52 protein-coding genes (2 of these 52 only partly in view) are annotated in these 56,416 nt (G+C 71.2%); 35 read left to right on the top strand and 17 right to left on the bottom strand.

All coding sequences use genetic code 11. The features are described 5' to 3' along the window. From ACFPZ3_RS28565 to ACFPZ3_RS28540, 6 genes are all read right to left on the bottom strand, one after another. Positions 1-180, bottom strand: partial view of a DUF3500 domain-containing protein gene (locus ACFPZ3_RS28565; RefSeq protein WP_379517334.1) — the beginning only. It extends 960 nt beyond the left edge of the window; only the first 180 of its 1,140 coding nucleotides appear in the window; it begins with the start codon at positions 178-180; its stop codon lies beyond the left edge, outside the window. A 140-nt stretch (positions 181-320) separates the two neighbouring features. Beyond that, on the bottom strand, positions 321-1,973 hold the full coding sequence (locus ACFPZ3_RS28560) for a thiamine pyrophosphate-binding protein (protein WP_379517333.1): 1,653 nt from the start codon (positions 1,971-1,973) through the stop codon (positions 321-323). Continuing rightward, positions 1,970-3,013 (bottom strand): amidohydrolase family protein, encoded by a 1,044-nt coding sequence (locus tag ACFPZ3_RS28555; RefSeq protein WP_379517332.1) that lies wholly within the window; start codon positions 3,011-3,013, stop codon positions 1,970-1,972. The genes ACFPZ3_RS28560 and ACFPZ3_RS28555 overlap by 4 nt, the downstream gene beginning before the upstream one ends. 13 nt (positions 3,014-3,026) lie before the next feature. After that, positions 3,027-3,881, bottom strand: a complete 855-nt coding sequence (locus tag ACFPZ3_RS28550; protein WP_379517331.1) for an HpcH/HpaI aldolase family protein — start codon at positions 3,879-3,881, stop codon at positions 3,027-3,029. Further along, complete coding sequence (locus ACFPZ3_RS28545; RefSeq protein ID WP_379517330.1) at positions 3,865-4,503, bottom strand: SRPBCC domain-containing protein; 639 nt, start codon at positions 4,501-4,503, stop codon at positions 3,865-3,867. The genes ACFPZ3_RS28550 and ACFPZ3_RS28545 overlap by 17 nt, the downstream gene beginning before the upstream one ends. Positions 4,504-4,518: 15 nt before the next feature. Next, positions 4,519-5,310 (bottom strand): ABC transporter ATP-binding protein, encoded by a 792-nt coding sequence (locus ACFPZ3_RS28540; protein WP_379517329.1) that lies wholly within the window; start codon positions 5,308-5,310, stop codon positions 4,519-4,521. Between the two features lie 390 nt (positions 5,311-5,700). Between ACFPZ3_RS28540 and ACFPZ3_RS28535 the strand changes: the two genes are divergently transcribed. Beyond that, positions 5,701-6,897: a lactonase family protein gene (locus tag ACFPZ3_RS28535; protein WP_379517328.1), complete on the top strand. Its 1,197-nt coding sequence runs from the start codon at positions 5,701-5,703 to the stop codon at positions 6,895-6,897. Between the two features lie 71 nt (positions 6,898-6,968). Here ACFPZ3_RS28535 and ACFPZ3_RS28530 read toward each other — a convergent pair whose 3' ends face one another. Beyond that, positions 6,969-7,457, bottom strand: a complete 489-nt coding sequence (locus ACFPZ3_RS28530) for a hypothetical protein (protein ID WP_379517327.1) — start codon at positions 7,455-7,457, stop codon at positions 6,969-6,971. A 172-nt stretch (positions 7,458-7,629) separates the two neighbouring features. Between ACFPZ3_RS28530 and ACFPZ3_RS28525 the strand changes: the two genes are divergently transcribed. Continuing rightward, entirely contained in the window at positions 7,630-10,797 is a 3,168-nt protein-coding gene (locus ACFPZ3_RS28525) for an ATP-binding protein (RefSeq protein ID WP_379517326.1), read from the top strand. A gap of 80 nt (positions 10,798-10,877) precedes the next feature. On the opposite strand, the gene ACFPZ3_RS28520 is transcribed toward ACFPZ3_RS28525, so the two are convergent. Continuing rightward, positions 10,878-11,198, bottom strand: coding sequence for a winged helix-turn-helix domain-containing protein (locus ACFPZ3_RS28520; protein ID WP_379517325.1), 321 nt, complete (start codon positions 11,196-11,198; stop codon positions 10,878-10,880). Beyond that, a complete protein-coding gene (locus tag ACFPZ3_RS28515) occupies positions 11,195-11,647 on the bottom strand; it encodes a hypothetical protein (RefSeq protein WP_379517324.1) in 453 nt (150 codons plus the stop codon). The genes ACFPZ3_RS28520 and ACFPZ3_RS28515 overlap by 4 nt, the downstream gene beginning before the upstream one ends. A gap of 18 nt (positions 11,648-11,665) precedes the next feature. On the opposite strand from ACFPZ3_RS28515, the gene ACFPZ3_RS28510 reads away from it, so the two are divergent. Further along, entirely contained in the window at positions 11,666-11,962 is a 297-nt protein-coding gene (locus ACFPZ3_RS28510) for an alpha/beta fold hydrolase (protein ID WP_379517323.1), read from the top strand. 59 nt (positions 11,963-12,021) lie between these two features. Beyond that, complete coding sequence (locus ACFPZ3_RS28505; protein ID WP_379517322.1) at positions 12,022-12,186, top strand: hypothetical protein; 165 nt, start codon at positions 12,022-12,024, stop codon at positions 12,184-12,186. A 257-nt stretch (positions 12,187-12,443) separates the two neighbouring features. On the opposite strand, the gene ACFPZ3_RS28500 is transcribed toward ACFPZ3_RS28505, so the two are convergent. Next, positions 12,444-15,977 carry a S8 family serine peptidase gene (locus ACFPZ3_RS28500; protein ID WP_379517321.1) on the bottom strand — a complete coding sequence of 1,178 codons (3,534 nt, stop codon included), beginning with the start codon at positions 15,975-15,977 and terminating at the stop codon, positions 12,444-12,446. Here ACFPZ3_RS28500 and ACFPZ3_RS28495 point away from each other — a divergent pair. Continuing rightward, positions 15,934-17,088, top strand: coding sequence for a helix-turn-helix domain-containing protein (locus ACFPZ3_RS28495; RefSeq protein ID WP_379517320.1), 1,155 nt, complete (start codon positions 15,934-15,936; stop codon positions 17,086-17,088). The two genes, ACFPZ3_RS28500 and ACFPZ3_RS28495, sit on opposite strands and share 44 nt — an antisense overlap. Positions 17,089-17,402: 314 nt before the next feature. Here the strand turns inward: ACFPZ3_RS28495 and ACFPZ3_RS28490 are convergent, their stop codons facing one another. After that, the gene (locus ACFPZ3_RS28490) at positions 17,403-18,854 is read right to left on the bottom strand and encodes an extracellular solute-binding protein (protein WP_379517319.1); all 1,452 of its coding nucleotides are present in this window, start codon (positions 18,852-18,854) and stop codon (positions 17,403-17,405) included. 147 nt (positions 18,855-19,001) lie between these two features. On the opposite strand from ACFPZ3_RS28490, the gene ACFPZ3_RS28485 reads away from it, so the two are divergent. From ACFPZ3_RS28485 to ACFPZ3_RS28465, 5 genes are all read left to right on the top strand, one after another. Next, a complete protein-coding gene (locus ACFPZ3_RS28485) occupies positions 19,002-20,033 on the top strand; it encodes a LacI family DNA-binding transcriptional regulator (RefSeq protein WP_379517318.1) in 1,032 nt (343 codons plus the stop codon). Then, positions 20,030-20,950 carry a carbohydrate ABC transporter permease gene (locus ACFPZ3_RS28480; RefSeq protein ID WP_379517317.1) on the top strand — a complete coding sequence of 307 codons (921 nt, stop codon included), beginning with the start codon at positions 20,030-20,032 and terminating at the stop codon, positions 20,948-20,950. The genes ACFPZ3_RS28485 and ACFPZ3_RS28480 overlap by 4 nt, the downstream gene beginning before the upstream one ends. Beyond that, positions 20,947-21,804, top strand: coding sequence for a carbohydrate ABC transporter permease (locus ACFPZ3_RS28475; protein WP_379517316.1), 858 nt, complete (start codon positions 20,947-20,949; stop codon positions 21,802-21,804). The genes ACFPZ3_RS28480 and ACFPZ3_RS28475 overlap by 4 nt, the downstream gene beginning before the upstream one ends. Positions 21,805-21,830: 26 nt before the next feature. Next, positions 21,831-23,633: a glycoside hydrolase family 2 protein gene (locus tag ACFPZ3_RS28470; protein ID WP_379517315.1), complete on the top strand. Its 1,803-nt coding sequence runs from the start codon at positions 21,831-21,833 to the stop codon at positions 23,631-23,633. Between the two features lie 99 nt (positions 23,634-23,732). Then, positions 23,733-24,383 carry a GOLPH3/VPS74 family protein gene (locus tag ACFPZ3_RS28465; RefSeq protein ID WP_379517314.1) on the top strand — a complete coding sequence of 217 codons (651 nt, stop codon included), beginning with the start codon at positions 23,733-23,735 and terminating at the stop codon, positions 24,381-24,383. Here ACFPZ3_RS28465 and ACFPZ3_RS28460 read toward each other — a convergent pair. Continuing rightward, positions 24,380-25,414: a glycosyltransferase family 2 protein gene (locus tag ACFPZ3_RS28460; RefSeq protein WP_379517313.1), complete on the bottom strand. Its 1,035-nt coding sequence runs from the start codon at positions 25,412-25,414 to the stop codon at positions 24,380-24,382. The two genes, ACFPZ3_RS28465 and ACFPZ3_RS28460, sit on opposite strands and share 4 nt — an antisense overlap. Next, positions 25,411-26,112 (bottom strand): CPBP family intramembrane glutamic endopeptidase, encoded by a 702-nt coding sequence (locus ACFPZ3_RS28455; protein WP_379517312.1) that lies wholly within the window; start codon positions 26,110-26,112, stop codon positions 25,411-25,413. The genes ACFPZ3_RS28460 and ACFPZ3_RS28455 overlap by 4 nt, the downstream gene beginning before the upstream one ends. 324 nt (positions 26,113-26,436) lie before the next feature. Between ACFPZ3_RS28455 and ACFPZ3_RS28450 the strand changes: the two genes are divergently transcribed. From ACFPZ3_RS28450 to ACFPZ3_RS28385, 14 genes are all read left to right on the top strand, one after another. Continuing rightward, positions 26,437-27,393, top strand: coding sequence for an LLM class flavin-dependent oxidoreductase (locus ACFPZ3_RS28450; protein ID WP_379517311.1), 957 nt, complete (start codon positions 26,437-26,439; stop codon positions 27,391-27,393). Between the two features lie 41 nt (positions 27,394-27,434). Beyond that, positions 27,435-28,562: a daptide biosynthesis RiPP recognition protein gene (gene mpaB, locus ACFPZ3_RS28445; RefSeq protein ID WP_379517310.1), complete on the top strand. Its 1,128-nt coding sequence runs from the start codon at positions 27,435-27,437 to the stop codon at positions 28,560-28,562. Continuing rightward, positions 28,559-29,368 carry a daptide-type RiPP biosynthesis methyltransferase gene (gene mpaM, locus ACFPZ3_RS28440; protein WP_379517309.1) on the top strand — a complete coding sequence of 270 codons (810 nt, stop codon included), beginning with the start codon at positions 28,559-28,561 and terminating at the stop codon, positions 29,366-29,368. The genes mpaB and mpaM overlap by 4 nt, the downstream gene beginning before the upstream one ends. After that, on the top strand, positions 29,365-30,630 hold the full coding sequence (gene mpaD / locus ACFPZ3_RS28435) for a daptide-type RiPP biosynthesis aminotransferase (protein WP_379517308.1): 1,266 nt from the start codon (positions 29,365-29,367) through the stop codon (positions 30,628-30,630). The genes mpaM and mpaD overlap by 4 nt, the downstream gene beginning before the upstream one ends. Further along, entirely contained in the window at positions 30,627-31,850 is a 1,224-nt protein-coding gene (gene mpaC / locus ACFPZ3_RS28430; RefSeq protein WP_379517307.1) for a daptide-type RiPP biosynthesis dehydogenase, read from the top strand. The genes mpaD and mpaC overlap by 4 nt, the downstream gene beginning before the upstream one ends. Positions 31,851-31,882: 32 nt before the next feature. Beyond that, positions 31,883-32,053, top strand: a complete 171-nt coding sequence (locus ACFPZ3_RS28425) for a daptide-type RiPP (protein ID WP_379517306.1) — start codon at positions 31,883-31,885, stop codon at positions 32,051-32,053. 18 nt (positions 32,054-32,071) lie between these two features. Beyond that, positions 32,072-32,224: a daptide-type RiPP gene (locus tag ACFPZ3_RS28420; protein ID WP_379517305.1), complete on the top strand. Its 153-nt coding sequence runs from the start codon at positions 32,072-32,074 to the stop codon at positions 32,222-32,224. A gap of 30 nt (positions 32,225-32,254) precedes the next feature. Further along, positions 32,255-32,434 carry a daptide-type RiPP gene (locus ACFPZ3_RS28415; RefSeq protein ID WP_379517304.1) on the top strand — a complete coding sequence of 60 codons (180 nt, stop codon included), beginning with the start codon at positions 32,255-32,257 and terminating at the stop codon, positions 32,432-32,434. A gap of 135 nt (positions 32,435-32,569) precedes the next feature. After that, on the top strand, positions 32,570-32,746 hold the full coding sequence (locus ACFPZ3_RS28410) for a hypothetical protein (protein WP_379517303.1): 177 nt from the start codon (positions 32,570-32,572) through the stop codon (positions 32,744-32,746). After that, positions 32,743-34,377 (top strand): daptide biosynthesis intramembrane metalloprotease, encoded by a 1,635-nt coding sequence (mpaP, locus tag ACFPZ3_RS28405; protein ID WP_379517302.1) that lies wholly within the window; start codon positions 32,743-32,745, stop codon positions 34,375-34,377. The genes ACFPZ3_RS28410 and mpaP overlap by 4 nt, the downstream gene beginning before the upstream one ends. Positions 34,378-34,396: 19 nt before the next feature. After that, complete coding sequence (gene lanKC, locus ACFPZ3_RS28400) at positions 34,397-36,955, top strand: class III lanthionine synthetase LanKC (RefSeq protein WP_379517301.1); 2,559 nt, start codon at positions 34,397-34,399, stop codon at positions 36,953-36,955. Beyond that, a complete protein-coding gene (locus tag ACFPZ3_RS28395) occupies positions 36,952-37,869 on the top strand; it encodes an ABC transporter ATP-binding protein (RefSeq protein ID WP_379517300.1) in 918 nt (305 codons plus the stop codon). Before lanKC ends, ACFPZ3_RS28395 begins: the two co-directional genes overlap by 4 nt. A gap of 3 nt (positions 37,870-37,872) precedes the next feature. Beyond that, on the top strand, positions 37,873-38,604 hold the full coding sequence (locus ACFPZ3_RS28390; RefSeq protein ID WP_379517299.1) for a hypothetical protein: 732 nt from the start codon (positions 37,873-37,875) through the stop codon (positions 38,602-38,604). Between the two features lie 206 nt (positions 38,605-38,810). Then, a complete protein-coding gene (locus tag ACFPZ3_RS28385; RefSeq protein WP_379517298.1) occupies positions 38,811-39,728 on the top strand; it encodes an ABC transporter ATP-binding protein in 918 nt (305 codons plus the stop codon). 22 nt (positions 39,729-39,750) lie between these two features. Here ACFPZ3_RS28385 and ACFPZ3_RS28380 read toward each other — a convergent pair whose 3' ends face one another. Next, complete coding sequence (locus ACFPZ3_RS28380; protein ID WP_379517297.1) at positions 39,751-42,486, bottom strand: AfsR/SARP family transcriptional regulator; 2,736 nt, start codon at positions 42,484-42,486, stop codon at positions 39,751-39,753. A gap of 285 nt (positions 42,487-42,771) precedes the next feature. Between ACFPZ3_RS28380 and ACFPZ3_RS28375 the strand changes: the two genes are divergently transcribed. Genes ACFPZ3_RS28375 through ACFPZ3_RS28340 form a run of 8 tightly spaced genes read left to right on the top strand, consistent with a single transcriptional unit; the run spans position 42,772 to position 49,990 of the window. Further along, a complete protein-coding gene (locus ACFPZ3_RS28375; RefSeq protein WP_379517296.1) occupies positions 42,772-43,221 on the top strand; it encodes a response regulator in 450 nt (149 codons plus the stop codon). A gap of 43 nt (positions 43,222-43,264) precedes the next feature. Further along, positions 43,265-44,851 (top strand): MinD/ParA family ATP-binding protein, encoded by a 1,587-nt coding sequence (locus tag ACFPZ3_RS28370; RefSeq protein WP_379517295.1) that lies wholly within the window; start codon positions 43,265-43,267, stop codon positions 44,849-44,851. Further along, positions 44,848-45,765 carry an ATP-binding cassette domain-containing protein gene (locus ACFPZ3_RS28365; RefSeq protein ID WP_379517294.1) on the top strand — a complete coding sequence of 306 codons (918 nt, stop codon included), beginning with the start codon at positions 44,848-44,850 and terminating at the stop codon, positions 45,763-45,765. The genes ACFPZ3_RS28370 and ACFPZ3_RS28365 overlap by 4 nt, the downstream gene beginning before the upstream one ends. 2 nt (positions 45,766-45,767) lie before the next feature. After that, complete coding sequence (locus tag ACFPZ3_RS28360) at positions 45,768-46,541, top strand: ABC transporter permease (protein ID WP_379517293.1); 774 nt, start codon at positions 45,768-45,770, stop codon at positions 46,539-46,541. After that, on the top strand, positions 46,538-47,050 hold the full coding sequence (locus ACFPZ3_RS28355; protein WP_379517292.1) for a hypothetical protein: 513 nt from the start codon (positions 46,538-46,540) through the stop codon (positions 47,048-47,050). The genes ACFPZ3_RS28360 and ACFPZ3_RS28355 overlap by 4 nt, the downstream gene beginning before the upstream one ends. After that, positions 47,047-48,144, top strand: a complete 1,098-nt coding sequence (locus ACFPZ3_RS28350; protein WP_379517291.1) for an efflux RND transporter periplasmic adaptor subunit — start codon at positions 47,047-47,049, stop codon at positions 48,142-48,144. The genes ACFPZ3_RS28355 and ACFPZ3_RS28350 overlap by 4 nt, the downstream gene beginning before the upstream one ends. After that, positions 48,141-48,806, top strand: a complete 666-nt coding sequence (locus tag ACFPZ3_RS28345; protein WP_379517290.1) for an ABC transporter ATP-binding protein — start codon at positions 48,141-48,143, stop codon at positions 48,804-48,806. Before ACFPZ3_RS28350 ends, ACFPZ3_RS28345 begins: the two co-directional genes overlap by 4 nt. After that, on the top strand, positions 48,803-49,990 hold the full coding sequence (locus ACFPZ3_RS28340) for an ABC transporter permease (protein WP_379517289.1): 1,188 nt from the start codon (positions 48,803-48,805) through the stop codon (positions 49,988-49,990). Before ACFPZ3_RS28345 ends, ACFPZ3_RS28340 begins: the two co-directional genes overlap by 4 nt. Positions 49,991-50,177: 187 nt before the next feature. On the opposite strand, the gene ACFPZ3_RS28335 is transcribed toward ACFPZ3_RS28340, so the two are convergent. Both ACFPZ3_RS28335 and ACFPZ3_RS28330 read right to left on the bottom strand, forming a co-directional pair. After that, positions 50,178-50,969, bottom strand: a complete 792-nt coding sequence (locus ACFPZ3_RS28335) for a DivIVA domain-containing protein (RefSeq protein ID WP_379517288.1) — start codon at positions 50,967-50,969, stop codon at positions 50,178-50,180. Then, entirely contained in the window at positions 50,966-52,099 is a 1,134-nt protein-coding gene (locus tag ACFPZ3_RS28330; RefSeq protein ID WP_379517287.1) for a globin domain-containing protein, read from the bottom strand. The genes ACFPZ3_RS28335 and ACFPZ3_RS28330 overlap by 4 nt, the downstream gene beginning before the upstream one ends. A 328-nt stretch (positions 52,100-52,427) precedes the next feature. Here ACFPZ3_RS28330 and pstS point away from each other — a divergent pair, with 328 nt between their 5' ends. Beyond that, positions 52,428-53,507, top strand: a complete 1,080-nt coding sequence (pstS, locus tag ACFPZ3_RS28325; RefSeq protein WP_379517286.1) for a phosphate ABC transporter substrate-binding protein PstS — start codon at positions 52,428-52,430, stop codon at positions 53,505-53,507. 125 nt (positions 53,508-53,632) lie between these two features. Here the strand turns inward: pstS and ACFPZ3_RS28320 are convergent, their stop codons facing one another. Then, positions 53,633-54,649 carry an NAD(P)H-dependent flavin oxidoreductase gene (locus tag ACFPZ3_RS28320; RefSeq protein ID WP_379517285.1) on the bottom strand — a complete coding sequence of 339 codons (1,017 nt, stop codon included), beginning with the start codon at positions 54,647-54,649 and terminating at the stop codon, positions 53,633-53,635. 173 nt (positions 54,650-54,822) lie between these two features. Between ACFPZ3_RS28320 and ACFPZ3_RS28315 the strand changes: the two genes are divergently transcribed. Both ACFPZ3_RS28315 and ACFPZ3_RS28310 read left to right on the top strand, forming a co-directional pair. Next, positions 54,823-56,220, top strand: a complete 1,398-nt coding sequence (locus ACFPZ3_RS28315) for an MFS transporter (protein ID WP_379517284.1) — start codon at positions 54,823-54,825, stop codon at positions 56,218-56,220. Beyond that, a protein-coding gene (locus ACFPZ3_RS28310; protein ID WP_379517283.1) for a carbohydrate deacetylase crosses the window boundary here: on the top strand, positions 56,217-56,416 show its 5' end (the start). Its footprint extends 631 nt past the window's final position; only the first 200 of its 831 coding nucleotides appear in the window; its start codon is at positions 56,217-56,219; the stop codon falls past the right edge of the window. Before ACFPZ3_RS28315 ends, ACFPZ3_RS28310 begins: the two co-directional genes overlap by 4 nt.

Raw genomic sequence — 56,416 nt, 5'->3', positions numbered from 1 at the left:
GACATCCAGGCCGGTGGCGCGCAGCGGGAACAGTCCCGGCCGCACGCCGTCCGACGTGGCCACCCCGCGGAAGGGCTCAGCGGCCGCGCGCCGCCGCCAGTCGATCTTCGCGAGCAGTTCCGGCGTGAACTCGGCCGGTCGCCGCGTGGGGGCGTCGCCCCGCTGCCGCAATCCCGTCATCGCCGCCTCCCTCCGTCTTGCGTTCCGTCCCCGCCCAGCACGACCGTCGGCGTGCGCATCTCACACGTCCTCGCCCAGCACAGCCCTCGGCGTGCGCATCTCACATGTCCTCGCTCAAGACGGCCGTCGGCGTGCGCATCTCACACGTCCTCGCCGTGCAGGAGCCGGCGGTAGGGGACGCTGACCACGTCGCGGGTGATCCGGACGTCGATCACGGAGGGCCGGGGGGCGCGTACGTACTCCGCGAGGGCGGCGCGCAACTGCTCCGGCGTCCTGACCGTGGCGCCGCCGCCGCCGAGCGCCGCCGCGACCGAGCCCAGCTCAGGGGTGGGGATCACGGCGAGCTCCGGATCCAGGCCACTGGCCCGCGCCTTGTGGTACTCGGCGCCCAGGCCCTCGTCGTTCATGACGACGACCAGGATCGGCAGGTCGTACCGGCAGGCGGTCTCGAACTCCGACAGGTGCATCAGGAAGCTGGCGTCGCCCTCGACCACGAAAGCGGGCCTGTTGCCGTTGGCCACGATCGAGCCGATGGTCAGCAGCGGGGCCTGGCCGATGGCGCCGAACATGCCGTAGTTCGACAGGACCTCGCGGGAGCGCTGGAAGAGCATGGTGCCGAAGTCGGTCTGGTGGCCGCTGCCCAGGACCAGGCCGATCTCGCCGGGGATCTCCTCGTCCAGGACGTGGATCACCTCGCGCGGGTCGAGGCGGTCCGGCTCGCCGCGGAACTCGGCGGGGGCCACCAGCGGGGCGGTCAGCCGGCGCAGCACCTCGGCGGTGTGGAAGCCCTCCAGGCTGACCGGCCGGCTCTCCAGCGCCCTGGTCAGTTCGGTGAGCCCGGTGACGGCGTCGGCCCTGATGTAGGCGTCGGCCACCGCGCCGTTGCCCATGACGATGTGCGGGGCCGTGTCGATCTGGATGTAGCGGGCGTCCGGGAACAGGTAGCCGTGCTCGATCGTGTAGTGGTTGAGGCTGGCGCCCACCGCGATCACGCAGTCGGCCTCCTGCAGCAGCTCCATCGCGGTCTTGTTGCCGTACAGGCCGGCGATGCCGACGTGGTAGTCGGTGTCGGCGCACAACCAGTTCTTCGCCTGCAGGGTGGTGGCCAGCAGGGCGCCGGTCCGCTCCTGCAGGCGCAGGACCTGCTCGCCGGCGCCCGCGCGCCGCGCCCCGCGGCCGGCGATGATCACCACGCGCTTGCTCGCCCGGACGATGTCGCGGGCCGTCTCGACGGCGGCCGGGTCGGGCAGCGACCGGACCTGGGGGATGAGGTCGGTGGAGGGGACGTACTCGTCCGCGTCCTCGCAGTCCTGCTTCTGCACGTCGATCGGGGCGCTGAGCATGATCGGCCGGGACTCGGTCCTGGCCAGGTAGAAGGCCCGCTGCACGGCCTCCTCCGCGAGGTCGGCCCGGGACACGTGGACGAAGCCGCACTCGATCGCGGCGGCGAAACGCCGCTGGTCGAGATACTGCACCGCGCCCTGGTCTCCCCAGGCCGTCTCGCCGCAGAAGGCGACCAGCGGGGTACGCGCCCGGCTCGCCACGATCATCGAGGTGGCCAGTTGCGCGACGCCGGGCCCGCTGGTCGTGGTCACCACGCCCGGGCGCCCGGCGGTCCGCGCCCAGCCGTCCGCCATGCCGAGGCCGGAGCCCTCGTGGCGCACCTCGTAGAGTCGCACGCCGCGCTGGGCGAGCGCGTTCATCCAGTGCATGTTGGCATCGCCCATCATGCCGAAGACGTCGCTCGTGCCCTCCGCGACGAACGCCTGGGCGAGCACTTCATAAACCTTCACGTCAGCGCTTCCTTCAACTGGGTCCCTTTCAGCACGCCCTCCAGCCGGCCGAACACGCGCAGCGCGTTGCCGCCGTACAACGCCTCGTGATCGATGTCGATGGAGTCGAGGAGGTATTTGGTGTCGTCGAACCGCCGGCCCGTCTCCGGGTCCACCGCGCGGACGGCGCCGATCATCTCCGAGGCGAACAGCACGTTCTCGGCGGGGATGACGTCCAGCAGCAGCTCCAGGCCCCGCTTGTGGTAGACGCAGGTGTCGAAGAAGACGTTGCGCAGCACCGCCTCCTCCAGCGGCGGCCGGCCCTGGTCCAGCATGTAGCCCCGGTAGCGGCCCCAGTGGTAGGGGACGGCGCCGCCGCCGTGCGGCACGATGAGCTTCAAGGTGGGGAAGTCGGCGAACAGGTCCGACATGCACAGCTGCATGAACACGGCGGTGTCGCCGTTGAGGTAGTGCGCGCAGGTGCCCTGCAGGGCCGGGTTCCGCGACATCGCGACGTGGATCATCGCCGGCACGTCGAGCTCGACCAGCTTCTCGTAGAGCGGGTAGTACACCCGGTCCGTCAGCGGCGGCGCCTGCCAGTGGCCGTCGGAGGGGTCGGGGTTGAGCAGGCAGCCGACGAACCCCAGCTCCGCGACGCAGCGTTCCAGCTCGGCGACGCTGTTGCGGACCGAGGCGGCCAGGGCGTCGCCGGGCGACTGGGGGAGCTGGCACACGCCGACGAACTTGCCGGGGAACAGCGCGCACACGCGGGCGATCAGGTCGTTGCTGACCAGGGACCAGTCCAGGCTGGTCCGCTCGTCGCCGTAGTGGTGGGCCATCTTCCCCGCTCCCGGGGAGAAGAGCGTCACGTCCGTGCCGCGCTCTCGCTGCAGCTTGAGCTGTCCCTGCTCGATGGCGGCACGGATCTCGTCGTCGCCGACGCGGAGGTCGTCGGGGGACACGCGCGCGCCCGATTCCTCGTACGCCCGGATCTGCCGTTCCCGCCACTGCCCGAGCGCGGGCGGGGCGGTGGTGAAGTGGCCGTGACAGTCGATGATCATGAAAGTCTCCTCGTCAGGCTCGGCCGGTCAGCTCGCGGCCCAGGTCGAGGCCCGGATAGGAGCGCACGGGGAGCGACATCAGGAAGCGGTAGCCGTCCTCCAGCACCTGCTTGACATTGGCGGCCGTGACGTGGGGATGACCGACGGCGACCCCCCGCTCGGCGCAGACGTCGAGGATGCGGCGCTTGGACTCCATGACGAGCGGATGGTCGTACTGGCGCGGCACCCCGAGCTCCTGGCTCATGTCGCCCTCGCCTGGCAGCACCAGGCCGATGCCCGGAACCTGGTCGAGGATGTCGGGCAGGTTCTCCACGCCGCGCTGGTCCTCGATCATGATGGCGACGAGGATCTCGCCGTCCGGGTCGAGCGGCCAGACGTCGCTCCTGGCGTAGTACTCCTCATTCGAGACACCCCAGTAACGCGCCGCCGCGGCCGGGCTGTCGCCGCGCAGGCCCGCGGGCTCGTAGCGAGGGGTGCCGGGCAGCCGGGGGTAACGGCAGGCCGCGACCGCGTTGTACGCCTCGTCGACCGAGGTGATGTGCGGCCACACGATGCCGTACGCGCCCAGGTCCAGGGCCTGCTTGGCGTGCCACTGCGCCTTCTCGGAGCCGTTGGCGGGGATCCGTACGAGGGGGGTGACCGGGGCCGCGAGGCTGTCGGCGCGGAAGATCTGGCGCCGGTTCAGCAGGTACTGCAGGCTGTCCCGCAGCGCGATGACGTCCCACGGTTTGTGCTCGGTCTCGAAGACCAGGCCGTCGTAGTCGGCCGTGCCGAACTCGACGGCCGCCGCCGGATCCGGCGCGACGAAGGAGGTGAAGACGTGCCGCCCCTCCGCCAAGCCGTCGATCACCCTATTCAGCCTGGGCATTGCCACTGCTCCCTTCTTTCGACTGCTCCTGTGCTCGGCCGGGAACCGGCGCCGCCGGTCGGCGCCGTTCCAGCAGGCGCGCCCACCAGACGCGCAACCGGCCGAACAGGCCGGCGGGCCGTGGCGCCTGGCCGGTCGTGGTGGCCGCGACCTGCTCGGCGACCGGGACCGGGCCGGCGCAGCGCTGGAGGAGTTGGTCCGAGAACTCCCGGGTCATCCGCGTGACCACCGCCCCGGCGCCCGACTCGACCAGCGAGGCGAGCTTGCCGTTGATGGTGATCTCGCCGTTCACGGCCACCCGCGCGTCGCCGGGCCCGTCGCCCTCCACCACCCGGAACGTGGCCTCGGCGGTGAAGCGGGTGGCCCGCTGGCCGTCCCGGCCGCGCGCCGACAGGCGGCCCTCCCGCTCGTCCTCGGCCAGTTCCAGGGTGACCTGGGCGGCGAACCTGACGCGTACCGCGCCGAACTTGACGACGAGCGTCCCGTCGAACGAGCCGTCGTCGTGGGCCGCCCCGAGTTCGGCGCCGTTGATGCAGGACACGACGTCCGCGGGGTTCGAGATGACCTCCCAGACGCGGGCCCGCGGACTCGGAACGGCGATCTCTTCCGTGATCGATATCAAGGTGTCGTCCCTCGTCTACGCCGTGGCGTCCGTGGTGTGCGGCTCGGACCTGAACAGGCTCCACAGGTCGTTGTAGAGCTCGGAGAACTCGCGCGACTCGACGAGGGAGCTGATCTGGCGCGGGCGCGCGAAGGGGACGGGCAGGATGCGGCGGATCGTGCCCGGCCCGTCGGACATCACGATGACCTCGTCGGCCAGGTAGATCGCCTCGTTGAGGTCGTGCGTGACGAAGACGAGCGTGCCGTTCTGCTCCTCCCACAGGTTGAGCAGGTCCTGCTGGAGCTTGAGCCGGGTGATGGCGTCAAGCGGGCCGAAGGGCTCGTCCATCAGCACGATGGAGGGGTCGTAGATCAGCGCTCGCGCGATCGCGCAACGTTTCTGCATGCCGCCGGACAGCTCCCGGGGGAAGTGGTCCTCGAACCCCGTGAGCCCGACGACCTTGACCCAGTGGTCGATCCTGGCGTTCCGCTCCTCCTTCGGGACCTTGCGGAACTTCAGCGCCAGCCCGATGTTGGCCCTGACACTGAGCCAGGGCAGCAGGTGGGCCTGCTGCGTCACGTACGCGGCCTGGGAGTTGACCGTGGTGACCGGCTCGCCGTTGAAGTGGACCTCGCCCTCCGTCGGCGAGAGCAGCCCGGCGGCCAGGTTGAGAATCGTGCTCTTGCCGCAGCCGCTGGGGCCGATCACGGCGATGAACTTGCCGCGCCCGACCTGGAAGGACACGTCCTCGATGGCCGGCCGGCGAGCACCGGGGAACTCCAGGGTGACGTGCTCGAAGCGGAGTGCGTCCGGATGGTCGTTCGACAATGTGCCTCCTTGACCGCCCAGGAGTGGCGGGAGGGAAGTTCTGCGCGTGTGCCCGGGTGGCGTCACCCGCTCCGCACAGTCGCTGGTGCGCTGGCTCGTGGTTGGTGCGTCTGGCGTTCGCACGCCGGTCTGGCCGCCTGTCACTCAACTCAAGGATTGTCCGACAAGCAGTTGATCGAAACGTAACAGCGCCGACTCATTCCTGCAAGAGTCCGCCTTGAACGGGCTCTAATGTCCGACAATCATCGGGCTGCGGAGCCGTACAGACCGGCGGCCGTAGACAATCCGTCCTCGGCCGGTCCAGACTGTGGCACTACGTGGTTCAGCGTTTGGCGTTCACATGGCGGTCCTCGACTGGTGTTCTTCGCGAACAGAGAGGTCATCGCAACGATGTGGGACTCCGAACACGCCTGGCGGCCATCCCGTAGAAGGGTGCTGGGCGCCCTGGCGGCCTCCGCCGCCGCCGCGCCGCTGCTCACCGGCGAGGCCGCGGCCGGCACGAAGCAGGAACTTCTCTACCTCGGCACCTGGCGGGGCGCCCAGGTGACCGGCGCCCGGTTCGACCCCGAGGCCGGGACCATGACCCCGTTCGGCACCGTGGCGCAGGTGAATTCGAGCTGGCAGGCCAAGCACCCGTCGAAACCGGTTCTCTACGTCGGCAGCGGGGACGCCGGCGGCACCGTCTCCGCGTTCCTGATCGACCGGGGGAGCGGCGCTCTCGACCTGATCGGCCAGGTGACGACGGACAGCGCGGGCACGCCGGGCGGCCTGTCCTACATCGGCACCGACCAGCCCTCCGGCACCGTTCTGGCGGCGAACTTCGCGGCGGGCCTGGTCGCGGCGCTGCCGATCCGGAGGGACGGCGGGCTCGGCTCTCCGGCGTCCGTCGTGGTGGACACCGGCTCCGGCCCGAACCCACGTCAGGCGGGCCCGCACCCGCACCACGTGGTCGTGGACCCGAGCGGCAGATACGCGTTGGTCGCGGACTTCGGCGCGGACCGCGTGTTCGTCTACCGCTTCAACCGCGCGACCCGCGAGTTGTCCGCCGGCGAGGCGAGCGGCCCTCCCTCGTACGCGGGCGAGGCGAGCGGCCCGCCCTCCTACGCGACGAACCCGGGCTCGGGTCCGCGGCGCCTGGCGTTCCATCCCAACGGCCGCAACCTCTACCTGCTGAACGAGCTGACGGCGGACCTCCACGCCCTCGACTGGGACCCCGGGAAAGGACGGATCACGCCCGGCCAGAGCCTGCCCATCGACGCACCCGGGCACACCGGCGTCAAGAGCGGGGGCGAGCTGGGCATGAGCCGCGACGGCCGCTTCGTCTACGCCTCGAACCGAGGCGACAACACCATCGTCGTCTTCGCCACCGACCGGCGGACCGGCCGGCTCACGCTCGTCCAGCGCGTTCCCTGCGGCGGCCTGTCGCCCTGGAGCTTCACGATCCACCGCGGCGGCAGGTGGATGCTCGTGGCGAACCAGGTGAGCAGCACGGTCAACCTGTTCGGCGTCGATCCCCGGTCCGGGAGGCTGACGGACACCGGGACGTCCATGCCCGTGCCGAATCCGGACTGCATCACGTTCGGGTAGCCCCGTAGGAGCTCGGCACGACCTGAAGGCCCCGCTTCGGGACCAGAGCGGGGCCTTCGGATCGTGGGAGGCTACAGCCCCGTCATCTCCAGCCTGATGAAGTACGAGTAGAAGGTGTCGTCGGTTCCGGTGATGGTCTTCGTGATGCCGGCCACCTGTCCCACGGAGAGCCCCGCGCACACGGCGCCCTGCGCCCTGATCGTGCCGAGAGTGGTGCCGCCGGCGACCCACGGCGGGGTGACCTCGCTCAGGGTGTAGAGCGCCGACCCGGTGGAGCTGATCACGGCGCTGGGGCTGCCGAAGGCCCCCGAAGTGGCACTGGCGCCGGCCCACATGTTGACCCAGGTGTTGCCGGCGGGATACATGATCCCGCCCAGATTGACACGGATCTCGTCAACGCCGTCGGACTCGTCCACGTTGTTCGCGTCGACGTGGTCCAGTTCCACCCGGCACGTAGGGGTCCTGGCCGTCGCACCGGCGGATGGGGCCGCGACCACCGCCGCCGGCACGGCCAGGCCCGCCGCCAGGGCGAGTGTGGGGATCAGCTTATGAGAGCGCATGCTGTTTCTCCTCGGTGTGACGTGCGTTCCGCGTTCCTCGCGAAGCACGGCATCAGAGTGCGGCCGGCAGCGTGAGCGCATCGTGAGAGCCCAGGTCAGTGGCGGACAGCACGCTCCATCCGCGCCCTTTTGCGCAGCCACGCGGCCGGGACGCGCCTACTGTGCTGCGTCTATGGGAGACTCGCTGACTCTGCTGCTGCTCGGACCGCCGGAACTGGCCCTCCAAGGGCGGCCGGTGGGCATCCGCGCCGCCAAGACGCGCGCCCTGCTCTGCTATCTCGCCGCCACGCCGGGCCCGCGCCCGCGCTCCGAGCTGGCCGCGCTGTTGTGGGGCGAGCGGCCCGACGCCAACGCCCGGGGCAGCCTGCGCCTGGCGCTGTCGGAGCTGCGCAAGGAGGTGGGCGGGTGGCTGGACATCACCCGCGACCACGTACGCTTCCTCGCCGGCGACGGCTGCTTCGTCGACCACGGGCACCTGGCCAGGACGCCCACCGTGGCCGAGGCGCTGCGGTTGTGGCGCGGCGACTTCATGGACGGCGTGGAGTTCTGCGACGCCCCGGCGTTCGGCGGCTGGCTGGAGTCGGAGCGCGGGCGGGCCCGGCTGCTGCTGCGCGAGCTGCTGCTGCGGGCCGGCTCCGCGCCGCCCGAGCAGTTCGTCCGGCTGGCGCGGCTGGTGGCGGAGCTGAACCCGTACGACGAGGAGGCGCACCGGCTGCTGATCACGGCGCTGGCCGGAGCCGGCAACCGGGGCGCGGCGCTGGCCTGCTACGACGACCTGCGGCGGCGCCTGGCCGACGACCTGGGAGTGGAGCCCGCGCCGGAGACGGCCGCCGTCCGCCGGCTGCTCGTGACTCCGGTACGCCGCGCCGCCCCGCCCGTACCCCGCACCGACCTCTTCGGCCGGGACACGGAGATCAGGGAACTGCGCGCGCTGCTGGCCCGCGAACGCCTCGTGACCCTGCGCGGCCCCGGCGGCGTCGGCAAGACCCGCCTGGCCATCGCCGCCGCCGCGTCGTCGTGCGCGTTCGTGTCCTTCGCCGGGGTACGCCCTGAGGCGGCCGTCACGACGCTCGCCCAACGCCTCGGCGTGGACCTCTCCCCGCAGCGCCCCGCCCTTGACCTGCTGCTGGCCGCCCTGTCCTGCCGCGAGCAGCTCCTGGTGCTGGACAACCTCGAACACCTGCCGGCCTTCGACCCGGTCATCGGCCGGATCATGCGCACCGCTCCCGGGGTACGGATCCTCGCGACCAGCAGACGCCGCCTGGACGTGCCAGGGCAGGTGACGTTCGAGGTGGCGGGCCTGCCGGGCCCGGCGGCCGAGGCGTTGTTCGTCTGCAGGGCCTTACGGGCGCAACCGGCGTTCGACCCGGACCGGCACGCCGCCCCCGTCGCCGCGATCTGCGCTGCCACCGGCGGCCTGCCCCTGGCCATCGAGCTGGCGGCCGGCCTGCTGCGCGCGGTGCCGCTCGCCGAGCTGGCCCAGCGCCTCGGCGCGAACGCCGGCCTGCTGTCCGCCGACGGGCCGGCCGCCCGGTCGCGGCACGCCTGCATGCGCACGGTCTTCGAGACCTCCTGGCGGCTGCTCGACCCGGCCGGGCAGGCGGCGCTGGCGGCGTTGTCGGTGTTCGGCGGCGGTTGCACGCTGCGTGCCGCGCTGGAGGTGGCCAGGACCACGCCGCGCGTGCTGATCCGCCTGGTGGATCACAGCATGATCCAGCTCACCCCGTCCGGCCGGTACGTCCTGCACCCCCTCATCCAGCAGTTCGCCGCCGGTCACCTGCACCCCCGGGAACGCCGCGCGGTGCGGGAACGGCACGCCGCCTGCTTCAGCCGCCTGCTCGACCGGCACGCCGCCGCCCTCCAGGACGCCTCCGACACCGAGGTCACCCGCCTGCTGGGCGCGGAGATGGACAACATCCGGCCGGCCTGGGCGGTGTCCGGCCGGCCCGGCTTCCTCGACCGCTACTGGGTGTTGTGCCTGCGCCTGCGCCTGTACGAGGAGTCCGGCGCCATCGTCCTGCGGCACCTCGCCCGTACGTCCGAGGCCCCGTACCTGCGGGCGCGGTGGTTGCGGATGGCGGGGGTGAGCGAGCACCAGCTCGCCAGGGAGTGCGAGTCCACCCGCCTGGCCAGGGCGGCGCTCGACGCGGTGGGGGAGCGGCTCCCGACGTCCCGTCCCGGACTCGCCGCCGCCGCCCTCACGGCCGCCGCCCGCCAGTTCCTCCACCGCGCGCTGCCGATCCGCCGCTCAGGCAGCGCCACGCAGGCCGAGGTGGCGCAGGCGCTGACGTTCCTGGCGCGGCTGGCCTACCACCAGCAGGACCTGCTCACCATGGTGGCCGCCTCGTTACGCCAGCTCAACGCCGCCGACCGGACGCCGGACCCGGCCCTGCGCGCGGAGGCGTACGCGAACTTCGCCACCATCGCCCGCGTCGCGGGACAGCACCGCCTGGCCGCCCGTTACGGCGCCCTCGCCGATCGGTCGCTGAGCGACATCGACCACCCGACGGAGCCCGCCGGCCGCGCCCGCCTGGCCAGGGGCCTGGACCTGCTCGCGGCAGGGGACTTCGAGGGGGCGCGCGGCTCGTTCGCCGAGTGCCGGGCCAGGACACTCGATCCCCGGGTGGCGGAGAACTGCGCGGGGATGCTCGCCGAGACGGCCCTGTGGCGCGGCGACTTCGAGCAGGCGGCGGAGCTGTTCGCCGACACGGCCGAGCAGGCGGCCAGGCGGGTGGGCGGCGACGACATCGGCCGCCACTGGTGCCTGATCGGCCAGGCCGAGGCGCTGCTGCGGATCGACGGGACGAGCGCGGAACGGATCGGCCAGGTGCTGACGGCGGCCCGCGCCTCGACCGACCGCCGCCGCGCCCACGAGCAGCGACTCGGCCTGCGTGACGGCCCGGTCATGCCGGTGATCCAGGAGATGCGCCTGCTCACGGCCGCGGCCCGCCTCGGGCGGAGCGACCCGGGGCAGGCGTTGACCGCGGTGCTGGACCTGGCCGGCCGCCTGCCGTCGGCCCAGCGCGGCATGCTGGAGTGCTGGTCCGGGCTGGCCGAACTGCTCGTGTCCCTGCCTCCGGACGCCGCCACGGCGCGCCGGCTCGACCGGCACCTGGCCGCGTACCAGTCCCGCCACCCGGGCGCCGCGGCCCGCATCGGCTGGGCCCGCGCCCTCGTCCTGGCTCACGGGGGGCGGCGCAAGGCCGCGGGGAAGGCGGCGGAGCAGGCCATGAGGACGGCCGAGCGGCTCGGCGCACCGTACGACCACCACAGGGCGAAGGATCTCGTGGCCGGCCAGGGCTTTGTGCGAGAGAAGCCGAAGGACCTTCAGGTCGGCTAGGGCTTTCGTGCGGGGGAGGCCGAAGGCTTCCGGGTCGGCTAGGGCTTTCGTGTGGGGAAGCCGAAGGACCTTCGGGTCGGTCAGGGTTTTCGTGCGGGGGAGGCCGGTGATGCGCGGCCGACCAGTTGCCGCAGGGCCTCGACGTGGCCGTCGAACGCCGTCCGGCCCTGCGGGGTGAGCATGACCAGGGTGCGGCGCCGGCGGCCGGCGCCTTCCTTGCGGACCTCGGCGTACCCGGCCTCGGCGAGGGTGGAGATCTGTTTGGAGAGCGCGGAGTCGGTGAGTTCGAGGCTCTCCTTGAGGAAGCTGAACTCGGCCCACTCGGTCGCCGCGAGCAGCGCCATCAACCCCAGCCGGGTCGGGGGATGGATCAGCTCGTCGAAACCGGCCGGGGTGGTCATGCCGTCGCCCGGCGCATCAACGCCCGGTACAGCGGTTCGGCGGCCGCGACGATGACGGCGATGACGACGCCGATGAGGGTGTGACGCAGCGGGAAGTCGATCCGGTCGACCAGCCACATCCCGGCGAAGGCGAGGACGGCGCCGGCGAGCGCCATACCGCCGAGTACGGCCCAGAACCGGCCGGTCAGCTGGGACTGGTGCATGACCGCCCTGCTGCGCCGGCCGGCGATGGTGAAGCAGGTCAGACCGGCGACCAGGGCGACGCCGAGGATGCTCAATTGCAGGGCCGAGGGCACGGGAAGATCCAGTGCCGCGAATCCGGCGATCATCGCGACCATGCCGGTGGCGTCCCAGCCGCGGTGCCGGCCGCGGGACGCGCCGTCGATGACCTGATTGCGGCGCTTGGCGATCTCCGCGAGGCCGGCCTGAGCGTCATCGGTGTGGTTCATGCTGAACTCCTCCACGGTTTGACTTGCCTAGCAGGAAAGTTAACACGCTACTTTCCCGTCAGGCAAGTCAAAACCGAACGAGCCCTCACCGACGAGCTCACCGCGAGCGAACCCGGCTGGCACACCGCGCCGTCCTGGTTCGTCTACGGCGAGCACGACCTCAACATCCCCGCCCAGACAGTGCGCTTCATGGCCGAACGCGCCTCCGCACGGGCAACCCGCGAGATCCCCGGCGCCTCCCACGCGCTGGCGCTCTCCCAACCCGGCGCCGTCACCGCCGTCATCCTCGACGCCGTCGACCACATCAAGGAGTGACGCTCCCGTGCCTGCCATCCTCGTTCACGGGGTTCCCGACCGGGGAGATGGTGCGGCACGTGGACGCGCTGATGAAGGAGAGCATCCTCAGGCTCCACCGCTCCGCTCCGCTCCGCGCCGCGGCCCGCCCAGGTGGCCGCCGCACTCGAGGAGCACTGGCGGCGCCACGAAGACGGCTGACCCGGCGGGTGCCGTTCGCGGCACCCGCCATCGCCGGAACCTGATCCCCTGCCCTGTCCTCGATCCCACCGAAACCGAGCGCGGGCAGGTGGGGCTGCGCGGCATTCTGACCGCGATCACGGAGCTGGAGAACGGCTCCGCCGGTGACGAGCACGGCGTGACCATGGTCCTTCCTTCTCCGCTCCGGCGATGATCAGGGGTGAACGAGCCGGCCGTCCGTGGGCGCCTGCGTTCAACCTTGAGCGCGGGCACGCGGAGGCCGGGGCCCCGGACGGGACCCCGGCCGATCACCGATGAGGACTTACTTGTCGGGACGCTCGGTGACCCTGATCGCGTTGACCAGCGGCTTGCCCGCGCTGGCGACGAAACGCACGTTGAGCTGACCGTCGGTCACCTCGGTGGTGAAGGTCCGCGCGTGCGCGGCGTAGGTGCCCACCTTCAGCGCGACGTCGAGGTTGGGCAGCACCTCGGTGTCCTCGACCAGGACGTCGAAGACGCGCTTGTTCGCCTTGATCGACTCGACCTCGGCGAAGCCCAGCTCGACGGTGTAGGTGCCGTTCGGCACGTTGTCGAAACGGTACTCGTACATGCCCTGGAGGTTGCCGCGGTAGACCGTCTGGTTGTCGGTGCCCGTGATGGTGCGGCTGGTGGACTTGGTGGTGGTGCTGCCGAGGTAGCCCACGCCGGAGCTGGTGGTGTAGGCCCGATCCTGGTACCAGGTGTCACCGGCCGCGTCCACGCTGGAGGTGCGCGAGGCCGAGTCGAGCGCGGCCTGGTAGGCCGGGACGATGACCTTGACCGGGATGCTGATCGCCGGGGTCCTGCCGCTCTCCGACGTGACCACCAGGGTGGTCTCCAGGACCGTGCCCCGCGCGGCGGCGGAGGTGTCGATCCCGAAGGTCAGCGTGCTCTTGCCACCGGTGGCCAGGTTCCCGGTGGCCGGGGTGACGGTCAGCCACGGGGTGGCGCCGGCGACCGTGTAGGCGGTGCCCAGTCCGGGGTTGCTGAGCTCCAGTGTCCTGGTCCTGGTCTGCGCGACCGGGACCACGACGTCGAGGCTGTCGATCGAGGAGGCCACCGCGCCGGTGCGCAGCGCGGCCGAGCCCTCGCTGACCCCGGCGCCCTCCAGGGTCACCGTCCTGGTCGCGCTCTCGTAGTGCGGCGCGGCCAGCTCGACCTGGTAGGCCCCGGCCGGGTACTGGACGGAGTAGGTGCCGTCGGCGATGGTCGTCGTGGTGCCGACGACCGTCTCACCCGACTTCACCGTCACCGCGGCGCCCGCGACGGGCTGGCCGTCGTTGGCGTCGGTGACCGCGCCGTACAGGATGCCGGTCTTGGTGGGCTTGAAGTCGATGCTCAGCCCGTCGGACAGGGCGGGCTGGTTCACCGAGTACGGGAAGGCGACGGTGCCGGTGTGGTTCTCGATGCCGATGGTGGCCTCGGCCCCGGTCTCCTTGCTGACCGCCGGGTCGATGTCCTTGTAGCGGTAGCCGACCGAGCCGTCCTCGCCCAGCAGGATCTCGAAGGAGAGCCGGGCCGTACGGGGGGTGTAGAACGCGATGTCGCGGTACTCCACCACGAACGTCCTGTGCGGGCTGGTGCCGGTGACCGCGGTGTAGACCGCCGAGTCCTCGTCCAGGTAGAGGTCGTCCCACAGGGCGTAGAGGGCGGCGTTCGGCGTGGCGGTGGAGGGGATGGCGACGTTGCTGTTGGTCAGCGAGGTGCCGTTGAACACGACGCCGCCGTTGACGCCGATCCGCCCGGCGGTGTACGGCGTGCCGTACAGGTTGAAGGTGAAGGGCAGGGTGAAGGGGGCGACGGTGCTGTCACCGACCGCCAGGGTGAGCTTGTCGGTGCCCTCGACCCAGGGCTGCTTGCCCGTCGTACAGGTGTAGCCGTAGGAGTCGAGCCGGTCGGGCAGGTCGACGTCGGCGGTGAGGTCACCGGTGACCGAGATCGCCTTGGTCGCGTTCGAGGCGCAGTTGTCGGGCGAGGTGGCCAGCAGGCTGTAGTCGCCCAGCGGCAGCGTCAGGCTGTACTTGCCCTGGGCGTCGGTGGTCGCGGTGACCGGGGTTCCCGTCACCGTGATGGCGGAGCCGGCGGCGGCCCCGATCCGGCTCTTGACCGTGCCGCTCACCTTGGCGCTGGGGGCGGCGGTCAGCGCGGCGTCCTTGGTGACCGTCTGGTTCTCGAGGACGGTCGCGGTCGCCGTCGCCTTCTCGTAACCGAACTTGCCGATCGTGATCGTGTAGTCGCCCACGGACAGGTTCTTGGCCTCGTAGGTGCCGTCGGCGCCGGTGGTCACCGTGCGCTTGATCGGGCCCGCGATGTCCAGCGTCGCGCCGGAGAGGGGCTCGCCGCCCGAGGTGACCTTGCCGGCCAGGATGCCGGTGGCGCCGTGCGGAGCCATGGAGACGGCAGCGTAGGCGTCGAGCTTGCCCTGGCCCCAGACGTTGTTGTCGGCTCCGGTGCCACCGCAGGTGACGTTGTCGACGTCGAGGGCGGTCTGGTCGAGCAGGGCCCGGGTCTCGGCCAGGTTGCCGCGCAACGCGGGGGAGTAGGACCAGATCAGCGCGACCGTGGCGGAGGTGTGCGGCGCCGCCATGGAGGTGCCGGTCTTGGTCCCGTAGCCGCCGCCGGGGAGGCTGGAGCGCACGTTCACGGCCGGAGCGGAGATGTCCGGCTTGATGTCGCCGTCGACACCGGGGCCGCGCGAGCCGTTGTTGTAGACATTGCCAGCGCTGTCAAAACCGCCGCTGGCGTAACTCTGCTGGTAGACGCCGGGGCTGCCCGCGGTGCCGCAGGAAGGGCCGGCGTTGCCGATGGAGAAGGACGGGAAGATCCCGCCGGCGATCCACGAGTCGACGATCTGCGAGTACCACAGGTCGATCGCGTTGGCGCCCCACGAGTTGTTCACCACGTCGGGGGCGAGGTCGGGGCGGGGGTTGAGCCCGTCGGCGTCCGTCGGGGCGGCGATCCACTGGCCGGCGGCCAGCAGGTGCTCACGGGCGCAACTGCTGCCCGCGCAGCCCTTGGCCGCGATCCACTTGGCGCCGGGCGCCACGCCGATCTGCTCGGCGCCGTCCTCGCCGACCATGGTGCCCATGGTGTGGGTGCCGTGGCTGTTGTTGTCACACGGGACGCCGCCGGTGCACGTGCCGGTGGGGTCGAAGAAGTTGTACGCGTGGGTGTAGGAGCCGTCCGCGTTCAGGCCCCGGTACCTGGACTTGACCGCCGGGTGGGTGTAGTCGACGCCGGTGTCGAGGTTGGCGACGACGATGCCCTCGCCCTTGACCCCCAGCTCGTTCCAGACCCTGGGCGCGTTGACGGCGCTGACGTTCCACTCGATGGAGTTGACCGAGGGCTCGTCCTTGCCGGGCGCGGGCTTGTCGATCGCGATCGCGTCGTCGGCCTCGATGGCGGCGACCTCGGGCAACTCGGCGATCCGCTCCAGCGTCGCGGTGTCGCCGATGACCTTGACCATGTTGACGATCCAGAACGACTTGTACTCCACCTGCGCCTGGTCGAGCAGTGCGATCAGGTTCTTCTGGGTGAGTTCGGCCGTCTCCGTCTTGGCCGTGTACACCGCTCTGGCCTTGGCGGCCTTTTCCGCGGTCCGCTCGGCGGTGATGAGGTTGGCCTGCTCCTTCAGCCGGACCCAGTAAACGGCCTTGTCGTCCTTGCCGAGCTGCTGAAGGACTTCGGCTTCCGTCTTCTCCTGAACGGCCTCGGGCGGGTCGTCGTTGGCGAGGGCCGGTGCCGCGGCCAGGGGTAAGGCCACGGCCGCGAGGATGCCGGCGATGGCCATACGCCAGCGCCTGGTGCTTCGATCCACAATGCTCCTTCGAGGGGACTGCGCGGACTTCGATGACCATTTGGGTACAAGGTCATCTGACAGTGATAGTCAGGCAGGTTGGTTTGTGGATCAACGGCATTCAGGTGACGTATCAGCGACACGGCGGAAATACGTCAGGAATCTGGATCAGAAAGAATCCAGTCGAAGGGAGGTTCGTTTGTTAGGCACTTTTGGCCTTGACGACCTGGAGCAAACCACCTATTTAGCCTTGCTCCGGCTGCCCGCGAGCGACGAGAACGAGCTCGCCGAGCGCCTGGCGCGCCCCGCCGAAGAGATTACTATGGCACTCGACCGCCTGGTCAAGGAGGGTTTCATCCGGCGGGCCGGTGACCGGCTGGTCGCCGTGCAGCCGGACGTCGCCTTCGGGCCCGATCTGCTGCGCCGCCACGGAGAGATACAGCGGGTGCAGACGTTCGTCGCCACCCTCATGGAGGAGTACCGCGAGCGTTCCTCCCTGCGCGACGCCCGTGAGGTCGTGGAGGTCGTCGTCGGCGCCGCCGAGGTCATGGCGCGCTGGCAGTACCTGCAGAACACGGCGCAGAAGGAGGTCAAGGGCCTGATCAAGGAGCCGATCGTGTTCTCGACCGAGAACCAGGCCCAGCAGATGGCCATGGCCGCCGGTGTCGTCTACCGGACCGTGTACGAGCGCACGATCATCGACGTGGCCGGCGATCCGTACCGTCTGGCCTGGTGGGCGGCCAACGGCGAGTCGATCAGGATCGCGACCGACGTGCCCACCAAGCTGATGATCCTCGACGGGCGCACGGCGTTCCTGCCGTCGATGTCGGCCAGCGCGGAACCGGCCGCGCTGGTGATCACCTCGGGCGCTCTGCTGGATGTGCTCAACTGGGTGTTCGAGACCGTGTGGGAGGCCGCGGTGCCCTTCCCCGCCAGCGAGGACACGCTCAGCCCTGAGGATCGGCGGCTGCTGTCCCTGATCATCGCCGGGTACACCGATCTCGCGATCGGCAAACAGTTCGGCCTCAGCCACAGGACCGTGCAGCGGCGGGTCAGCCAGCTCGTCCGTCTGGCCGGCGTGGAGACCAGGCTCCAGCTCATCTGGCACGCGGCCAAACATGATTGGCTGTGACGCCGTCGAAGGCCGCCTCACGCCTCACCGGTTCGCGCCGCGATCAGGGCCTCGATGCCGTCCAGGATCCGGTTGAGCCCGAATTCGACGTCGCCCTGGGGAAGCTGCTTCGCCCACGACGGCGACCCCCAACGACGGCGACCCCAACGGCGGCGACCCCAACGGCGGCGAAGCGGCCGAGTGGCCGCCCTACCGCGCCTCCAGCGGCCGGGTGTTGTCGCTGGCACCCGGCCAGGACGGGATCGCCGAGGTGGACCTCGCACGGGAGCACCGCTGCGACTTCTGGAAGTCCCTCAGCTGATCGCCGGCGGCCGCTAGCGTTTGGCGTACATCGGCTTGAGGTAGTCGGCCCCGGGCTTCCAGTTGGGGAAGGCGTAGTCGTCCAGGCTGACCTGCGCGCCCTTGCTCTTGGCCGCCGCGATCGCCAGGTCCCGCTGCTTGGCGTTGTCGCTGGACAGCTTGGTCAAGGCCGCGCGGACGTTGGTGATGTCGCCGGTGAGCGCACCCTGCACGATGTCCCCGAGGCCGGGAACGACCGGCTTGGTCGCGATCTGCACCTGCTGGAGGTCCTTGTTGCCGGCGATCGGTTCGGGGGCGAGGAAGACGCTCTCCTGGAACCAGGAGACCAGTTTCTTGTAGGCGGGGTGCGCCTGGGATTGTTCGACGACGGCGATGTCGCGCGGGGGCTGCGACATGGTCGCGGCGATCTGACGCGAGTAGTCCTCGGTGGTGAAGTAGTCGCTCAGCAGGGTGTTCGCCGCCGCGGCCTTCTTGCTCGACGGCGACAACCAGTAGTCTCCCGCCGGCGGCAGATGGTAGGTGGTCACGGTGGTGCCCGCCTCGGGCACCAGGATCGGCCCCACGCCGAGCTTCTTGCCGAACTCCGGCGTGTTCTTCAGGGCCACGCCGGGACACCACGGGCCGTCGAAGTAATAGGCCGCCACCCCGGCCATCCACCGGGCCCGCGCCACGTCGTCGGCCCAGGAGTTCGCCCCAGGCACCAGCAGCTTGTCCACGCGCAGCGAGACCAGGAACTCGATCACGTCGAGATACTCGTCGGCGTGGAAGGCGAACTCGCCGGTGTCGAACCGCACTCCGAGACTGCCGGCGAACCCGGCCGCCTGCGCCATGTCGTGGACCTGCGCGCCCATCCGCTCCGGCATGCCGATGTTCCACACCCAGCCGTACGTGGCGCCGCCGGAGGAGCTCTGCACCGCGCGGGCAGCCGCCCTGAACTCGTCGTAGGTCTTCGGCGGCGCCTGCGGGTCCAGGCCGGCGCGCCCGACCAGCTCGGTGTTGAACCAGGTCACCGTGGAGTAGCTCTGATGGCTGAAGACGGGAAAGGCGTAGATCTTGCCGTCGAAGATGTGCAGGCCCTCGATGAGCGAGTCCTGGACCCGGGCCTTGGCCGCGTCGCTGAGATCCAGCGGCTGCGCCCACCCGGCGGCGACGAGCGCGGGGGCGGGCAGGAGGAGCCCGGCGTTGGAGTGGATGTCCGGCAACTGGTCGCTCTGCTTGGCCAGTTGCAGCGCCTGGCCCATCTTCGCCGGGTTGTAGTACGTGTACTGCACGGGGACGCCGCCGGGGCTCTTGGCGAACTTGCCGAAGATGTCCGTCTTCGCCTTTTCCAGCTGGTTCTGGTGGTCCCACCAGGTCAGCGAGTTCGCGCCGGCACCGCCGCCGCCTCCGCCGCACGCACTGGTCGCCGCCGCGGCGGCCAGGGTGCCCGCCGCGGCGAGGAATCCTCGCCGGGTCATCGCGCTCATCGGTCCTGCCTCCTACCCCACGGCTGTGAACGTCTTGTAAATGAATGTTGCCGCGTGGCAAAGTCATTCTTGCCACGTGGCAAGCCGCGCGGCAAGACTCGTCATCAACTCGATGCCATCGACTCCCGACTGGAGGGTGAACGACTGGTGGTGACACAACGTGACGTGGCGCGGCGAGCGGGAGTCTCCGTGAGGACCGTCTCCAACGTCGTCAACAACTTCGCCTACGTGGCGGAGGAGACCCGCGCCCAGGTGCAGAAGGCCCTGGACGAACTCGACTACCGGCCCAACATCGCGGCGCGCAGCCTGAACAGGGGCCGGTCGAACCTGCTGGCCCTCGTGCTGCCGCTGGACGTGCCGTACTTCACGGAGCTGGCCGCCCACGTGGTGAACAGGGCGGAGGAACGCGGCTACACCGTGCTCCTCGACCGCACCGAGGGGGTGGCGGAACGGGAGCGGCAGATCCTCATGCGGCGCGACCGGGCGGCCGTCTTCGACGGGTTCATCTTCAGCCCGCTCGGTCTGTCCGAGGACGAGCTGCGCCGCTGGGCGGGCAACTGCCCGGTGGTGACGCTGGGTGAGCTGCGCGTGGACGGCGTGGACCACGTCGCCATCGACGACACCGCCGCGGCCCAGTGCGCCACCGCGCACCTGGCCTCGCTGGGCCGGACCAGGATCGCCGCCATCGGGCTGGTGGACCGGCCGGCGGGCAACACCGCGGCACATCGGTCGGCCGGATACCGGCAGGCGCTGGCCGAAGCGGGGCTGCCCATCCTGCCCGAGCTCGCCGTGCCGGTGCGGCGCTACCAGCGCCAGGACGGCCGGGACGCGATGGAGCGCCTGCTCGATCTGGCCGAGCCGCCGGACGCGGTGTTCTGCTACAACGACCTGCTGGCCATCGGGGCGATGCGGGCGGCGTTGTCCAGAGGGCTACGCGTTCCGCAGGACATCGCCGTCGTCGGGTTCGACGACATCACCGAGGGCCGGTTCACCACCCCGGCGCTGACCAGCATCGCGCCCGACAAGGAGCGCATCGCCGAGCTCGCCGTGACCCGCCTGCTGGAGCGCGTCGAGGGTGACAAGAGCCCGCCTGCCCAGCTGGAGGCGCCGTGGCGCCTGATGATCGACGAGAGCACCACGGGCGTTCCCGGGCGGACCTCTTCCGAGGCGCGCGGATGACGGTCGCCCTTCCCCCCGCCCGCCGCTCGCGCACCACCCTGTTCGTCTGGTTGTTCCTGACCCCGACGGTGCTGCTGTACGGCGCGTTCACCCTCTATCCGATCATCGGCAGCTACCTCTACTCGCTCACCGACTGGAACGGGTTCGACACGGGCCGGTCGTTCATCGGCGTGGAGAACTACCGCGAGGTCCTCGCCGACCCGATGTTCTGGAGTTCGTTCCGGCTGACGCTGACGTTCATGGTCGTCGCGGTGCCGCTCCAGGTGCTGGTCACGCTGTTGATCGCGATCGTGCTGAACTCGCCCCGCATGCCGCTGCGCAGGTTGTTCCGTACCGCCCTGTTCCTGCCGGTGGTCACCACCACGGCGATCATCGGCGTGGTCATGCAGTTCATCTTCGACCCGGCGAGCGGCCCGGTGAACCTCGCGCTGCGCGACCTCGGCCTGGTGACGGACGGCGTCGACTTCCTCGGGCAGTCCTCGACGGCCCTGGGCACGACGATCGCCGTGTACGTGTGGAAGTGGTTCGGGATCACCCTGGTCTACTGGCTGGCCGCGTTGCAGACCGTGCCGAACGAGGTGTACGAGGCGGCCCGACTCGACGGCGCCGGCGCGCCGGCCCTTCTGCGGCACATCACCGTGCCCCTGCTCAAACCCTTCCTGGTCATCATCACCCTGTTGTCGATCGAGGCGTCGTTGCAGGTCTTCGACCTCGTCCTGACCATGACCGGTGGCGGCCCCTTCTACTCGACCGAGGTGATCGAGGTCTACATCTACCGATGGGCCTTCGGCTCGACGATCCCCCGGCTCGGGTACGCCTCCGCGGCCGCCGTCCTGTTCGGTCTGTTCGTCTGCCTGGTCGGGATGGTGCAGCTGCTCGCGGTCCGCGCCACCCGACGGACCAGGAGGGCGGCATGAGCGCCCAGCCCAGGACCTGGCGCGGGACGTTGCGCCGGTTGCCCTGGTGGCTCGCCGCCGCCGTGCTCGCCATCGGCTGCCTGATCTGGATCTACCCGTTCCTGTGGATGGTCTCCGCGTCGCTGAAGACCTCGGCCGATGTCTTCACCAAGGGGCTCGACCTGCTGCCGGGCAACCCGATATGGGAGAACTACGAGCGCGCGTGGGCCGAAGCGGATTTCGGGAAATATCTGCTCAACACCGTGATTGTCACGGTTTGCACGGTGGTGGTGGTCGTCGTCCGGTGCGCCATGGCCGGTTACGTCCTGGCCCGCCACGACTTCCGCGGGCGCAAGATCATCATGGGCGTCCTGGTCGCCACGCTGTTCGTCCCGGCCGGATACACCATCATCCCGCTGGTCGACATCTCCCAGCGGCTCGGCATGCTGAACTCGCTGACCGGCATGATCCTGGCGCTGTCGGGCGGCGCGAACGTGGCGGCGATCCTGCTCTACGTCGGATATTTCCGCGGCATCCCCAAGGAGCTGACCGAGAGCGCGCTCATCGACGGCGCCGGGTTCGGGACCGTCTTCTTCCGCGTCATGCTCCCCCTGGCCAAGCCGGTGACGGCCACGGTCACCGTGCTCACGTTCCTGTCCACCTGGAACGCGTTCTTCCTGCCGCTGGTCTTCACCTTCTCCCGGCCCGACCTGCGCACCGTCAGCGTCGGCATGCTCGCCTTCGTCGGCGAGAACGGCACCGACTGGTCGGGCATGGCCGCCGCGGCGACGATCTCGCTGCTGCCGGTCGTCGCGCTGTTCATCGCCCTGCAGCGGTACTTCGTCGAAGGCATCGCCGGCGCCGTCAAAGCTTGATCATCCCTACCGAGAAAGTGAGTATCTTGTCTGAGATTCCCCGCCCGGAGTACCCCCGCCCGCAGTTCGTCCGCACCGCATGGCAGTGCCTGAACGGAACCTGGCAGTTCGAGAGGGACCCCGGCGACTCCGGGCTGGAGCGAGACCTGCTGGAGCGGGACCTGACCGGCGAGATCACCGTGCCGTTCTGCCCGGAGTCCGAGCTGTCCGGTATCGGCGACCCGGACTTCCATCCGGCCGTCTGGTACCGCCGTACCGTCCGGGTGCCGGAAGGCTGGGCGGGGCAGCGGGTGCTGCTGCACTTCCAGGCGGTCGACCACGACGCCACGGTGTGGGTGGACGGCGTCGAAGCCGGCCGGCACCGGGGCGGGTTCACCTCGTTCAGCTGCGACCTGGCCGCCGCGGCCGACCCGGCGCACACCTACACCGTGGTCGTGCGCGCGCGGGACGCCGGCAGCGGTCCCCAGGCGCGGGGCAAGCAGGCGACCACCTTCCAGGGCCGCGGCGCGCGCTACGGACGCACCACCGGCATCTGGCAGACGGTGTGGTGCGAGCCCGTGCCCGACGCGCACCTCGGCCGGCCGCGGATCACGCCGAACGTCGCCGCGTCCGCGTTGCGGGTCACCGTGCCGGTCTCGGCCAACCGCCCAGGGCACCACGTCGAGGTGACGGTGTCGGACCGGAGCGGTGTCGTCGCACAGGCGCGGGCACGCGCCGACCTCGACCTCGCCCCCGAGCTGTGGCTGCCGCTGCCGGAGGACCGGGTACGGCTGTGGAGCCCCGAGGACCCCCACCTGTACGACCTGCGCATCGACCTGCTCGACGCCGGCGGCGCCGTGGCCGACACCGCCGAGAGCTACGCGGGGCTGCGTTCGGTCGCCATCGACGGGCACGCCGTCCTGCTCAACGGGAAGGCGCGCTTCCAGCGGCTCGTACTCGACCAGGGCTACTACCCCGACGGCCTGATGACCGCGCCCACGGACGAGGCCCTGGTCCACGACATCGAGCTGGCGGTGGCGGCGGGGTTCAACGGCGCCCGGCTGCACCAGAAGGTGTTCGAGGAGCGGTATCTCTACCACGCCGACCGGGCGGGCTTCCTGGTCTGGGGCGAGTTCGGCGACTGGGGAGCCAATGTCGGCGGGCCGCCCGGCGACAACCAGCAGCCGACCGCCTCGTTCGTGACCCAGTGGCTGGAGGCGGTCGATCGCGACTACTCCCACCCGAGCATCGTCGGCTGGTGCCCGCTCAACGAGACCTGGCAGCGGCTGCACGATCACATCACCGTGCTCGACGACGTCACCCACGGCATGTACCTGGCCACGAAGGCGGCCGACCCCACCCGCCCGGTGGTCGACGCCTCCGGCTACGCGCACCGGGTCCTCGGCGCCGACGTCTACGACTCACACTGCTACGAGCAGGATCCCGAGGCGTTCGGCAAGCTGATGGCGGGCCTGGCCGACGGGGCGCCCTACGTCAACGCCGATCCCGACGGCGCGGCGTGGTCGGTGCCGTACGTCGGGCAGCCGTACTTCTGCAGTGAGTTCGGCGGCATCTGGTGGAACCCGGACGCGCGGCCCGGGGAGAGCTCCTGGGGATACGGCGAACGCCCCGAGAGCGAGGAGGAGCTCCAGGAGCGCTTCGCCGGGCTGGTCGCGGTCCTGCTGGACGACCCCCGGATGTTCGGCTACTGCTACACGCAGCTCACCGACGTCTTCCAGGAGCAGAACGGCGTCTATCGCTTCGACCGTACGAACAAGCTGGATGTCTCGCGGATCCGCTCGGCCCAGCAACGCCCGGCCGCCATCGAACAGGACCGGTCGAAGGCCTAGGGATGTCAACCGTCGCGAAGAGGCGGCGGAGGTTCGCCATCGGGCCGGTCACCGTCCTGACGGACGCGCCCCTGGGTGTCGCGGACTAGGGTGCTCAGGGTGGACATCACGATCGCAGAGGAACTGCTCCTGCTCGCCCACGACGAGGAGACCGGCAGGCCGCACATCCGTGAGGTAGCGGTGGACGTGTCCGTGACCGGCGCGGTCCTCGCCGAGCTGACCCTCGCCGGCCGCCTCCACATCGTCGAGGACCGGTTCGAGGCCCTCGACCCGACGCCCACCGGCGACGAGGAGCTCGACGGGGTGCTCGCCGCCATCGCCGAGTCCCAGCCGCGCGAGGCCACGTGGTGGCTCGACCGGCTGACCTACCCGAAGCGACGCTGGAGCCTGCTGAAACGGCTGGCCGAGCGCGGCGTGCTCAGCGAGGAGCACGGCAGGGTCCTCGGCCTGTTCCGCACCACGCAATACCCGGAACGCGACCCGAGCGTGGAGCGGGAGGTCCGCCGCCGGGTGGGCGACGTCCTCGACGGAGCCGCGCCCGACGAGCGGGTGAGCGTGTTGGTCGCGTTGCTGCGCGCCTGCGATCTCGACCGGATGTTGTTCCCCGGCGCGCGACGCGACAGGGTCAAGGAGGTCGCGGAAGGGCAGTGGAGCGGCACGGCCGTCGCCGAGTCCATCGCCGCGATCAACACCGCGGTGCGGATCAACACCAGCCTCGCCATGCACAACATCATCCCCGCCGGCGACTAGGTCAGGACGTCCGCGTACATCGCGAGCTGGTGCCGCATGATCCTGCGGTTCAGCGTGCCGATGCGGTCGGCGTGCTCCTGCGTGACGCAGGAGATCAGGTGGACCAGCGCGACGTGGCCGTCGCGGGGGACGATCGCCAGGTCGGGCCAGAGCTCCTGGCCGCCGATCGGCGCGGCGGCCACCGCTTCGCGCAGCGCCCGGTCCAGCTCCCGCGCGTCCGCCCGCCAGCCGTGGGGGATGACCAGTTGCCCGCTCGCCGCCAGCGCGGCGTACCAGGCCCGCAGGTCACTCTCCAGAGCCGACCGCGCGGCCTCGACCCGCCGGGTGTCCTTGAGCGCACGGTACGCGGCCCGCGCCGCCCGCCCGTCGGGGAACCTGGCCACCTCCCACCCGTGCGCGGCGCTCACCCGGGACTGCCGGGTGGACGGGTCGACCAGCTCGATCACCGTGGGCGCGGCCGCGGTGCGGCAGCGTACGCCCGCGTCGGCCAGGCGCAGCCACAGGTCCCAGTCCTCCAGCCCGGTCTCGGACGTGCGCCAGCCGCCCACCGACTCGGCCAGGCCGGCGACGTGCGCCACCTGCGAGGGCTGGAAGATCGCGTTCATGGTCTGGAGCTCTGGGTGCCAGCAGAGCGTCAGCGGGGGAGTCACGTGCAGCACGTCGCCCGCGGCGTTCACCCGCGTCGCCCCGGTGGCCGCGAACCGCTCGCCCTCCAGCGCCCGCGCCAGGGTCGCCAGATGCCCGGGGGCCCACCGGTCGTCGTGGTCGAGGTAGGCGACGAATTCCCCGCGGGCCTCGGCGAGCCCGATGTTCCTCGGCCCGGAGGGGTGCCCGTGGCGGTGGGTCCGGATGAGCCGGACGCGGCCGTCCGCGCGGGCGCATTCGGCGACCACGCGGTCGGTGTCGTCGTCGCTCGCGTCGGAGACGACGAGCAGCTCCCAGTCGCGCACCGACTGCGCCACGACCGACTCGACGGTGGCCGCGATCGCCGCTCCGCGGTTGTAGGTGGGGCAGATGACCGAGAACCTCACGACTCCGCCCGCTGCGGCTCCGGCTGTGGCATCAGCACGAGCGACCTGATGTCCACCAGGATGTGCACCACGATGGGCGCGATGAGACTTCCGGTACGCAGGTAGAGCCCGGTGAACGCGATCCCGGCCACCAGCGACAGCAACAGCCCCGACCGTCCCTGGTAGGCGTGCCCGAGCATGAACACCGCCACCGCCAGGGCCGCCGCGGCCAGCGGGCTGAGCCCGAGGGCCAGCCCCAGGGCGATGAACAGCCCCCGGTAGACCAGCTCCTCGCAGATGCCCGCCGACACCGCGAGCCCGCCGGCCAGCCACCGCTGCCCCGGCGTGCGCGGCAGCATGGCGGAGAACGCGTCGGATCCGGGGATCTTCCCGCCGTTCCTGACCAGCCAGCGCATGAACAACACGAGCGGCACCATCGCGACGGGCAGCGCGACGGCCAGGCCGTAGGTCAGGGTGGGGTCGTCGGGAGGTTTGACGCCCGCGCTCGCCAGGTCCAGGGACGGCGACAGCGCCACCACCAGGAGAGCCACGGCGGCCAGCGCCCACAACTCGGCGATGCCCAGGGCGTAACTGCGCGAGAGCGGGGTGAGGCCGCTCTTCAGCCGCTCGTACGAACGGCGGCCGAGTAACGGTGCGACGACCGCGAGATATCCGGCCAGGCCGCCCGCGAGCACCCATGACCAGAATGTGGCTGACATCGGCGTCCTGACCTCCTTCAGGGCCACCGGCCCCCGGGAGTACGGCTGGCGCCGGACGATGCAGGAGCCGGGCACCAGCCGTACATCGAACAATGGTAGACGTCTGCTGCATCCAGCCTGATCCACACGATGGCCAGGCCATAGTCGCCGTCGTCACCGGTCCCGTATGACATCTGTCATGTTCCCGGGTCATATCCGGCTTCAACTGGGGAAAGCGCTCGCCCGTGGCGGCCGGGGAAGCCTCGGGGAAGAGGCCGCGGAGTAAGACAGAGACCGGTCACGAAATGACACGACGGGGAGCGATAAGTGGCCAAATACTCTGTAATGATCCCATTTGTTCCGCGACGACCGGAGCAGATCCTTCCTTACGCGGCTCTTGTGGAGTGGACCTCAGCGCACGCTCTGTGGCAGGGGCAGGCCACGCTCATCGAGCCGCACCAGGGGTTCGTGTACGCGGCGGGAGCCGGTTTCCGGGTGCCGACCGGGCTCGGGGTGACGCTCATGCCGATGCGCCATCCGTACGAGGCGGCACTCCAGGTGCGCTCGCTCGCGATGACCACAGGAGAGCCCGTGGTCGCCGGCTTCGGCCCGGGACCCGTCGTCTTCCAGGAGAGCCTGCTCGGCGAGCGCTACCCGAGCCAGCTCGGAGCCATCCGCGAGTACGTCACCGCCGTCCGCGGCCTGCTGGACGGCGGGGTGGTGGACATACGGGGCGAGTACGTCCAGTGCAAGGGCATGCTGCCCCCGGCCGTGGCGCCCAAGATCGAGATCGGGCTCGGCGTGCTCAGGAAGGGCATGGCCAGGCTCGCAGGCGAGATCGCCGACGTCGCCATCACGTGGCTCACCCCGGTCGACTACCTCGCCGGGACCGTCGTGCCGGGCCTGCGCGAAGGCGCGGAGAAGGCCGGTCGGCCGGCTCCGCGGCTGGCGGCCATGGTGCCCATCGCCCTGGCCAGGCCCGACCGCACGCCGGTCGAGCAGGCCATGGCCAGCAACGCGCTGCACCTGCAGGCGCCCCACTACATCGACATGCTCCAGAAGGCCGGGCTGGACGTCACGGGGAAGGACCCGGCCGCCGACGCCAAGGCGGTCGTGGCCGGGGGCGCGTTCCTCAGCGGCGACCTCGACCAGCTCGTCGCCGCGCTGAAGGAGTACGAGCAGGCCGGGGCCGACGAGATCATCCTCAACCTGACGGGGGTGTTCAACCTCCAAGGTCAGAAGGAGACCATGAACGAGTTGAAATCCCTGCTCGGGGCCCTGGTCGGCGGCACGTTCAACTGAAGGAACGGGGGAAGACGTTGGCCGGGACGAAGCGCCAGCTGATGCGGTGGGCGACGGGGCAGGCGGGCGGAGCCGCGCTGCCGGACGAGGTCTCCGTGATCGTGCTCGAGAACTCCGACCACCTGACGACGGTCATCGAGTCCGGCCTGGCCGGGCAGGACACCGTGATCTTCGTTCCCGACGGACCCGGGGACGCCGCCGGGCCGGTCGTCGTGCCGTACGAGGGCTCGGCCAGCGAGCCGGGCGCGGAGATGTCGCTCTCCGAGACGTTCTTCCTGCAGATGCAGGACTACGCCACCAGCGAGTACATGTCGGTGATCGGCCCCACCGCGATCCGGATCTTCGGCGAGGAGGACTTCGAGCTCTACCTGTCCGACGCCGACCGGGCCGCCGCCGAGGGCCACTTCGCCGAATTCCTCACCCACCCGACGGTGCGCCTCGCCGACGTGCCCGCCCTCGGCGCGGCCCCCGAGCCCGCCGGCCGCCACCCCGGGCCGAACGCAGGCTCTGGACCGGGTGCCGGCCTCGGGTCGGGCGCAGGCTCTGGATCGGTTGCGGGCCTCGGGTCGGGCGCAGGCTCTGGATCGGGCGCCGACCTAGGGTCCGACGGCCCGCGGTTGCGCCTTCACGCCGGCCCGGACGGCGAGTTGTCCACCTCCCCGACCGGCCTTCCCCTGGGCAAGGTCGGCGACGACCTGACGGTCCTGACCGCCGCGTGGACCAGGATCAACGCCGGGAGCTCGCACCCCTGCGCCGTCTGCCTCGGCGCGGCCGTCCCCGAGGAGACGCGCACCGCGGAGCTGGCCGCCCGGCCGTGGCTGGGACGTTACCTGGCGGCCCTCACCGGCATCCGGGACCTGCGCCTGCGGGGCGCCTCCGACGTGCGGGTCTCCGGCTTCGGCGGCCGGCTCTCCACCGCCCTGGAGTCCGTCGCCGCCCCGGCGGACCTCGCGCGACCTGAACTGCCGCTGCTCCTGTGGACCGACGACGCCGCCTACGTGCACCAGCAGTGGCCCGCCCGCACGTTCGAGGTGGAGCGCCGCGCGGGCGAGCTGGCCGAGACGCTGCTGGTGTGCGGCTCCATCGAGGCCGCCGCCGAGCACGACGGCCAGGCCGGGCTGGACACCGTGGCCGCCTACTTCTCCAAGGCGGGGGTGCGGCTGACATGACGCTCCAGACCGACCTGCCACACCAGGCCCGTGAGCTGGTGACCAAGCTGGGCGACCGCGCCGTCGTGTGCGACCTGTACGACAGGACGGGCTCGGCCGTCTACCACGACGTCGCCGGCACGGACACCCAGGAGGTGCGCGAGCTCATCGCCCTCGTCCGCCGCGTGCCCGGCCCGGTGCTCGACCTCGCGGCCGGCTCAGGCCGGCTGACGCTGCCGCTGCTCGCGCTGGGCCGGGAGGTGACCGCGGTCGACCTGTCGGAAGGCATGCTGGGCCTGCTGGCCGCCCGTCTGGAGGAGGCGCCGGCCCGCCTGCGCGAGCGGTGCACGCTGGTCCGGGCCGACATGAGGACCTTCTCCTCGCCGTCCCGGTTCGCCGTGATCGTGCTCGGCACCTCGTCGATCTCCCTGCTCGACGCCGAGGGCCGCGCCGCGCTGTACGGCACGGTCCGCGCGCACCTGGCGCCCGGCGGCCGGTTCGTCCTGTCGACCGTCGAGCTCGACGCCATGGACGGCCACGAGGTCGAGGTCGGCTTCGTCGGTGTCAGCGGCAGGTCGTACCGCTTCTTCGAACGCTGGAACCCCGACGCGGGACACCGTGTGGTGGCCATCTTCCCTGAAGAGCCACCGGACGGGCCATCGGATGGGCCCGTCACCGTGTGCACGAGCACCATCGCCGTGGTCCCCGCCGACCGGCTGGAGGCCGAGCTGACGCGGGCGGGTCTGGCCGTACGCTCCCGCCACGCCCTGACCGGCCCCGGCGCCAGGCACCGCGACATCCTGCTGGAAGCCGAGGTGACCGAGTGACCGCGCCCCCGTGGCCCGCGCTGTGGCCCGCGCTGATGCCGGCGGACGAGCAAGGGTGGGACGAGCTCTGCACCGTCTCCGCCGAAGGCGTACGGATCCGCTTCGCCGACGGCCGCGAGCTGCTCTGCGGCACCAGCGGGCTGTGGAACACCAACCTCGGCTACGGCAACCGCGCCATCGCCGACGCCGTCGCCAAGGCCCTCGTCGAGGCGTCCTACCTCAACGTCTTCCGCTACGAGAACGACTACGCCCGCCGGGCCGCCGCCGCCCTGGTCGAGTTGTGCGGCGCCGACCATTACGGCCGCGTCGTGTTCTCGACCTCCGGCGGCGCCGCCAACGACCTGGTGATGAAGCTCGCCCGGCAGTACCACGCGCTGGAGGGCGCCGATCGGCGCAAGCTCGTCGTCGGGCTCAAGGGCGGCTACCACGGCATGACCTTCGGCAGCTTCGCCCTGACCGGCGACGACTTCGGCCAGCGGCTCTACGGTGTGGACCAGCGGCTGATCCGGCACGTCACGCCGAACGCCGCCGACGAGCTGGCCCGGCTGCTGGAGCGCCAGGGCGGGCAGGTGGCGGCGGTCGTCGTCGAGCCGGTCCTGGGCAGCGGAGCCATCCCGCTGACCGGCGCGTACGTGGCCGAGCTGCTGCGCCTGCGCCGCGAGTACGGGTTCCTGCTGGTGGCCGACGAGGTCGCCACGGGATTCGGCCGCACCGGCAGCTTCTTCGCCTCCCAGAGCTGGCCGGAGCCGCCGGACGTGCTGATCGCCTCCAAGGGGCTCACCAACGGTGTCGCCGCCGCCGCCGTGGTGGTGGCCTCCCGGCGGGTGGCCTCCGCGTTCACCGCCGCCGGAGCGGTGCTCGCCCACGCCGAGACCCAGGCGGGGACGCCGGCCACCTGCGCCGCGATCCTGGCCACCATCGCCGAGATGCGCCGCCTGGACGCGGTGGCGCTGGGCAGGCGGGTGTCCGACCGGCTGGAGGAGGAACTGGCCGCCCTGCGCCACCCGATGGTCGCCGGGACCTCGGGGCTGGGCTGCTTCCGCGCGATCAGGCTGCGTACGCCGGACGGCGCCGAACTGCCGCAGGCCGAGGTGCCCGCCGTGGTCGCGGCGGTCCGCCGGGCCGGGGCCGTCGTGCACCCGGGCGTCAACGGCATCCAGCTCGTGCCCGCGCTCACCTACTCGGAGGCCGACCTGAGCGAGTTGTTCGGCTGTCTGCGCGCCGGCCTGTCGGCCTACAGCGGCAGGGAGGTCCCGGCATGACGCAGAGCACCCAGTGCCTGACCCGGACCATCTTCGGGTGCGACGGCCTGGCCCCGTGGCTGGCCAGAGGCTCCCGGCGGCGGGTGACCCTCCTCGCCGACCCCGGCGTGCTGGACTCCGAGATCCTCGCCCGCGTACGCCGCCAGGTGGCCAAGGCAGGACGCGAGGAGGACCTGCTCGTCCTGCCCGGCCCCGGCGACCTCGCCGGAGTCGTGGACCAGGCCGGGCGCATGGCGGGGACCGAGCTGATCGTCGGCGTCGGCGGCGGCTCCCTGCTCGACCAGGCCAAACTGCTGGCCCTGCTGCACGAGAGCCCCTCCGCGCGGGCCCGCCTGTCGGTCCCGCAGCGCAGCGGCATGATGGTGCTCCCGCAGGACACCGAGCGGGCCGTGCGGCTCGTCGCGGTCCCCACCACGCTGGGCACCGGCGCCGAGCTCAGCACGGTCGCCTGCCTGGAATATCCCCAGGGCAAACGGCTGATCTCCGGCGAGTGCCTGCGGCCCGACATCGCGGTGCTCGACCCGGTGGCCACCGACACGCTGCCGGCCGAGCTGATCTCGGAAGGCGTGCTGGAGGCGCTCTTCCGCCTGGTGAGCATGTACGCAGGCGACCACGCGGACCTGCCCACCGAGGACGCCCTGGCCGAGGCGCTGGCCGTACGGCTGGTCACGGCCGGGCACGAGGTGCGGCGGGCGCGGGGGAGCGGGCGGCCGGTGGAGCGCCCGCTGCGGCTGGAGATCGCCAAGCTGAGCGGGCTCACCCATCAGGAGTGGATCCACCTGGGCCGGGCCGCGTTCGCCAACAAGGGCTGGCTGATCGCCAACGAGGTCTCGGTCGCGCTCGGCGTACGCAAGATGCGCGCCGTCGCCGCGCTGCTGCCGCCGCTGTGGGAGGCCATCGCCGGCGGGGAGGAGCGGCTCGGGTCCGCCAGGAAGCTGGCCAGGCTCTGGTCGGTGCTGCGGGCCGTCGATCCCGACGGCCTGCCCGGCGACCCGGCCGGCGGGATGGCCGCGCTCATCGACTCGTGGCTGGTGGAGCGGCGGCTGAGCGCGGGCGAGGACACGCTCGACGCCATCGCCTCGCGCATCGTGCGCGCGTGGGGCGCCGGGCTGCCCATGCTCGGCGGCCTGACCAAGGACGAGGTACGGCGGCTGCTGGCCCAGGTGGTTCGCACACCGGAGGCCGCGACCGCCGTGAGCACCCAGGATTCCCGCGGATGACGGACCGCGGGCGAGCAGAGAGGAGAGGAGGTGTGGCGTTGGACATGACGGCGACCTCGGGCCTGACTCCCGCATTGGAGCTTGGCATGCAGGAACTCGAGTCCATGGACGCTCCCGGATTCTGGTCCGGCTTCAAGCGGGGCATCGTCGTCACGGTCGGGACGCTTGTCTTCGCCAGCGCGATCGCGAGCGCGGCGACCTGACATCAAGAGGAGACAAACATGATCGGTCTGGCGGACGCCCCGCTGGAGCTGGGAATGCAGGAACTCGAGGCCATGGACGCCCCCGGATTCTGGTCCGGTTTCAAACAGGGCATCGTCATCACCCTCGGAACGCTGGCCTTCGCCAGCGCGGTCGCCAGCGCGGCGACCTGACCTCACTTTTCCGGAGAGGAGAACAAGCACATGAACGAACTGGCCAACGCTCCGCTGGAGCTCGGTATGCAGGAGCTCGAGGCCATGGAGGCCCCCGGCTGGGGGACCTTCTGGGGAGTCGTCACCGGCGTCACCGTGGTGAGCGCCGTCGGCACTGCGGTCTCGTACGGCGTCACCGCCATCATGAGCAGCATCAGCGTGATCACCTGATCCCCCTGATGCGGCCCTCGGTCTCGAGCTTGAGATGCAGGAGCCCGAGGCGGAGGTAGCGGCATCACACCGTGCGGTGGCGGCGGCCTTCCGCCGCCACCGCCCGTCATCGACCCCCGCTCGGAAGGTGAAGAAGTGAGCAACGTGTCCACGGTGTGGTTGATCATCGCGGCCGGGATCTTCGTCGTCGCGTTCGCCCTGGTCGCGAACAGCAGCCTGGCGGGGATCACGCAGATCGTGGTGCTGGTCGTGCTCGGCATCGCCGCGCTGGCCTGCTTCGCCCTCATGGTCATGAACGCGATCGGACGGTGAGCGTGAAACTCGGCAGGAAGGAACGGGAGGTACTCGACCCGTCCATTCCCGCCCGTCCCCGGCTGGCCGACGACGTACAGGTCCACGAGCCCGCCCAGGAGGGCGCGCCGTGGATCATCCAGCGCGGTTCGGGCCGCTACCTCCGGGTGGGCGCGGACATGGCCAGGCTGGGCCGCGCGCTCGACGGAGACCGCGACCACTCCGAGCTGATGTCCGACCTCGGGCCCAAGTGGACCCCGCAGGCGCTCGGCTACGCGCTGGGCGAGTTGCAGCGGATGCACCTGCTGGACGACGGCACGCGCGGCCGGGGCCGCGGCGCACCCTGGGTGAAGTACGTTCCGCCGCTGACGTTGCAGATCACCCTGCTGCGCCCGGCACGCCTGCTGGCCTGGTGCGCGCCGCTGCTGTCCGCGCTGGCCGGCCGCTTCTGGACCATGCTGGCGGTGGTGATCGCCCTGGCCGGGCCGGTGAGCCTGGCACTGAACGGCGGCGCGCTGGCGCTGGCGCTGGGATCGCCGCTGCCGCTGGACGTCTACGCGGGAGTGGCGGCCGGCACGTACCTGGTGATGGTGCTGCACGAGCTCAGCCACGGCGCGGTCCTCAGCCACTACGGCGGGCGGCCCAGCCGGATGGGCGTCATGCTGCTCTACCTGCTGCCCGCGTTCTTCTGCGACGTCTCCGACGGCTGGCGGCTGGGGCACAAGGAGCAGCGCGTGCGGGTGGCGCTGGCGGGGATCGCGACCCAGATCGTGGTCGCGGGCGCGGCGGCTCTCGCGGCGCTGCCGACGGGCTCGGAGGCGCTGCTGGTCTTCTCCGTCGTCACGTACGCGAGCGGGCTGCTCAACCTGCTGCCCTTCGTCAAGCTCGACGGCTACCTGGCGCTGATGAGCCACCTCGACATCTCGGACCTGCGCAAGCGGGCGATGATCGACGCCCGCCGGTTCGTCACGAAGCTGCTGTTCGGCGGCTCCTACCAGGCCGAGCTACCCGGGCTGCGGTGGGCGGTGCCGTACGGGCTGGCCTGCCTGGTCTTTCCCGTCTACCTGGTCGGGGTGCTGGCGCTGTCCCTCTGGGGCGAGCTGCTGCGGGGCCTCGGCGTGGCGGGCACGCTGGCCATGCTGGTCGTCGTCCTGCTGCTGCTCGGCCGCCTGGCCTTCGGGTTCCTGCTGCGCGTGCACGAGGCGCGGACGTCGGGCGCCTCCCCATGGCGGATCGGGGCCGTGATCGCGGCGCTGGCCGCCGGGCTGACGGCCCTGCTGACGACGGTGCAGGTGCCCTACGTGATCTCGGGCGGCTACCACTACCAGCAGGGACGGCTCGAACTGGTGGTGCCGGGCGGGAACGGCGCGATCGCGCCGGGGACGGAGGTCCGGCTGCTGCGTAACGGCGTGGTCCTCCGGCCGCGGGTGGGATCGGCCGTGGTCGCCTCAGGAACGGCGTCGAGCACGACCGCCCCGGTCTCGGTGCTCCTTCCGATCCGTACAGAACAGGACCTTCCGATGACCGTGTCCGCCTACCCGCTGACCGTGCGGGAGACACCGGCGGAACGCAGCGGCGCGGCGCGGGTCGATGCCGGCGCCCTGCCACTCGGTGAGTGGCTCGTCGCGACGTACCTGCCCGGCGCCTGGTGACAGGGGGAGAGAAAGAGCGATGGAGTTCATCCAGTATCTGCAGCACTGCCCGCCGGGAGAACCCTTCTACGACATCGTCGAACAGTCCGCGGCAGCCGGGTTCACCCACACGGGGACGCCCGCTCCCGCGGACTGGAAACGCGACGAGAACACCGACTGGATCATCTTCAACGCACCGGTCGACCGGATCCAGCGGCAGGGCTGGAAGGTCCACATCTCGGCGACCCCGGAGAACGCGGAGCGGATCCTCACCGCCGTCTGGGACTACTGCGTCGCCCACCGGGTGAGCTTCAAGTTCCTCCGCTCGGAGGCGGTGCTCAGGCGGCGCAACGGCAAGTACGCCGACCGCGGCGCCGCGGGCAAGTTCGCCACCCTCTACCCGTGCGACGACGAGGAGCTGGAGCGGATACTCCACGAGCTGGGCGACCTGCTGGACGGCGAGCGGGGCCCGCACATCCTCAGCGACCTGCGCTGGCGCTCCGGCCCGCTGTACGTCCGCTACGGCGCCTTCATCGAGCGGACGATCCAGAACGAGTACGGCGAGACCGTCTACTGCCTTGAGGACCCGCAGGGCCGGCTCGTGCCCGACGTCCGCGGCCCGTCCTTCCGCCCGCCCCCGTGGGCCGAGCCCCCCGCCTGTCTGGCCGAGGCGCTGGCGGCACGCAACCGGGGAACGCTCCAGGACTTCCCCTTCCGCGCGACCAAGGCCTTCCACTTCTCCAACGGCGGCGGCGTCTACTACGCCACCGACACCAGGTCGGGCGAGGTGCTGGTGCTGAAGGAGGCCAGGCCGCTGGCCGGGCTCGACCAGGACGGGCACGACGCCGTCGCCCGGCTGGAGCGCGAGCACTGGGCCCTCGAACGGCTCGCCGGCCTGCCCTGGATCCCCCGGCTGATCGACTACCGGATCGGCCACGAGCACTACTTCCTGGCCCGCGAGCACGTCGAGGGCGAGCCGCTGGGCCGGGAGATCGCCCGCCGCAACCCGATCCTGCGGCCCGACCGCTCCGCCGCCGACTTCGCGTCCTACACCACGTGGGCGCTGCACATCCTGCGGCAGGTGGACGAGGCGGTCGCCGCGATGCACGAGCGGGGCGTGGTCTTCGGCGACCTGCACCCGGCCAACATCCTGGTCCGCGCCGACGACACCATCGCCTTCATCGACATGGAGGGCGCCATGGAGGCCGACAAGGACCTGGTCCAGACCATGGCCGCGCCCGGCTTCGTCGCACCGCCCTCCTACACCGGCGTCGCGGTGGACCGCTTCGGGCTGGGCTGCATCCGGCTGGCCGTCTTCTGCCCCATGACGGCCCTGCTGCCCTGGGGCGCCGACAAGGGCGACCAGCTCCTCGACCTGATCACCACCTACTTCCCCGTCCCTCCGGACTTCGCCGAGCAGGTACGCCGTGACCTGGGATCGGCGCCGCACTGGACCGAGCTGGTCGGCCAGCCCGCCGAGCGCCCGCCGCTGACCTGGCCGGAGCCCGGCGCGGCGGCCTGGCCGGGGCTGCGGACCGCGATCGCGGACGGCATCGCCGCCACCGCCACGCCTGAGCGTGCCGACCGGCTCTTCCCCGGAGACATCGCGCAGTTCCTCACCCCGGGCGGCGGGGTCGCCTTCGCCCACGGCGCGGCCGGTGTGCTCTGGGCGCTCGGCGAGGCCGGGGCGGACGTCCCCGCCGAGCAGGTGGACTGGCTGGTGCGCCGCTCGCGCGAGCTGACCGGGGCGCGGCCCGGGTTCTACGACGGGTTGTGCGGCATCGCCTTCGCCCTGGACCGGCTCGGCCGTACCGCCGAGGCGCTGGAGACGCTCGACCGGGCGGCCGCGACGCCGCTGGACCAGGTGCCGGGGATGGGGCTGTACTCCGGGCTGACGGGGGTCGGGCTGACGCTGCACCACTTCGGGCGCGACTGTGGCGCCGTCGCCGAGCGGCTCATCGAGCGCCTGCCGCTCAAGACCGAGGGGCCGCCGCCCGGACTGATGCACGGAGCCAGCGGGGCCGCGCTGTTGCTGCTGCGGCTCTACGCAGACACCAGGGAACCCGCGCTGCTCAGGCACGCCGAGGCCGCGCTCCGCCGCGACCTGGCGGTGATGGGCGTGGGTTCCGGCGCCCCGGCGCCGATCGGCGCGCCCTGGCGGGAGCCGGCCCTGGCGATGGGCGGGGCGGGCGTGGCCATGGTGCTGCGGCTGATGATCGAGCACTACCCCGACCCGGAGCTGCTGGAGGTCCTCGACGACCTCCACCGCGCCGTCGCCGACCACGTCGTCACCGGCGCCGGGCTGTTCACCGGCCGGGCCGGGGCCATGCTGGCGCTGGCCAGGCTGGGCGAGCGGCCGGACTCGCCCCGGCTGGCGCGCCACCTGACGCACCTGGCCTGGCACGGCGTGCCGCACGACGGCCACGTCGCCTTCATCGGGGAGCAGGCGCTGCGTCTGTCGGCCGACCTCGCCACCGGCGCGGCCGGCGTGCTCCTCGCCCTGCACACCGCCCTGGGCGACGGCCCCGGCCTCCCCTTCCTGCAATCCCCACTGACCTGCCACGACACCAGCACTTCGACACAACGGGAGATCAGATGAAACCTATGCTGAGGGCAGAGGGTCTGACGAAACGGTACGGACCCGTGCTCGCGGTCAGCAACGTGAGCTTCGCCGTGCGCTCCGGCGCGATCACCGGGTTCCTGGGGCCCAACGGGGCGGGGAAGTCGACGACGATGCGGCTCTTCCTGGGCCTGGACCGGCCGACCAGCGGCACGGCCCACATCGACGGCAAGCCGATCCACGAGTGGCCGGTGCCCGCCCGCAAGATCGGCGCGGTGCTGGACACGCAGTGCGCCCACCCTGGCCGCCGGGCCATCGACAGCGTGCGCTGGGCGGCCAGGCTCGCCGGGGCGAAGGACAACGAGGCCGAGACACTGCTGGACCGGGTGGGCCTGTCCGCGGTGGCCGGCCAGCGGGCCGGACGGTTCTCGCTGGGCATGCGGCAGCGGCTGGCGCTGGCCATCGCCCTGGTGGGCAACCCCGAGGTGGTCGTGCTTGACGAGCCGATGAACGGCCTCGACCCCGAGGGCATCACCTGGATGAAGGGGCTGCTGCGGCAGTTCAGGGACCAGGGCAGGACGGTCTTCGTCTCCAGCCACCTGCTGGCCGAGATGGAGGACATGGTCGACGACCTGGTGGTCATCGCGCAAAGCAAGATCGTCGGCGCCGGCGCGGCGCAGGCGTTCATCCAGCGCTTCCAGACGCAGACGGTCAGCGTCCAGTGCGACAACCCGCAGGCGCTCGGCGCCGCCATCACCAACGCCGGCGGCCGGCTCATCAGCGTGGCCGACGCGCAGCGCCTCCAGGTCACCGGGCTCGAACCGGACCTGGTGGGACAGCTGGCGAAGAGCACCGGCGTCGCGATCTACGAGCTCCGCGAGGAGCGGAGCCTGCTCAAGGCATTCAACCAGGCGACGGCCGAGAAGGCCGGGATCAAGGGAGAGGTGGGCTGAACCGTGGGTTTCGCCGATCTGTGGTCCGCAGAGATCATCAAGTTCCGTACGCTCCGCAGCTACCTGATCACCGCGGTCGCGGCCATCCTGGTGGCCGGGATCGGGGGCGCCATCGTGGGCGGCGCACTCGACGACCAGGGCAACGTGCCCGGTCTGGGCACCTCGATCCAGGTCATCACACTGCCCATGGAGGTGGTGATCTACGCCATGCTGGTGCTGGGCGTGCTGATGGCCACCGGCGACATGCGCAGCGGCACCTTCCGCATCACCTCGATCATGGCTCCGTGGCGCAACCGCGTCGTGGCCGCGAAGTTCTCGGCGGCGGCGGCCATCGCGCTGGTCATCACGATCGTCGCGCTGGCCGCGGCCTGGGTGGGCGGGCTGATCACCGGAGGCAGCCGGTTCTCGCCCCTGGCCGGCGACGGCACCATGCTCATCATCACGCACCTGGTGGCCGTGCCGCTGGCGACCGTGCTGGGCACGGCCGTCGGCATGCTGCTCAGGAACACGGCGGGCGCCATCTCCGCGCTGCTGATCTGGGCGCTGGCCGTCGAGGCGGTGCTGGTCTACACGATTCCGCCGGAGGTGGTGGCGTTCCTGCCGTTCAAGACGGTCGGCGCCGCCGCGGCCAACCTCAGCCTGGGAGCTCTGCCAGGACTGGGGATGTTCACCTTGTACGTGGCGATCGCGGCGGGCCTGGCGGTGTACGTCCACCAGCGCCGTGACCTCGGCTGACCGTCACCGGGCCGCGGTGCCTCACCCGAGGTCCCGCGGCCCCAGGGCCGCTCCCCAGTGTTGACACCATGTTGACCATGGTGTTTACATGTGCCCAAGCTAACTACTTTTTTGTGTAATTGCACTGACACGGGGAATTACGGCGGGTTTGGTGGGTATTAGCGCTCCAAGCTCCCCGTCTCAGAGGAAGTGGGGTCGCGTCGCGCATGAGACCGATTCTGCAGGCGGAGAACCTCACCAAACGATTCGGCTCACTCGCCGCCCTGAGAAACGTGAGCTTCTCGGTGCGGGCCGGCGCCATCACCGGCTTTCTCGGGCCCAACGGCGCGGGCAAAACAACGACGCTCCGCCTTTTCCTCGAACTCGTCCGTCCCACCTGCGGTGCCGCGCTCATCGACGGCAAACCCCTGCACGAATGGCCGATCCCCGGCCGCAAGGTCGGCGCGGTGCTGGACGGCCATTGCGCGCACCCCGGCCGCCGGGCCGTCGACACCGTACGCCTGGCCGCCCGGCTGGCCGGCGCCGGAGCCGACGCCGAGGAACTCCTGGACCAGGTCGGCCTCGCCGACGTGGCCGGCCAGCGCACCGGCGCCTTCTCCCGCGGCATGCTGCAGCGACTCGCGCTGGCCATCGCGCTGGCCGGCGACCCGGAGATCGTGATCCTGGACGAGCCCATGAACGGCCTCGACCCCGAGGGCATCGCCTGGATCAAGGACGTCCTGCGCGGTCTGCGCGGCCAGGGGCGCACCGTCTTCATCTCCAGCCACCTGCTGGCCGAGCTGGAGGACCTGGTGGACGACCTGGTGGTGATCGCGCAGGGTGAGGTCGTGGGCAGCGGCTCGGCCGCGGCCTTCGTCGACCGGTTCCAGCCGCAGACCGTCAGCGTCCTGTCCGACCAGCCTCAGGCGCTCGCCACCGCGGTGACCGGCGCCGGCGGTCAGGTCCTGGACATCAACGGCCAGCGCGTCCTGATCAGCGGCCTGGCCTCGGCCCAGCTCGGCGAGATCGCCCGTGACGCCGGCATCGCGCTGTTCGCCCTCACCGAGGAACGCGGCCTCCACATGGCCTTCACCATCGCCACCAACCTCGGAACCGAACCGCTCCTCGACACCGAGCAGGAGTGAGCCCGGCGCGACGGGCGCAGGGCTAACTGGCGCGGGTGCCCAGGCCGCTGCCGTTGATGAAGGCGCGGGCCAGTTTCGCGCGGCGTGCCGTGCGTTCCATCCCCGAGACGCGGGCGATCTCCTCGGCGGTCGCCAGGTCGTCGTAGGCGGCCTGGGGGTCGCCCAGGAGGATCCGGGTCGTCCCGAGGTCGAGCAGGATGTCGGACAGCACCACCCGGTCGCCGATGTGGATGGCGATCTCCAGTGCCTCGATCAGCTCAGGGCAGGCCTTCTCCGGTGTGCCCGCCCTGGTCGCGTGCATGGCCACGGCGCGCCGGATGCGGGCCTCGCTGCGCAGGCTCCCCGCCTCCCTGCACAGGCCGAGCGCCCGGTCCAGGCAGCTCTGCGAGCCGGCCTCGTCGCCGGTGCTGTGCAGCACCGTCGCCAGCCCCACCAGGGCCTCGGCCTCGGCGATCACGTCTCCGCTGCCGTGCAGCGCCGCGGCGGCCTCCTCGTAGGTCTCCCGCGCCGTGGCCGCCGTGCGGTACATCCGGTCGAGGTCGCCGATCAGGTTCAGGGTCAGCCCCCGGCCCTGCTCGTCGCCCAGCCGCCGGAAGAGCGTCAGCGCCTCCTGCAGCTGCCTGGCCGCGCCCACGTGGTCGCCCACCAGCAGCGAACGGTAGCCCAGCGAGTACGTCAGCACGGCCTGGCCGCGCTCGTTCCCCGCCCGCAGGACACTGGCCAGGGCGACCTGGTGCGACTCCAGCCACTCGTCGAAGTGGGCGCCGCCCTCGAAGATCGCCAGCGGCGCCACGGCCAGCTCCCAGCAGGTCTCGGGCATGGCCGCGGCCCGTCGCACCAGGGCCAGGTGGGCGCCGATGTTCTCCTCGAACCAGGCGGATCCCTGCCCCATCCAGGCCCGCGCGCCGGCGGGCCGGAAGCGGGGGGCGCCGCCGCGCGGGATGGAGTCGTCCTTGCCGCGCATCGACTCGTGGGCGGCGTCGGTCAGGGCCAGCCAGCTCCCGAAGGCACGCTCAACGGCCGCGGCCAGGTCATGCTCGTCGTCCTCCGCCCGGGCGCGGGCGTCGCCGAAGCCGAGCATCAGCTCGTGACAGCGGTAGCGCTCCCCGCCGGGAAGGGGCGTGACGAAATGGGTTTCAGCCAGCTCCTCCAGCAGGTTCTCCGCCGTGCCCACGGGGACGTCGGCGAGCGCGGCGGCGGTCGTGGGGGTGATCTCCGGGATGCCGTGGAAGCCGATCCTGCGGACGAGCGAGCGCGGCGCCTCGGGCAGCGCGCGGTAGCCGTTCAGCAGGGTGGACATGATGCCCATGCCGCCGTGCCGCAGCTCGCCGATGATCCTCGATGGCTCGGCCAGGCGGTCGGCCAGGCGCCGCAGGCTGAGCTGCGGCCGGGCGGCCAGCTTCGCCGCCACGATGTTCAGGGCCGCGGGCAGGCCCGCGCACAGCTCCACGATCTGGTCGGCCGCCGCGGGCTCGGCCCGCATCCGCCGAAGCCCGGCCCCCGTCGCCAGCAGTGCCCTGGCGGCGACGGCGCCCAGCGCGGAGACGGTCACCGTGGCGGCGTCGCGGGGGAGCGCCAGCGGGGAGCCGCTGGTCACGAGCACGGCCGAGCCGGAGCGCCCGGGCAGGAACGGCAGCACCCGCCCCGCGTCGGTCACGCCGTCGAGCACGATGAGCACCCGGCGCACCGCCAGGACGCTGCGCAGCAGCGCGGCACGCGCCCCCGCGCCCTCCGGGATCTCGCCGGCCGCCACACCGAGCGCGGCCAGGAAACCCGCCAGCACCCCGGCCGGGTCGCGCAGGTCGTCGGCGAATAACTGCCCGTCGGGGAAGCTGTCGGACACCTGGTGCGCGGCCTCCAGCCCCAGAGCGGTCTTGCCGACGCCGGCCGAGCCGGTGACCACCACGAGCGAGGACCTCGCCCGCTCGGTCAGCTCCTCGACGATCTCTCGCAGCTCGGCGTCGCGCCCCGGCAGCACGCCCGGGCGGGCGGGAAGCTGCCGCGGCACGTCCGCGTCCAGGTCCTCCGAGTCCAGCGCCATGTCCTGGCGCAGGATCCGCAGCCGCAGGTCGCGCAGCGCGGGGCTGGGATCGGTGCCCAGCTCGGCGCGCAGCCACTCCTCCAGGTCGGCGAAGACCTGGAGCGCCTCGCTGGCCCGGTGCGAGCGGTAGAGGGCGATCATGAGCTGCGCGTGGAAACGTTCCTTCAGCGGGTGCTGGTCCGTCAGGTGCTGGAGTTCCGCGATCAGCTCGCGGTGCCGCCCGAGCACCAGGCAGGCGTCGATGCGGGCCTCGACGGCGGCCAGCCGCCGCTCGTCCCAGACCGTCGCCTCCGCCAGGAACGCCTCGCTGTCCAGGCCGGACAGCGCCGGGCCCCGCCACAGCTCGAGGGCCGCGCCCAGGGTCTCGGCGGCCTCGGCGTGCTCCCCTTCGCCGGCCTGCCGGACGGCCTGGTCGTACAGGCGCGTGAAGCGGAGGGCGTCGATGTCGTCGTCGGCGGCTTCGAGGCGGTAGACGTTGTCCTGCACGTCGATCGTGACGCCGCTGCGCCGGAGCTCGCCGACCCCGCGATGCACCTGGTTCCTGGCGCTCTTGGCCGGCGTGTCGCCGTAGATCGCGTCGATGAGCTCCTCGACGGACGCCGAGTGTCCCGGGCTCAGCAGCAGGTGGGCCAGCACCGCTCGCGACCTGCGGGTGGCCAGTCTGATTTCGGTTCCTTCTCGCCAGATTGCCGGTTGCCCCAGGATTCCGAAGTGCATCAACCGCACCTGCCCCCTTTGCCGCTCCTCGATCATCTCTCGCACGGACGACTCTGTCATCGTGCGCGGGCGTCTCAACCGTGGCCGTCACAAGTGTGACGACACTGACTTGCAACCCACTTTCGGATTGCCATAAATTTGGAGATCTTGACAAGAGGGCTGGGCTATTTATCCCTCAATATACGAAAAATCCCCTTTTGCCGCATTATCTGCATGATAGATGTCACATCGCTTCGATGACATAGGCTCCTACCGGGGAAAACGCCACGGAGTAAGACTCCTGGTATGTCTACCGCGTCGCCGATCAGCGTTTTACTCGCCGCCGACGAACAGACCCGGCGAGTGCTGGCCGCCCTGCTCGCCATGGAGGAGGGCATCGACGTGGTGGCGGAAGCCGGCCACGGAGACGAGATCGCCGAGGCGGTCGGTCGGCATCGGCCCGACGTGGCCGTGCTCGACGCCGAGCTGACCGGCGTGGACGGCCTGGCCTACGCTCCGCGGATCGGCGACCACTGCGCGATCGTGGTCCTGACCAGCATCGGGCGGCCGGGATACCTGCGCAGGGCGATGGCCGTGGGAGTCAGGGGCTTCCTCGGGAAGGAGGCGCCGGCCGAGGAGCTGGCCGCGGCGATCCGCAAGGTCGCCGCCGGCGGCCGCTACCTCGACACCGAGCTCTCCTCCGCCTCCATGGCCACCGAGGAGGCCGTGCGCACCGCGCGGCAGGGCCGGTTGTGACGCAATCGACGACCGAAACGTACCGATCGCGAACGGGTGGATCATGCACGGCGAGGACGACGAGGTCACGGTGGAAGTGAACGGAGAACAAGTCGGCGTGGATCCGGACGCCACGCGCACCATACGCTTCCCTCCGCCGAAACTGTCCAAGGGGGTGGACCGTCCGCCGCCGGAGCCTCCCCAGTGGTGGGAGCCGGACGCGGACGACGACAGGGGGACCGGGCAGCCCGCCGCGAGCGACCCTCCCGCGCGTCCCGGTGGGAAGGGCCGCCCCACCGTGGGGCCGCCGCCCGGCCCGATCCAGCCACCGGCCGGGCTGAACGCCTTCCAGACACCCCCGAACCTGCTCGGGCGACCGGCTTGGGAGTCCGCCGCGCCCGACGTGCCGGTGTTCCCGCCGCCCCGCAACGGCGCCCTGCCTCCGAGCGGCGGCCCCGGAGCTCCCGCTTTCCCGCGCCCTTCGAGTGGCGGCCCCGGAGCTCCCGTCTTCCCCCCGCCTTCGAGCGGCGGCCCCGAGGCTCCGGTCTTTCCCCCGCCCGGGGCTCCGGTCTTCCCGTTGCCCGCGAGCGCCGGGCCTGAGCCACCGGCCTTCCCGCCGCCCGGCCACACCGGTCACACCGGTCACACCGGGCCGCAGCCGTACGACGCCGCACCCCCGCCCGCCGGGGCCGAGAGCCCGGCGCAGGCGTCCGGGACGACCTCGGACAGCCTGCGCCCCGACCGGCTGCTGCGCACCCGCCGCCGCCCGCCCGCCGGCGGCTGGCGCAGGGCCGTCTTCACGCTGACCGGCGGCCTCATCCGCCCAGGGGACTCCAAGGCGGAACGCCGCCGCCAGGAGCTGATCGAGCGCATCAGGCAGCCGGTCACCCAGGGCCACTTCAGGGTCGCGGTGATGAGCCTCAAAGGCGGCGTCGGCAAGACCACCACCACCATCGGCCTCGGCTCGACCCTCGCCCACCAGCGCGGCGACCGGGTCATCGCCGTCGACGCCAACCCCGACCGCGGCACGCTGTCGGAGAAGCTCAGGATGGAGTCGCCGGCCACCGTGCGGCACCTGCTCAACGACAGGGCCGGCCTCTGGCGCTACGCCGACGTGCGCTCGTACACCTCGCAGGCCCCCTCGCGGCTGGAGGTGCTGGCCTCGGACCGGGACCCGGCCATCTCGGAGGCGTTCAACGCCGACGACTACCGCGCGGTCGCGCAGATCCTTGAGCAGTTCTACTCGATCGCCATCACCGACTGCGGCACCGGCATGTTGCACTCGGCGATGGGCGCGATCCTGGACATGGCCGACCAGATCGTCCTGGTCAGCCCGGTCACCGTGGACGGCGCCAGATCGGCCTCCGCCACCCTCGACTGGCTGCAGGCCCACGGACACCAGGACCTGGCCGTCAGCGCCGTCGTGGTGCTGTCGGCCGTGAAGAACCAGCGCAGGAACGCCGTCAACGTCGCCGAGCTGGAGGAGCACTTCACCAAACGCTGCCGGGCGGTGATCGGCGTGCCGTTCGACCCGCACCTGGAGCAGGGCTCCGAGGTGGACCTCGACCTGATGCGCACCTCCACCAGGGACATGTACCTGGAGGTTGGCGCCACGATCGCGGATCGCTTCAACCCCGGGGCGCTGTCATGACGGCCCTGCTCACCGTCACCGACCTGTCCCTGTCGCCGGTGCTGGAGGAGGTGTCGTTCACCGTCGAGCGCGGCGAGGTCGTCTGCGTGGTCGGCCCGCCGGGCAACGGCGCGACGGCGCTGATCGAGTGCCTGGCCGGCGGGACGGAGCCGGACGCGGGCCACATCGAGATGCTCGGCGCGACGGTCGGGCCGGGCGACCGGCGGCCCGCCGGGATGGCCGCCGCCCTGCGCGGGGAGCGGCTCCCGGACCGGATGAGGATCGGCGACGCCGTACGGCTCTTCTCCCGCCTGTACGGCACGCGCGGCCTGTCCGGCCGCCTGATCGACCTGCTGGACCTGGAGCCGCTGATGCCCAAGCGCTTCGGCGGCCTGACCGACGGCCAGCGCAGGCGGGCCATGATCGGCCTGGCACTCGTGGGAAATCCCGAGCTGACGCTGCTCGACGAGCCCACCGCCGGGCTCAGGGAGGGCAGCAGGAACCGCATCGAGGCGACGATCGACGAGCTGCGCGCCGGCTACGGCGGGGTGTGCGTGCTGCTCGACGACCTCGCCCAGGCCGAGCGGCTGGCCGACCGGGTGGTGCTGCTGCGCGAGGGCCGCATCCTGGCCGAGGGGGCTCCCTCCCGGCTGATCGGGCTGCTCGGCTCCGTCCACGTGCTGAGCGTGCCTCCGCACCTGCGGGTGGACCGGCTCTCCGAAGTGCGCGTGCTGCCCTGCGCCGCCGCGACCTACCTGTACGGCCCGCGCCCGGCGCTGGAGGCGGCCGTCCAGGAGTTGGCGCCGATGAGCGGTGACCGGGTCTGGTCGATCCGCCGGCCCACGCTCAGGGACGCCTACCTGACGCTGTCGGCCGTACCTGATCCTCCTGAGCCTGATCCTTTCGGGTCCGAACCCGCCGCTCTGGAGGCATGAGCATGGCCGCGACAGTCTGGACCCTCGTCCGCGCGCAGCTCGCCCTGCTCGTACGCACTCCGCTCGCGCTGCTGGCCGTGCTCGCCCTGCCGTTCGCGGTGCTGTTCGCGCTGATGTTGTTCATCGGCTTCTCCTTCCCCACGCTGGAGTTCGGCGCCATGCCGGGGGTCAGGGTCATCGACCGGCTGCTGCCCGAGATGGCCGGCACGGTCGCCGCCGCGGCCGGGATCCTCGTGCTGACCCTGCACCTGTCCGAGATGCGGGACACCAGGCTGCTCGGGCGGCTGCGGCGCAGCCCCATGCGCGACGGGGCGTACATGACGGCGCAGGCGATCGTGGCCGTCGTGCTGGTCGCGGCGTCCACCGCGGTCTTCATGGCCGTCACCTTCATCGTCTACGGCCCGCCCCGCACCTGGCATCCGCTGAGCCTGGCGGCGGCGCTGCTGGCGGTGACGTACTGCTCGGTCAGCGCCGGCCTGCTGCTGGGCGGCATGCGGATGCCCCGCGCCGGCGCCAAGATCGCCGCGCCGCTCTGCTTCGGGCTGCTGTTCCTCTGCAGCGGAGTGGGCGTGCCCCGCGAGGGCTGGGAGGGTGTGGCGCCCTGGTTCTACCAGGTCACCACGGTCAACCCGCTGGCCCAGCTCAACGACTTCGTCTTCGGCGCCTACATCGGACGGCTGTCGGAAACCTGGCCGGCCGTGGCCGGGCTGGTCGCGGCCGCCGTCGTGGTCAACCTCGTGACCAGGCGCGTCTTCGACTGGGAAGGTACGAGATGAGAGCGGTCATCCTGGCCGTGGTCGCGCTCGCCCTGCTGACCGGCGGCTGCGCCCAGCGGGACGAGCGGCATCCTCTAGCGATCGCCATCGCCGGCACCCCCCACCAGCAGGCGGCGAACAAGCAGGCGGCGGCCAAGCCGTCGCAGGCCGCCACGGTCGACCCCGACGACGCGCTGCTGAAGGTCGCCCAGTGCCTGCGCGAGAACGGCATCGACGTGCCCGACCCCGGCTCGCCGGAGGACAAGACGTGGAAGTACACCGGGGACCAGGCGACGCTGCAGAAGGCGGTGAAGGCGTGCGAGGAGTTCACCTCGCAGATCCCCAACCCCTTCAACGACCCCAAGGCCAGGGACCAGGTCATCCAGTACGCCCGCTGCATGCGCGAGCACGGCATCGACATGCCCGACCCGCCGCAGGTCAACAACAAGCTCGACCCTAACGACCCCAAGCTGCAGAAGGCCGCGGAGACCTGCGCCAAGCTGCTGCCCGGCCAGGGGGGCACCCAGTGAACGGCCGTCTCAAAGGCGTCGTCGCCGCGCTGGGCACCGCGGTCGTCGGCAGCGCGGTCACCGCGGGCGGCGTGTTCGCCTCGGCGGCGCTGTTCGACACGGGCCCGCACGCGAAGGCGGAGCCCACGCCGACCGCGCGGCCGGTCTCCGCCGCCACCAAGGAGATCACCCGCGGTGACCTGGTGGACAAGGAGAGCGTGGACGGCAAGCTCACCTACGCCGACAGCCGCACGATCAAGTCCGCCGGGGCGGGGACGATCACCAGCCTCCCCGCCGAGGGCAAGGTCATCAAGCGCGGCAAGAGCCTCTACAGCGTGGACCGCCGCCCCCGTGTCCTCATGTACGGCAAGCTGCCCGCGTACCGGACGCTCGAAGACGGCGTGAAGCGCGGGCCGGACGTCAAGCAGCTCGAACAGAACCTGCGGACCCTCGGCTTCGCCCGCGGCGTGACCGTGGACACCCGCTTCACCGACGCGACAGAACGCGCCGTCCGGCGGTGGCAGAAGAAGAACGGGATGGAGCGGGACGGCGAGGTGACCCCGGCGGACGTCGTCTTCCTGCCCGAGTCGGTCCGCGTCGGCAGGACCAGCGTGGAAGTGGGTGACCAGGTCGGCTCCGTGCGGCCCATCCTGGATGTCACCTCCACCGACCGGCTCGTCCGCATCAACCTGGACGCCGACAAGCAGGACATCGCCAAGAAGGGCAGGAAGGTCACCGTCAAGATGGCCGACGGCAAGAGCGTCAAGGGCAAGATCACCCGCGTGGCGAAGGTGGCCAAGGTGGCCGACCGCTCCGGCAACCAGGAGAAGGGCGCCACCGTCGAGGTGGAGATCACGGTCTCCGCGAAGGCGGCGGGCTCGCTCGACGAGGCGCCGGTGACCGTGGAGCTCAACAGGCAGCGGGCCGAGAACGTGCTCACCGTGCCGGTCGAGGCCCTGCTGGCGCTGCCCGAGGGCGGCTACGGCATCGAGGTCGTCGAGCCGGCCGGGGCAAGGCGGGTGCAGGTGAAGACGGGGGCGTTCGGCAACGGCCGGGTCGAGGTGAGCGGTCCCGGGCTGACCGAGGGCATGAAGATCACGGTGTCCGGCCGATGAACATCCTGGAGATCCGCGGGGTCAGCAAGAGCTACGGCCGGGTGCACGCCCTGCGCGAGGTGAACCTGACCATCCGCGCGGGGGAGATGTTGTCCATCGTCGGCCCGTCCGGCTCGGGCAAGTCCACGCTCCTGCAGATCGCCGGCACCCTCGACCGCCCGACCTCCGGCTCCGTCCGCGTGGCCGGCCACGACATCAGCAGGTTGTCCGACAGCCAGCTCTCGGCGCTGCGCGCCCGCTACATCGGCTTCGTCTTCCAGCAGTTCCACCTGTCACCCGGCCTGACCGCGCTCGACAACGTCGCCGACGGCCTGCTCTACACCGGCCTGTCCAGGCGGCAGCGGAAGGAGCGCGCGGCGGCGGCGCTCGACCTGGTCGGACTGTCCCACCGCCTGGGGCACCGGCCGCACCAGCTGTCCGGCGGCCAGATGCAGCGCGTGGCGGTCGCCCGCGCGGTGGCCGGCCGGCCACCGCTGCTGCTCGCCGACGAGCCGACAGGCAACCTCGACTCCGAGGCGGGGGCCGAGGTGCTGTCGCTGTTCAGGACGCTGAACGCGCGGGGGATCAGCGTCGCGATCATCACGCACGACTCCGAAGTGGCCATGGCCTGCCCACGTCGCGTGCGCGTACGCGACGGGCGGGTCAGATCAGAGGTCTCATGACGGCGCTGCGCCCGGCCCGGCTGCGGCCGACGGACCTGGCCAGGATCGGCACCTCCGGCCTGCGGGCCAGGCCGGCCAGGGCGATCCTCGCCGCGCTCGGCATCGCGATCGGCATCGCCACCATGGTCACGGTCGTCGGCATCTCCGCCTCCAGCCAGGAGAAACTCCTGCGCCAGCTCGACGAGCTCGGCACCAACCTGCTCAGGGTCTCGCCCGGCGACAGCCTCTTCGGCGACTCGGTCAAACTGCCCGAGAACGCCGCCGCCATGGTCAAGCGCATAGACGGCGTCACCAACGCGGGCCAGACCGCCGACACCGGCACGACGGTGCGCCGCAACGACCTGATCCCCAGCGGCATCTCCCTGGGCATCACGGTGCAGGCCGCCGACCTCGACCTGCTCGCCACCCTCGACGGCCGGGTACGTCAGGGCACCTGGCTCAACGCCGCCACAGAACGCCAGCCCGTGGTGGTCCTCGGCTCGGTGGCCGCGGAACGGCTCGGCCTCCTGACCCCCAACGCCCAGGTGTGGATCGACAACCGGTGGTTCAGCGTCATCGGCGTGATGGACAAGACGCCGCTGGCCGAGGAGATCGAGCGGTCCGCGCTGATCGGCTTCCCGGCGGCCAAGGAGTATCTCAACCACGACGGCCACCCCACCACCGTGTACGAACGTTCGGCCGACGAGATGGTGGAGAGCGTACGCGCCGTGCTGGCCCGCACGGTCAGCCCCGAGAGCCCGAACGAGGCCAAGGTCAGCCGGCCGTCGGACGCGTTGAAGGCCAAGGCCGCCGCGGCGGGCGCGTTCACCGGGCTCATGCTCGGGCTCGGGGCGGTCGCCCTGCTCGTCGGCGGGGTCGGGGTGGCCAACACGATGGTGGTCGCCGTGCTGGAGCGGCGCAAGGAGATCGGCCTGCGCAGGTCGTTCGGCGCCACCCGGGGTCAGATCCGCGACCAGTTCCTGGTCGAGGCGCTGCTGCTGTCGCTGTTCGGCGGCGGGGCCGGGGTGCTGCTCGGCTCGGTGGCCACCTTCGTCTACGCGCAGCTCAACGGATTGCCGACGGTGGTCCCGATGTGGGCGCTGGGCGGCGGGCTTGGCATGACCGTGGTGATCGGCGCGCTGGCGGGAATCTACCCCGCGCTGCGCGCCGCCCGCGTCCCTCCGACCGTGGCGCTGACCTCCTAGCGGACGCACCCACTAAGCTCGACCGCCTCGAAGACGCATCCACTCAGCTCGACCTCCTAGCGGACGCACCCACCAAGCTCGACCGCCTCGAAGACGCGTTCGCTCAGCTCGTCCGTGGCGCTGACCTCCTGGAAGGCGCGCCACCTCAGTCCGGTTGTGGTGCTGATCTTCCAGGAGGCGCGGCTCGTCAGTCGGGGAGCTGGGGGGACTCGGGTGGCAGCGGCGCGCTGATCGCCTCGGCGGTCTCCCACTCGTCGAGGTTCATGAGCAGCAGCTCGAAGTAGTCGCGCAGCTTGCCGCGGTATTCCTGGCTCGCCGCCCGCAGCCGGGCGGCCTCCCGCTCCCTGCTCTCCCCCTCGGGAGATCTCTGTTCCTTGCTGAGGAGTTCGGAGCGCCGGTAGCGGGCGTCGTCGACCAGTTCTCTCGCGTACCGCTGGGCGTCCTGAATGTACTGGTCGGCGGTCTGCTGGGCCTGCGAGAGCAGGCTGGCCGCGTAGATGTGGGCCTCCTGCATCCGGCTGGCCACCGTCTGCGACTCCACGTGCACCTGCTGTTCCACCCGGCTGATCTCGGTCGTCTCCCGGCGCGGCGGCGCGACGGGCGCGGCGGGCTCCTCCTGGGGTGGTACGGGGATCGCGGAGGAGTCGGAGACGTAGCCGCGGAGCAGCTCGACCTCGGCCGCGAGCGCCTTCTTCTCCTGGGCGAGCCGGGTCAGTTCCTCCTCGACCCGGTCGAGCAGGCCGTTGACCTGATCCTCGTCGAGGCCGCGGCGGCCGAGCGGGGCGCGGCGGAAGACGACGGCGCGAAGTTGCGCGGGGCTGAGCCGTTCGGACGGACGGCCGTTCGGCGAGGCCGCCTGCGGCTCGTCCCACTGCGGCTCCTCCCACGAACCGCCGTCGTCGCCGGGCTCGGACCACCCCGTGCCGCCGTCCTGCTCCTGTGAATATGTCGCGTGGAACTGCTCCACCGGGTCATTCATGAAACGAACCTCTGTGACGGAGTGACCTTGCTCGCGAATCTTTCCAGGCGAATCCTGTTGTCGCTGAAACCATTTCCGCGCAGGATCTCGACCGTGCTGTCGACCATGGCGGGCGGGCCGCAGACGTAGGCGTCGTACGCGTCCCACCGGCCGTATCCGGCGATCACTTCGCTGACCGTTCCCGAGGCCGCGAGCTCCGGCTTGTGAACGTCCGACAGCGCCGCCCCGACGCTGAGCCAGGAATATTTCGCGGCCCACGTCCGCAGAATGTCGAAATCGTAGAGCCCGTCCGGCTCCCGGGCGCCGACGAACACCGAAACCCAGGGTGGCACCGGCAGCCGGGTCACGTGTTCGAGAATGGCTTTGATCGGCGCGAACCCGGTGCCGCCGGCGATCAGCAGAATATTCCGGCCGGTGTCGGGATTGAGGGTGAGCGTGCCGATCGGCGCGCCGAGGCGGATGATGTCACCCTCCTGGATCTCGCGAACGAGAGCCGCGCTCACCGCGCCATCCGCTTTTACGTGAAACTCAATGGTATTGTCCTGACGCGGAATATTCGCCATCGAATAATAACGCCAGAGATTCGGCCATCGAGACACCTCGACCGGCGCCGACTGCCCGGGTACGTAGGGGAACGGCGTGTCGACGAGCAGGCGCAGCACGGCCGTGTCGACGGCCCGGCGGTCATGGTTGATCACCTCTGCCGTCCACTGCGCGGGCCGCTTCAACGCGTCCTGCCGCGCGCCGTCCACCAGCACTTTTGTGAGCCCGAAGAGGAACTCGCGCCATTCGCGTTCGAGTCCTTCGTCCCAGACGTTGCCCGAGAAGCGGCGCATGGTGTTGACGACGCTGGCGCACCACTTCATGTAGTGCTCGTCCTGCACGCCCAGTTTCCGGTGGCTGCGCGCGAGCTGGTGAAGATAGGGCGTTATTTCCTGCAGGCCGTTCGCGTGTTCGACCGCGAACCCCAGGGCCTCCATGAGCCGATCACGCTGGTTGCGCATATTGACGGAAAACATCTCGCGGTAACCAGGAACGTGCAGGAAGAGGTCGGAGAATAAATACAGGGGCACGCTGTCGCCGTATTTGGAAACCAGCTCGAAGTTGTCTCTGAGTCGTGTGAAGCTCACACAATCCCCCCGTGCGGCAAGCATCGGGAATACTTGCTGATTCAGTCTAGACAAGACCTGTCAGAATGTCCATTGATCTGCTGGCGAAGCGCCTGATCGGCCTGGTGGGAGCGATGCGTAAAACCGGGCTGCGCGGAGCGACGGTTCCCCCATCGGAGCCACCCCCTGTCCGGTGGGACGGGTCCGCCGGAGCCGGCCGTCGGCCCTCGATCTCAAGGCGTGCCGAGGTGTGCCCGGCGCCCGTTTGAAGGCTCGATGACCTGTTTATGTCACCAGCTTGACGGGTGGCTAACGCGAACAGAAACGATCACTTCCTAGTCTGGATGGGATGGCAAACCTGAGGTGGGCCGCTTGGCCGGTGCTGCTCGCCGTCCTCATCGTGGCCGCCTGCGCCGCGGCCCTGTTCGGGATCGCGGTTCTGCTCGGCGGCGACGCGGGCGACGTGCCTGAGGGCGGCCGGATCTCAGCGTCGATCACCGGCTCGGGCTCGACCGCGCAGAAGGGCGCGATGGAAGCCTGGCGTGCCGAGTTCCATCGGATCCACCCCGACCTGCGGGTGGAGTACCTGGCCAACGGGTCCGGGCCCGGCATTCGCGATTTCATCGCGGGCGCCACCGCGTTCGCCGGTTCCGACGTGGCGATGCGGCCGGAGGAACATGCGCTGGCCGACCGGCGCTGCGGCAACAAGGCGGTGCACCTGCCCATGGTGGTCGGCCCCATAGCGCTGGCCTACAACCTGCCGTCCGTACCGGATCTGAAGCTCTCGCCCGCCACGCTGACCGGCATCTTCACCGGGCGGATCACCAGATGGGACGCCCGGGAGATCGCCGCTGAGAACGCCGGAGCGCAACTGCCGCACACCGCCATCCAGCCCGTCCACCGCTCGGGCGACTCGGGCACCACCCACAACTTCACCGCCTTCCTCAGGACGATGGGCGGCTGGCCATACCGGCCGGCCAGAACCTGGACGGGCGGCGGCCGGAGCGCCACGGACTCCACCGGCATCGCCCAGGTCGTCCAGTACGTCGAGGGCTCCATCGGATACGTGGAGTACGGGTTCGCCAGCAACGCCCGCCTGCACGTCGCCAAGGTGCGCAACGCCTCGGGCCGGTTCGTCGCGCTCTCGCCCCAGAGCGCCACCGAGACGCTGGAGGGCGCCCGGATGGTCGGCAGGACCGACGACCTGCTGGTGGAGTTCGACTACCGGACCAAATCCAAGGGCGCCTATCCCATCGTCCTGGTCACCTACGAGATCGTCTGCTCCAAGAACACCAACCCGCTGGTGCGCAGCTTCCTGAGCTACACCTCCAGCGACGCCGGCCAGTCCTACCTCCCCCTGTACGGCTACGCCCCGCTCCCGCAGGACATTCTCGCCCGCGTACGCGCCCGGCTCGGCGCCACCAGCTGAACGGACCGCCCCGGCACCGGGCTTGCTCGGCGCCGAGCGGTCCGGACGCCGAGCGGCGTTCTGCACGCCCGCCGGGCAGCGGCCCGGTCAGGGGCCGGAGCCGGTCAGCGCCCGTCGGGCCCCGGTCAGGGTCGGAAGCCGGTCAGTACCCGCTCGGCCTGCTCCATCATGTCCCTGACGATCCGCTCGGCGGGCTTGACGTCGTGGACCAGCCCGACGCCCTGGCCCATCAGCCAGGGCATCTCCTCCCAGTCGGCCTCCGTCTCCGGAACCGCCAGCAGCAGGCCGAACTTGCGGATCGCCGTCTCCTCTCCCTCGGCGACCGTACGGCCGACCTGTTCCAGGGAGTCGAGATCGGCCGGGATCTCCGCCGTCCGGTCGTCCCACTCCGACACCACGCGGTTGCGCTGGAGCCGCATCGGGTTGAAGCGCGGGAACTCCGGCCCGAAGATCGAGGTGAGCACCGCGTCGTCCCCCGTGGCGCCGACCAGCCGGCGGTGGTGCTCGGGATGGACGTGAGCCTCGCGCGAGGCGACCATCCTGGTCCCGACCCACACCCCGTCCGCCCCCAGGCAGAGGGCGGCGGCGACCTGCCGCCCGTCCGTGATCCCGCCCGCGGCCAGGACCATCGCGCGCTCGCCCACGGCGTCCACGACGGCGGGCACGTTGACCATGGTCGGCAGGCCGCCGTAGTTGTGCCCGCCGGCCTCCCAGCCCTGGGCGATGACGACGTCCGCCCCGTCGTCCACGGCGAGCCTGGCCGCGTCGGGGGAGCCGATCTGCTCCCATACCGACACCCCGGCCTCGTGCAGCGGCTTCAGCCGGTCCGCCGGCGGATGGCCCCAGTGGAACGAGACGATCGGCACCCGCTCCTCCGCGCACACCTCGACCTGCTCGGCGGTGCTGAAGAAGGTGATGAGGTTGACGTTGAACGGCGCCCCTCCGGTCCGGTCCCTGACCTCGCGGATAATCTCCCGGAGCCGGTCAGGGGGCATGAGCCCGGCTCCGATCGCGCCGATGCCGCCCGCGTTGGTGACCGCCGTCGCGAGATCGGGCGTCTCTCCCACGAACGCCATTCCGGCGCAGGCGAACGGGTACGGGTTGGCGTACTTCGCGGTAAGTCTGGTGGACAGCACGGACATGGCGGTGTCCTTCCCTCGGGACGCTCCGCCCATCGTGGTCCCTCCCGAGCGGAATGCCCATCCCTCTCCGGTCGTCCGCACTGGTGCCCCCGCTGATGGTCGTCGTATCTTGACGTGACCGGAACGCAGGCCGGCGACACCGGGCCTGGACCGGCAGCGTGGAAGGTGATCGCGTGTCCCAGCCCGGCACGGCCTCCGCCCCGGAGCGGACCCCCGCGTGGCGCTACGCGATCGGGATGTTCGGCACCTCCATCCCGATCAACATGATCAAGGGATCGATGATCCTCTTCTACGTCGACATCCTCGGGCTCGACGTTCGCGCCTACGGCGTGGTCATGGTGATCTACGCGGTCATCGACGCGCTCGACAACCCGCTGCTCGGCCACCTCTCCGACCGCACCAGAAGCCGGTTCGGCCGGCGCCGTCCTTGGCTGCTCGTCGGCGCGCCGCTGCTCTCGGCCTGCATGATCGCGTTCTTCTCCGCGCCGACCTCGCTGCGGGGCGTCGGCCTCGTGCTCTGGTTCGCGGTGTTCGCGATCCTGTGTGAGGCTTTCGACTCGATGCTCAACGCCAACTACGGCGCGCTGCTGCCCGAGCTCTACCCGCGCGAGCGCGACCGCGCCGTCGCCAACGGCCTGCGCCAGGGCTTCCAGCTCGTGGCGCTGGTGATCTCCCTCGCGGTCACCCCGTTGCTCACGACCCAGGTGTTCGGCACCGAGGAGTCCACCGAGGGCTTCCAGACCACCGCGATCATCTACGGCGCGATCGCGCTCGTCGTGATCGTGTTCATGGCGCTCGGCGCGCGCGAGCGTCCCCGCTACTCCACGCGCGAGCGGCCGCGGCTGCTGCCCAGCGTGTGGTCGATCGTGCGCAACCGGCTGTTCTGGACGGTCGGGCTCACCGGCGCCTGCTACGGGATCGCCATGGCGCTCGTGCTCTCCGGCATCCAGCTGTACGTCCGCTACTCGCTCGGCCTCCCGGTCGGGAACGCCCTCTACCTTCAGGGCATCGTCATCCTCGTCTCGGCCGGCGGCCTCATGGCGTGGACGCGCGTCGTCGCCCGCCGCGGCGCACTGTGGACCTGGCGGCTCGCCTTCGCGATCCTCGCGGCCGGCTTCGTGGCCCTGTTCTTCGCCACCGACCTCCTCACCGGGATCGCCGCGGGGGTGCTCCTCGGGGCCGGCTGGTCGGGCATGCTCGCGACGAACGACCTCATCGTCGCGCGGGTGCTGGACGCCGACGCGGCCCGCAACGGGGAGCACCGCGAAGGGCTCTTCCTGTCCGCGTTCGGCTTCTTCGCCCGGCTCAACGGGATCGTGACCGGGCTCGCGCTCACCTCGCTGGGTGTGTTCTTCGGCTACAACTCGGGCGACGACCCCGGCGCCGACCCCGGGCTCGCGTTCCGGGTGTACCTGTGCGTGTACCCGTTCGTGCTGACGGCGATCGGCGCGGTCGCGGCGCGCATGATCTCGGTCCCGATCGAGACGCCGCCCGAGGCGGATGAGCCGCCGTCACCTGGTCCCGCGTCACCCGGTCCCAGGGACGAGTCCGCGGTGGAGGGCCCCCGATGACCCGCCGCGTCGTGATCACGGCCGACGATCTCGGCAGGGAACCCGGGACGACGGAGGTCATCGCCGGACTGCTCGCCGAAGGGCATGTCAGCGCGACCACGCTCATCTGCGTCTCGCCGATCGCCGAGCAGGCCGCGAACCGGGTCCGGGAGCTCGGCGTGGTGCCGCGGCTGCACGTGACGCTCACGAGCGAGCG

This window comes from Nonomuraea insulae (assembly GCF_042656245.1).
This window is presented reverse-complemented; position numbering and strand designations above follow the sequence as displayed.

What these genes read in the sequence shown, in the direction of transcription:
- ACFPZ3_RS28555 (WP_379517332.1), bottom strand. Translation starts at nt 3,013, where the DNA reads ATGATCATCGACTGTCACGGCCACTTCACCACCGCCCCGCCCGCGCTC.
- ACFPZ3_RS28550 (WP_379517331.1), bottom strand. Translation starts at nt 3,881, where the DNA reads ATGCCCAGGCTGAATAGGGTGATCGACGGCTTGGCGGAGGGGCGGCAC.
- ACFPZ3_RS28535 (WP_379517328.1), top strand. Translation starts at nt 5,701, where the DNA reads ATGTGGGACTCCGAACACGCCTGGCGGCCATCCCGTAGAAGGGTGCTG.
- ACFPZ3_RS28530 (WP_379517327.1), bottom strand. Translation starts at nt 7,457, where the DNA reads ATGCGCTCTCATAAGCTGATCCCCACACTCGCCCTGGCGGCGGGCCTG.
- ACFPZ3_RS28525 (WP_379517326.1), top strand. Translation starts at nt 7,630, where the DNA reads ATGGGAGACTCGCTGACTCTGCTGCTGCTCGGACCGCCGGAACTGGCC.
- ACFPZ3_RS28520 (WP_379517325.1), bottom strand. Translation starts at nt 11,198, where the DNA reads ATGACCACCCCGGCCGGTTTCGACGAGCTGATCCATCCCCCGACCCGG.
- ACFPZ3_RS28515 (WP_379517324.1), bottom strand. Translation starts at nt 11,647, where the DNA reads ATGAACCACACCGATGACGCTCAGGCCGGCCTCGCGGAGATCGCCAAG.
- ACFPZ3_RS28495 (WP_379517320.1), top strand. Translation starts at nt 15,934, where the DNA reads ATGCCGGCGATGGCCATACGCCAGCGCCTGGTGCTTCGATCCACAATG.
- ACFPZ3_RS28490 (WP_379517319.1), bottom strand. Translation starts at nt 18,854, where the DNA reads ATGAGCGCGATGACCCGGCGAGGATTCCTCGCCGCGGCGGGCACCCTG.
- ACFPZ3_RS28480 (WP_379517317.1), top strand. Translation starts at nt 20,030, where the DNA reads ATGACGGTCGCCCTTCCCCCCGCCCGCCGCTCGCGCACCACCCTGTTC.
- ACFPZ3_RS28475 (WP_379517316.1), top strand. Translation starts at nt 20,947, where the DNA reads ATGAGCGCCCAGCCCAGGACCTGGCGCGGGACGTTGCGCCGGTTGCCC.
- ACFPZ3_RS28455 (WP_379517312.1), bottom strand. Translation starts at nt 26,112, where the DNA reads ATGTCAGCCACATTCTGGTCATGGGTGCTCGCGGGCGGCCTGGCCGGA.
- ACFPZ3_RS28450 (WP_379517311.1), top strand. Translation starts at nt 26,437, where the DNA reads ATGATCCCATTTGTTCCGCGACGACCGGAGCAGATCCTTCCTTACGCG.
- mpaB (WP_379517310.1), top strand. Translation starts at nt 27,435, where the DNA reads ATGCGGTGGGCGACGGGGCAGGCGGGCGGAGCCGCGCTGCCGGACGAG.
- mpaM (WP_379517309.1), top strand. Translation starts at nt 28,559, where the DNA reads ATGACGCTCCAGACCGACCTGCCACACCAGGCCCGTGAGCTGGTGACC.
- mpaC (WP_379517307.1), top strand. Translation starts at nt 30,627, where the DNA reads ATGACGCAGAGCACCCAGTGCCTGACCCGGACCATCTTCGGGTGCGAC.
- ACFPZ3_RS28420 (WP_379517305.1), top strand. Translation starts at nt 32,072, where the DNA reads ATGATCGGTCTGGCGGACGCCCCGCTGGAGCTGGGAATGCAGGAACTC.
- ACFPZ3_RS28415 (WP_379517304.1), top strand. Translation starts at nt 32,255, where the DNA reads ATGAACGAACTGGCCAACGCTCCGCTGGAGCTCGGTATGCAGGAGCTC.
- lanKC (WP_379517301.1), top strand. Translation starts at nt 34,397, where the DNA reads ATGGAGTTCATCCAGTATCTGCAGCACTGCCCGCCGGGAGAACCCTTC.
- ACFPZ3_RS28395 (WP_379517300.1), top strand. Translation starts at nt 36,952, where the DNA reads ATGAAACCTATGCTGAGGGCAGAGGGTCTGACGAAACGGTACGGACCC.
- ACFPZ3_RS28385 (WP_379517298.1), top strand. Translation starts at nt 38,811, where the DNA reads ATGAGACCGATTCTGCAGGCGGAGAACCTCACCAAACGATTCGGCTCA.
- ACFPZ3_RS28380 (WP_379517297.1), bottom strand. Translation starts at nt 42,486, where the DNA reads ATGCACTTCGGAATCCTGGGGCAACCGGCAATCTGGCGAGAAGGAACC.
- ACFPZ3_RS28375 (WP_379517296.1), top strand. Translation starts at nt 42,772, where the DNA reads ATGTCTACCGCGTCGCCGATCAGCGTTTTACTCGCCGCCGACGAACAG.
- ACFPZ3_RS28370 (WP_379517295.1), top strand. Translation starts at nt 43,265, where the DNA reads ATGCACGGCGAGGACGACGAGGTCACGGTGGAAGTGAACGGAGAACAA.
- ACFPZ3_RS28365 (WP_379517294.1), top strand. Translation starts at nt 44,848, where the DNA reads ATGACGGCCCTGCTCACCGTCACCGACCTGTCCCTGTCGCCGGTGCTG.
- ACFPZ3_RS28360 (WP_379517293.1), top strand. Translation starts at nt 45,768, where the DNA reads ATGGCCGCGACAGTCTGGACCCTCGTCCGCGCGCAGCTCGCCCTGCTC.
- ACFPZ3_RS28355 (WP_379517292.1), top strand. Translation starts at nt 46,538, where the DNA reads ATGAGAGCGGTCATCCTGGCCGTGGTCGCGCTCGCCCTGCTGACCGGC.
- ACFPZ3_RS28345 (WP_379517290.1), top strand. Translation starts at nt 48,141, where the DNA reads ATGAACATCCTGGAGATCCGCGGGGTCAGCAAGAGCTACGGCCGGGTG.
- ACFPZ3_RS28340 (WP_379517289.1), top strand. Translation starts at nt 48,803, where the DNA reads ATGACGGCGCTGCGCCCGGCCCGGCTGCGGCCGACGGACCTGGCCAGG.
- ACFPZ3_RS28335 (WP_379517288.1), bottom strand. Translation starts at nt 50,969, where the DNA reads ATGAATGACCCGGTGGAGCAGTTCCACGCGACATATTCACAGGAGCAG.
- pstS (WP_379517286.1), top strand. Translation starts at nt 52,428, where the DNA reads ATGGCAAACCTGAGGTGGGCCGCTTGGCCGGTGCTGCTCGCCGTCCTC.
- ACFPZ3_RS28320 (WP_379517285.1), bottom strand. Translation starts at nt 54,649, where the DNA reads ATGTCCGTGCTGTCCACCAGACTTACCGCGAAGTACGCCAACCCGTAC.